This window comes from Comamonas sp. 4034, assembly GCF_050434545.1.
Classification (GTDB): domain Bacteria; phylum Pseudomonadota; class Gammaproteobacteria; order Burkholderiales; family Burkholderiaceae_C; genus Comamonas; species Comamonas odontotermitis.
The window spans coordinates 1-55,744 of the sequence record NZ_JBNDIT010000002.1; the positions used below are offsets into that span (position 1 = coordinate 1).

54 protein-coding genes (1 of these 54 cut by a window edge) are annotated in these 55,744 nt (G+C 62.6%); 23 read left to right on the top strand and 31 right to left on the bottom strand.

Translation table 11 applies throughout. The features are described from left to right. Positions 1–177 precede the first annotated feature (177 nt). Positions 178–1,395 (top strand): serine/threonine transporter SstT, encoded by a 1,218-nt coding sequence (gene sstT, locus ABIE32_RS02540; protein WP_429013644.1) that lies wholly within the window; start codon positions 178–180, stop codon positions 1,393–1,395. A gap of 62 nt (positions 1,396–1,457) precedes the next feature. On the opposite strand, the gene ABIE32_RS02545 is transcribed toward sstT, so the two are convergent. From ABIE32_RS02545 to ABIE32_RS02595, 11 genes are all read right to left on the bottom strand, one after another. After that, positions 1,458–2,225 (bottom strand): class II glutamine amidotransferase, encoded by a 768-nt coding sequence (locus ABIE32_RS02545; RefSeq protein ID WP_224153059.1) that lies wholly within the window; start codon positions 2,223–2,225, stop codon positions 1,458–1,460. Positions 2,226–2,281: 56 nt separating this feature from the next. Further along, on the bottom strand, positions 2,282–3,751 hold the full coding sequence (locus ABIE32_RS02550) for an MFS transporter (RefSeq protein ID WP_429013647.1): 1,470 nt from the start codon (positions 3,749–3,751) through the stop codon (positions 2,282–2,284). 104 nt (positions 3,752–3,855) lie between these two features. Then, entirely contained in the window at positions 3,856–4,098 is a 243-nt protein-coding gene (locus ABIE32_RS02555) for a cysteine-rich CWC family protein (protein WP_429013649.1), read from the bottom strand. Continuing rightward, positions 4,095–5,057 carry a DHH family phosphoesterase gene (locus tag ABIE32_RS02560; RefSeq protein ID WP_429013652.1) on the bottom strand — a complete coding sequence of 321 codons (963 nt, stop codon included), beginning with the start codon at positions 5,055–5,057 and terminating at the stop codon, positions 4,095–4,097. Before ABIE32_RS02560 ends, ABIE32_RS02555 begins: the two co-directional genes overlap by 4 nt. A gap of 57 nt (positions 5,058–5,114) precedes the next feature. After that, complete coding sequence (locus ABIE32_RS02565) at positions 5,115–6,092, bottom strand: DMT family transporter (RefSeq protein WP_429013655.1); 978 nt, start codon at positions 6,090–6,092, stop codon at positions 5,115–5,117. Beyond that, the gene (locus tag ABIE32_RS02570) at positions 6,089–7,537 is read right to left on the bottom strand and encodes an aldehyde dehydrogenase family protein (protein WP_429013658.1); all 1,449 of its coding nucleotides are present in this window, start codon (positions 7,535–7,537) and stop codon (positions 6,089–6,091) included. The genes ABIE32_RS02565 and ABIE32_RS02570 overlap by 4 nt, the downstream gene beginning before the upstream one ends. Positions 7,538–7,607: 70 nt before the next feature. Beyond that, positions 7,608–8,945: an enolase C-terminal domain-like protein gene (locus ABIE32_RS02575; protein ID WP_429013661.1), complete on the bottom strand. Its 1,338-nt coding sequence runs from the start codon at positions 8,943–8,945 to the stop codon at positions 7,608–7,610. A 23-nt stretch (positions 8,946–8,968) separates the two neighbouring features. Continuing rightward, positions 8,969–9,955, bottom strand: coding sequence for a 2-hydroxyacid dehydrogenase (locus ABIE32_RS02580; protein WP_429013663.1), 987 nt, complete (start codon positions 9,953–9,955; stop codon positions 8,969–8,971). A gap of 47 nt (positions 9,956–10,002) precedes the next feature. Then, the gene (gene kdgD / locus ABIE32_RS02585) at positions 10,003–10,911 is read right to left on the bottom strand and encodes a 5-dehydro-4-deoxyglucarate dehydratase (protein WP_429014237.1); all 909 of its coding nucleotides are present in this window, start codon (positions 10,909–10,911) and stop codon (positions 10,003–10,005) included. A gap of 54 nt (positions 10,912–10,965) precedes the next feature. Further along, a complete protein-coding gene (locus ABIE32_RS02590) occupies positions 10,966–11,940 on the bottom strand; it encodes a Bug family tripartite tricarboxylate transporter substrate binding protein (protein ID WP_224153067.1) in 975 nt (324 codons plus the stop codon). Positions 11,941–12,366: 426 nt separating this feature from the next. Further along, on the bottom strand, positions 12,367–13,173 hold the full coding sequence (locus ABIE32_RS02595; RefSeq protein WP_395025188.1) for a FadR/GntR family transcriptional regulator: 807 nt from the start codon (positions 13,171–13,173) through the stop codon (positions 12,367–12,369). Positions 13,174–13,238: 65 nt separating this feature from the next. On the opposite strand from ABIE32_RS02595, the gene ABIE32_RS02600 reads away from it, so the two are divergent. The 7 genes from ABIE32_RS02600 (at position 13,239) to ABIE32_RS02630 (ending at position 20,590) form a co-directional block, all read left to right on the top strand. Beyond that, positions 13,239–14,069: an NAD-dependent epimerase/dehydratase family protein gene (locus tag ABIE32_RS02600; protein WP_429013667.1), complete on the top strand. Its 831-nt coding sequence runs from the start codon at positions 13,239–13,241 to the stop codon at positions 14,067–14,069. Next, positions 14,066–14,977 (top strand): SMP-30/gluconolactonase/LRE family protein, encoded by a 912-nt coding sequence (locus ABIE32_RS02605; RefSeq protein ID WP_429013670.1) that lies wholly within the window; start codon positions 14,066–14,068, stop codon positions 14,975–14,977. The genes ABIE32_RS02600 and ABIE32_RS02605 overlap by 4 nt, the downstream gene beginning before the upstream one ends. A 75-nt stretch (positions 14,978–15,052) precedes the next feature. Continuing rightward, positions 15,053–16,018: a TRAP transporter substrate-binding protein gene (locus ABIE32_RS02610; protein WP_429013673.1), complete on the top strand. Its 966-nt coding sequence runs from the start codon at positions 15,053–15,055 to the stop codon at positions 16,016–16,018. A 115-nt stretch (positions 16,019–16,133) separates the two neighbouring features. Then, complete coding sequence (locus ABIE32_RS02615) at positions 16,134–16,616, top strand: TRAP transporter small permease (RefSeq protein WP_224153071.1); 483 nt, start codon at positions 16,134–16,136, stop codon at positions 16,614–16,616. A 17-nt stretch (positions 16,617–16,633) separates the two neighbouring features. After that, complete coding sequence (locus ABIE32_RS02620) at positions 16,634–17,929, top strand: TRAP transporter large permease (protein ID WP_429013677.1); 1,296 nt, start codon at positions 16,634–16,636, stop codon at positions 17,927–17,929. A gap of 10 nt (positions 17,930–17,939) precedes the next feature. Next, positions 17,940–19,514 carry a galactarate dehydratase gene (garD, locus tag ABIE32_RS02625; protein ID WP_429013680.1) on the top strand — a complete coding sequence of 525 codons (1,575 nt, stop codon included), beginning with the start codon at positions 17,940–17,942 and terminating at the stop codon, positions 19,512–19,514. An 80-nt stretch (positions 19,515–19,594) separates the two neighbouring features. Next, positions 19,595–20,590 (top strand): Bug family tripartite tricarboxylate transporter substrate binding protein, encoded by a 996-nt coding sequence (locus ABIE32_RS02630; RefSeq protein ID WP_429013682.1) that lies wholly within the window; start codon positions 19,595–19,597, stop codon positions 20,588–20,590. Between the two features lie 75 nt (positions 20,591–20,665). Here ABIE32_RS02630 and ABIE32_RS02635 read toward each other — a convergent pair whose 3' ends face one another. Further along, positions 20,666–21,502 (bottom strand): ChaN family lipoprotein, encoded by an 837-nt coding sequence (locus ABIE32_RS02635; protein WP_429013685.1) that lies wholly within the window; start codon positions 21,500–21,502, stop codon positions 20,666–20,668. A 173-nt stretch (positions 21,503–21,675) separates the two neighbouring features. Here ABIE32_RS02635 and ABIE32_RS02640 point away from each other — a divergent pair, with 173 nt between their 5' ends. From ABIE32_RS02640 to ABIE32_RS02650, 3 genes are read left to right on the top strand one after another with little or no spacing between them, the layout of a single operon-like run. Continuing rightward, complete coding sequence (locus ABIE32_RS02640; protein WP_429013688.1) at positions 21,676–23,823, top strand: TonB-dependent siderophore receptor; 2,148 nt, start codon at positions 21,676–21,678, stop codon at positions 23,821–23,823. A 3-nt stretch (positions 23,824–23,826) separates the two neighbouring features. Further along, positions 23,827–25,014, top strand: coding sequence for a PepSY-associated TM helix domain-containing protein (locus tag ABIE32_RS02645; protein WP_429013690.1), 1,188 nt, complete (start codon positions 23,827–23,829; stop codon positions 25,012–25,014). After that, a complete protein-coding gene (locus tag ABIE32_RS02650) occupies positions 25,011–25,193 on the top strand; it encodes a hypothetical protein (RefSeq protein ID WP_429013693.1) in 183 nt (60 codons plus the stop codon). The genes ABIE32_RS02645 and ABIE32_RS02650 overlap by 4 nt, the downstream gene beginning before the upstream one ends. A gap of 121 nt (positions 25,194–25,314) precedes the next feature. Here the strand turns inward: ABIE32_RS02650 and ABIE32_RS02655 are convergent, their stop codons facing one another. The 4 genes from ABIE32_RS02655 to ABIE32_RS02670 all read right to left on the bottom strand — a co-directional run bounded on the left by ABIE32_RS02655 (position 25,315) and on the right by ABIE32_RS02670 (position 29,431). Then, positions 25,315–25,980, bottom strand: coding sequence for a DUF799 domain-containing protein (locus ABIE32_RS02655; protein ID WP_429013695.1), 666 nt, complete (start codon positions 25,978–25,980; stop codon positions 25,315–25,317). 4 nt (positions 25,981–25,984) lie between these two features. Continuing rightward, positions 25,985–26,359: a DUF4810 domain-containing protein gene (locus ABIE32_RS02660; protein ID WP_429013698.1), complete on the bottom strand. Its 375-nt coding sequence runs from the start codon at positions 26,357–26,359 to the stop codon at positions 25,985–25,987. A 5-nt stretch (positions 26,360–26,364) separates the two neighbouring features. Further along, a complete protein-coding gene (locus ABIE32_RS02665; RefSeq protein ID WP_429013701.1) occupies positions 26,365–27,057 on the bottom strand; it encodes a CsgG/HfaB family protein in 693 nt (230 codons plus the stop codon). Between the two features lie 178 nt (positions 27,058–27,235). Next, on the bottom strand, positions 27,236–29,431 hold the full coding sequence (locus ABIE32_RS02670; protein WP_377779583.1) for a malate synthase G: 2,196 nt from the start codon (positions 29,429–29,431) through the stop codon (positions 27,236–27,238). 447 nt (positions 29,432–29,878) lie between these two features. Between ABIE32_RS02670 and ABIE32_RS02675 the strand changes: the two genes are divergently transcribed. Continuing rightward, positions 29,879–30,238 carry a hypothetical protein gene (locus ABIE32_RS02675; RefSeq protein WP_224153081.1) on the top strand — a complete coding sequence of 120 codons (360 nt, stop codon included), beginning with the start codon at positions 29,879–29,881 and terminating at the stop codon, positions 30,236–30,238. Between the two features lie 419 nt (positions 30,239–30,657). Then, the gene (locus tag ABIE32_RS02680; RefSeq protein WP_224153082.1) at positions 30,658–31,017 is read left to right on the top strand and encodes a hypothetical protein; all 360 of its coding nucleotides are present in this window, start codon (positions 30,658–30,660) and stop codon (positions 31,015–31,017) included. A 168-nt stretch (positions 31,018–31,185) separates the two neighbouring features. Here the strand turns inward: ABIE32_RS02680 and ABIE32_RS02685 are convergent, their stop codons facing one another. Both ABIE32_RS02685 and ABIE32_RS02690 read right to left on the bottom strand, forming a co-directional pair. Continuing rightward, a complete protein-coding gene (locus ABIE32_RS02685; protein WP_224153083.1) occupies positions 31,186–31,872 on the bottom strand; it encodes a response regulator transcription factor in 687 nt (228 codons plus the stop codon). A 21-nt stretch (positions 31,873–31,893) separates the two neighbouring features. Further along, positions 31,894–33,138, bottom strand: coding sequence for an ATP-binding protein (locus tag ABIE32_RS02690; protein ID WP_429013705.1), 1,245 nt, complete (start codon positions 33,136–33,138; stop codon positions 31,894–31,896). A 143-nt stretch (positions 33,139–33,281) separates the two neighbouring features. Here ABIE32_RS02690 and ABIE32_RS02695 point away from each other — a divergent pair, with 143 nt between their 5' ends. The 8 genes from ABIE32_RS02695 (at position 33,282) to rpoN (ending at position 41,350) form a co-directional block, all read left to right on the top strand. Beyond that, positions 33,282–34,214 carry a LysR family transcriptional regulator gene (locus tag ABIE32_RS02695; RefSeq protein WP_395025162.1) on the top strand — a complete coding sequence of 311 codons (933 nt, stop codon included), beginning with the start codon at positions 33,282–33,284 and terminating at the stop codon, positions 34,212–34,214. Next, positions 34,211–34,657, top strand: a complete 447-nt coding sequence (locus ABIE32_RS02700) for a DUF2214 family protein (protein ID WP_224153086.1) — start codon at positions 34,211–34,213, stop codon at positions 34,655–34,657. The genes ABIE32_RS02695 and ABIE32_RS02700 overlap by 4 nt, the downstream gene beginning before the upstream one ends. A gap of 36 nt (positions 34,658–34,693) precedes the next feature. Beyond that, a complete protein-coding gene (argS, locus tag ABIE32_RS02705) occupies positions 34,694–36,400 on the top strand; it encodes an arginine--tRNA ligase (RefSeq protein WP_429013709.1) in 1,707 nt (568 codons plus the stop codon). A 26-nt stretch (positions 36,401–36,426) separates the two neighbouring features. Beyond that, positions 36,427–37,149 carry an SPOR domain-containing protein gene (locus ABIE32_RS02710; RefSeq protein ID WP_224153088.1) on the top strand — a complete coding sequence of 241 codons (723 nt, stop codon included), beginning with the start codon at positions 36,427–36,429 and terminating at the stop codon, positions 37,147–37,149. A gap of 57 nt (positions 37,150–37,206) precedes the next feature. Next, positions 37,207–37,851, top strand: coding sequence for a thiol:disulfide interchange protein DsbA/DsbL (locus ABIE32_RS02715; RefSeq protein WP_224153089.1), 645 nt, complete (start codon positions 37,207–37,209; stop codon positions 37,849–37,851). A 293-nt stretch (positions 37,852–38,144) separates the two neighbouring features. Next, complete coding sequence (gene lptA / locus ABIE32_RS02720) at positions 38,145–38,813, top strand: lipopolysaccharide transport periplasmic protein LptA (RefSeq protein WP_224153090.1); 669 nt, start codon at positions 38,145–38,147, stop codon at positions 38,811–38,813. Between the two features lie 23 nt (positions 38,814–38,836). Beyond that, on the top strand, positions 38,837–39,613 hold the full coding sequence (gene lptB, locus ABIE32_RS02725; RefSeq protein ID WP_377779608.1) for an LPS export ABC transporter ATP-binding protein: 777 nt from the start codon (positions 38,837–38,839) through the stop codon (positions 39,611–39,613). Between the two features lie 102 nt (positions 39,614–39,715). Continuing rightward, positions 39,716–41,350: an RNA polymerase factor sigma-54 gene (gene rpoN / locus ABIE32_RS02730; protein ID WP_429013712.1), complete on the top strand. Its 1,635-nt coding sequence runs from the start codon at positions 39,716–39,718 to the stop codon at positions 41,348–41,350. Positions 41,351–41,411: 61 nt separating this feature from the next. On the opposite strand, the gene ABIE32_RS02735 is transcribed toward rpoN, so the two are convergent. From ABIE32_RS02735 to ABIE32_RS02780, 10 genes are all read right to left on the bottom strand, one after another. Beyond that, the gene (locus ABIE32_RS02735; RefSeq protein WP_429013714.1) at positions 41,412–41,891 is read right to left on the bottom strand and encodes a glutaredoxin domain-containing protein; all 480 of its coding nucleotides are present in this window, start codon (positions 41,889–41,891) and stop codon (positions 41,412–41,414) included. A gap of 106 nt (positions 41,892–41,997) precedes the next feature. After that, positions 41,998–42,921 carry an aspartyl/asparaginyl beta-hydroxylase domain-containing protein gene (locus tag ABIE32_RS02740; RefSeq protein ID WP_224153094.1) on the bottom strand — a complete coding sequence of 308 codons (924 nt, stop codon included), beginning with the start codon at positions 42,919–42,921 and terminating at the stop codon, positions 41,998–42,000. A gap of 132 nt (positions 42,922–43,053) precedes the next feature. Next, positions 43,054–43,821: a hypothetical protein gene (locus tag ABIE32_RS02745; RefSeq protein WP_429013716.1), complete on the bottom strand. Its 768-nt coding sequence runs from the start codon at positions 43,819–43,821 to the stop codon at positions 43,054–43,056. Positions 43,822–43,906: 85 nt separating this feature from the next. Further along, complete coding sequence (locus tag ABIE32_RS02750; RefSeq protein ID WP_184708793.1) at positions 43,907–44,245, bottom strand: tRNA-binding protein; 339 nt, start codon at positions 44,243–44,245, stop codon at positions 43,907–43,909. 62 nt (positions 44,246–44,307) lie between these two features. Continuing rightward, positions 44,308–44,637: a DMT family transporter gene (locus ABIE32_RS02755; RefSeq protein ID WP_429013719.1), complete on the bottom strand. Its 330-nt coding sequence runs from the start codon at positions 44,635–44,637 to the stop codon at positions 44,308–44,310. A 134-nt stretch (positions 44,638–44,771) separates the two neighbouring features. Next, entirely contained in the window at positions 44,772–45,182 is a 411-nt protein-coding gene (locus tag ABIE32_RS02760; protein WP_184708797.1) for an organic hydroperoxide resistance protein, read from the bottom strand. A gap of 34 nt (positions 45,183–45,216) precedes the next feature. Continuing rightward, positions 45,217–45,687 carry a MarR family winged helix-turn-helix transcriptional regulator gene (locus ABIE32_RS02765; RefSeq protein WP_429013721.1) on the bottom strand — a complete coding sequence of 157 codons (471 nt, stop codon included), beginning with the start codon at positions 45,685–45,687 and terminating at the stop codon, positions 45,217–45,219. Between the two features lie 203 nt (positions 45,688–45,890). After that, positions 45,891–46,694, bottom strand: coding sequence for an HpcH/HpaI aldolase family protein (locus ABIE32_RS02770; RefSeq protein WP_429013723.1), 804 nt, complete (start codon positions 46,692–46,694; stop codon positions 45,891–45,893). 61 nt (positions 46,695–46,755) lie between these two features. Continuing rightward, positions 46,756–47,130 carry a hypothetical protein gene (locus tag ABIE32_RS02775; RefSeq protein WP_429013725.1) on the bottom strand — a complete coding sequence of 125 codons (375 nt, stop codon included), beginning with the start codon at positions 47,128–47,130 and terminating at the stop codon, positions 46,756–46,758. A 45-nt stretch (positions 47,131–47,175) separates the two neighbouring features. Then, complete coding sequence (locus tag ABIE32_RS02780; protein ID WP_429014240.1) at positions 47,176–48,072, bottom strand: 3-hydroxybutyryl-CoA dehydrogenase; 897 nt, start codon at positions 48,070–48,072, stop codon at positions 47,176–47,178. A gap of 126 nt (positions 48,073–48,198) precedes the next feature. Between ABIE32_RS02780 and purT the strand changes: the two genes are divergently transcribed. Next, the gene (gene purT / locus ABIE32_RS02785; protein ID WP_429013727.1) at positions 48,199–49,428 is read left to right on the top strand and encodes a formate-dependent phosphoribosylglycinamide formyltransferase; all 1,230 of its coding nucleotides are present in this window, start codon (positions 48,199–48,201) and stop codon (positions 49,426–49,428) included. Positions 49,429–49,573: 145 nt separating this feature from the next. Here the strand turns inward: purT and ABIE32_RS02790 are convergent, their stop codons facing one another. The 3 genes from ABIE32_RS02790 to ABIE32_RS02800 all read right to left on the bottom strand — a co-directional run bounded on the left by ABIE32_RS02790 (position 49,574) and on the right by ABIE32_RS02800 (position 54,712). After that, positions 49,574–50,911: a hypothetical protein gene (locus ABIE32_RS02790; RefSeq protein ID WP_429013729.1), complete on the bottom strand. Its 1,338-nt coding sequence runs from the start codon at positions 50,909–50,911 to the stop codon at positions 49,574–49,576. Between the two features lie 291 nt (positions 50,912–51,202). Further along, the gene (locus ABIE32_RS02795; RefSeq protein ID WP_429013732.1) at positions 51,203–52,888 is read right to left on the bottom strand and encodes a tannase/feruloyl esterase family alpha/beta hydrolase; all 1,686 of its coding nucleotides are present in this window, start codon (positions 52,886–52,888) and stop codon (positions 51,203–51,205) included. Positions 52,889–53,227: 339 nt separating this feature from the next. Then, positions 53,228–54,712 carry an AMP nucleosidase gene (locus ABIE32_RS02800; protein WP_429013734.1) on the bottom strand — a complete coding sequence of 495 codons (1,485 nt, stop codon included), beginning with the start codon at positions 54,710–54,712 and terminating at the stop codon, positions 53,228–53,230. A gap of 132 nt (positions 54,713–54,844) precedes the next feature. Between ABIE32_RS02800 and dbpA the strand changes: the two genes are divergently transcribed. After that, positions 54,845–55,744: the 5' portion of an ATP-dependent RNA helicase DbpA gene (gene dbpA, locus ABIE32_RS02805; protein ID WP_224153103.1), read on the top strand. 513 nt of this gene lie beyond the right edge of the window; 900 of the gene's 1,413 nt are visible here — the first part of the coding sequence; the start codon lies at positions 54,845–54,847; its stop codon lies off the right edge, out of view.

Genomic DNA, 55,744 nt, shown 5'->3' on the forward strand with positions numbered 1-55,744 from the left:
GCCGATGATAGTGCGGATTCCCGTGTGAAAGTAGGTCATCGTCAGGCTTTTATTCCCAAACCCCCTCAGTCTTCGACTGCGGGGGTTTTGCTTTTGCGGGCTCGAAACTGGCGGATTATTTAGGGGCAAAACCTCATGGTATTTGCGCGGATCGCGCTTGCAGATTTTTGACTGATTATGTTTTCTTCGTTGACGCGTGTGGTGCTGCGAACCAGCCTGGTGGCACAAATCATGTGCGCGATGGTATTGGGCGTAGCCATTGGATACCTGATGCCAGAGGGCGCAAGTGGATTGTCCATTTTGGGCAAATTGTTTGTTTCGGCCCTCAAGGCGGTGGCACCGATTCTTGTACTCATTTTGGTTATGGCTGCGATATGTGGCCAGCGCAAGGGTGCCGCGACGCATATGCGGCCCGTGTTGGCTCTCTATCTTGTGGGCACTTTCGCTGCAGCGCTTGTAGGTGTTGCTGCCAGCATGCTCTTTCCTACCATTTTGCATTTGGAAGGCGCTGCCGATGTGAGCCAGGCGCCCAAGGATGTCTCGCAAGTCATGCTGGATCTGCTGATGCAGGTGGTAGATAACCCGGTGCACGCTTTGATGGCGGGTAACTATATTGGAGTGCTCGCCTGGGCGATCGCTTTGGGTTTTGCATTCCGTCATGCGGCGGAGAGCTCCAGGCAAATGATCCAGGATGCCGCAGGGGCAATCACGCAGGTGATTCAGTGGGTGATTCGCCTGGCGCCGCTTGGTGTTTTGGGATTGGTTGCGTCTACCTTTGCAGAGGCAGGCGCCGATGCCCTGGTGGGCTATGTGCGTGTGCTGCTGGTGTTGGTTGGTGCAATGCTTTTTGTTGCTCTTGTGGTGAACCCCTTGATTGTGGGAGCAGTCATTCGTGCGAATCCTTATCCCTTGGTTCTGACTTGCTTGCGCGAGAGTGCTGTGACGGCTTTTTTCACGCGTAGCTCAGCGGCCAACATTCCAGTCAACCTGGCATTGGCCGAAAAGCTGGGCCTGGATCGAGATACCTATTCCATTGCCATTCCGCTGGGTGCCACGATCAATATGGCAGGTGCTGCCATCACGATCAGCGTGTTATCACTGGCGGCGGCTCACACCATGGGTATTCAGGTGGCGCTACCGACTGCAATACTGCTCTGTGTTGTGTCGGCGCTGTGCGCATGCGGCGCATCCGGTGTGGCAGGGGGCTCGCTGCTGCTGATTCCGCTGGCCTGCAGTCTGTTTGGTATCAGTAATGATGTGGTGATGCAGGTCGTGATGGTGGGGATGCTCATCGGCGTTGTACAGGACTCTGCCGAGACCGCGCTGAATTCGTCCACCGATGTGCTCTTTACCGCAGCAGCTTGCATGCGCGCTGATCGACTGCAACAGGCCTGATGGTTTGATTGTGGCGGGTGACAATGGCTCCTGGAAGGAGCCGTTTTTAATGCACAGCACATTTACAGAAATAGCCGCCGTCCCTGGTCAAATACCATCAGCTCACCGGGTTGAAAGTGCGTCCATTCCTCATTGGTGGTGAGGGGGGTTGTGACGACGACGGCGACGCGGTCCTGTGGCGTGGTGCAGGTGGAGAAATCGAGGCTGAGGTCTTCGTCGCTCAGGTGCGCATGCGAGAACGGGTGTGCACGCTCCGTGTAGCAGAGGAATGTGGTGGCATGGGCCCAGAGTGCATCGCCGTTGCAGAGCAGAAAATTAAAGGTGCCATGCGGTGCAATGCGCGCTGCCAGGTCGCGCAAAGTGTGTGTGAGCTCTGCGATGCTTGGCGTGCCTGCGTGGGATTTCCACAGCTCCTGCATGATCCAGCAGAATACGTGTTCGCTGTCGGTATCGCCAACAGGGCGGAAATGTGCATGCAGACGCGGACGAAAGTCCTTCAGATCGCCATTGTGGGCAAAGACCCAGTTCTTGCCCCAGAGTTCTCGTACAAAGGGGTGGCAGTTCTGCAGCAGCACGCGGCCTTGTGTCGCCTTGCGGATGTGTGCGATGACATTGCGGCTTTTGATGGGGTAGCGACGGATCAGCTCCGCCATCGGCGAATCCGCGGCCGGGTGGTGATCCACCAGGTGGCGCAGGCCGCCTTCTTCGAAAAAGGCAATGCCCCAGCCGTCACTGTGGTGGTCCGTGTTGCCGGCACGCTGCGAAAAGCCGGTAAAGCTGAAGTTGATATCGGTGGGGGTGTTGCAGTTCATCCCCAGCAATTGGCACATGGCAGAACACTCTCAAAACGCACTGAAGACCTAGTGTAGACCATCCTCAGCCGCCATCAGTGCGCCGCAGGCGTTGGCCGCGCGCGCAGCTGGAGCGCGGCGATGCCTGCGAGCACGCACACGACAGCCAGCAAGGCAAAGGTATCGCGGAAAGCGGACACGCGCTCTGCCATGGCAATCTCTACCGCCGCCGATTGCGCAGCGTAGTAACCCACGCGCCACTCCAGAAAGATGCCGCACAGGCTGACGCCAGCCGCACCACCCAGCATGCGCAGAAAGCTGAATGTGCTGGAGCCTTGCGAGATGAGGCTTTTGTCCAGCGGGCGCATGCTGCCAAGGGTGAGCGAGGGCAGGATGAAGCCCAGGCCAATGCGGCCCAGCACGGTGTAGCCCACCAGCAGCCACAGCGACGAGCCGGGTTGCAGCACGCCTGTGAGCACAAATGACAGTGCCAGCAGCGCCAGCCCACCTATCACCAGCCAATGGGCCGGCGTGCGGTCGGCCATGCGGCCCGCCAGGGCGATCACGCCGCCCAGCACCAGGCCTGCTGGCAGCATGGTGGTTCCCACCACTGAAGCAGAGTAAGACAGCCCCAGTTGCATGAACACCGGCAGCAGGTAGGTGGATCCAAACAGCGCGGTGCCGTAGATGAAGGCGACAATACAGCCGGCGGCAAAGGGCTTGCAGGCAAACAGGCGCAGATCCATCAGCGGCTTTTCGCCACGGGCCAGCATGCGCTTTTCCCATGCCACAAACCCCGGAAAGCATGCCAGGGCGATGGCAAGCAGCACAGCGCTTTCCTGCCAACTGGTCCCATGCAGTGCGACGAGGCCGTTGAGCAGGCAGATGGTGCCCACCGTGGCAATGCCCAGACCAATCCAGTCGAGGCTCTTGCCTTTGCGGTCGGCCGATGCGCCGCCTGGAGCATTGACGGGCACATACCGCAGACCCAACCAGATCGAGGCCAGACACAGCGGCACCACCATGAAAAACACCGAGCGCCAACCCATCCAGTCCACCAGCAATCCGCCCACGCTCGGGCCGATGGCCGGCGCCAGCACAATGCCCATGCCGAACAAGCCATTGGCGCGGCCTTGTTCATTGGGTGCGAAGGCGTGCAGGATGATGATGGCCGGAATGGGCTGAATCACGCCTGCAGCGAGGCCCTCGACCACGCGTGCGACCAGCACCAGGTTGTAATCGGTGCTGAAGCCGCCCCCGATGCCGCCAAGCATCAGCAGGACGACGGCGCCCAGATAGGTGTTGCGGTAGCCATAGCGCGTCAGCAGCCAGGGGGTGGTCAGCATTGCCACCGTGGTGGCTACCATGAACGACGATGTCACCCACTGCGCGCGCGACTGGCCCAGCTGGAAATGGTGGCTCATGGCCGGAATGGCCACATTGAAGATGGTGGACGAGATGATCGACGCCATCGTGCCGATCATCACGGTAAAGAGCAGATACCAGCGGAAGCGCTCGCCGTACAGGACGCGCAGATCTTGGGCATTGTGGTTGCTGATATGCATGATGGATGGCGTGCGACGGCGCAAACCTGGATCGCCCTTGCGTACGAGATACTATGAATTTAATAGCTTGATGCGCTTGGCAGGCTTGCGTTGAGTGCCAATAATTATCGCAACTTTAGCGCCTGAGCACCAGCGCCTGCTGTGTCCAAGCCAACGGTGGCTTGCCCGCAGGCGGGGCAGATGCAGCGCTGGCCGCGTTCAGCGGCAGGTACACGCTGCAACGCATCGGGGCTGATCTGCGCCGTCATGCACCAGCATTGCTCTGCCGGCAAGCCCTGGGCGACAGCGCACTGGTTGTGCTGTCCGCAGAGCGGACACCGCTGCGCCTGGGGGCTGGTATTGCTCATGCTGCGGTTGCAGGTGCGGGGCGGGGGGCTGGCAGGGCATCCTCGGGCCGCGCGGTCAGGCTGCCAGCCAGCAACTCAGGCAGGCGGTCTGCACCCATGCGAAAACCGCAGGCCTGCGCATGTCCGCCACCGCCCATGCTTTCTGCGAGCGGAATGCAGTTGAAATCGGAGCGTGAACGCAGGCCGCATTTCACGCCTTTTTCGTTGGCGCTCCACATCAGCGCAAAGCTGCCGCTCTTTTTGGCCAGAATGTCGCCCACCTGGCTGTGGAACATGCCGGGGGCGTTCACCATCAGGCCTGCAATGCCGTTGAAGACAACAGGCTGCGCTCCCTCGGCGATATCGCTGCACAGTTTCAGGTACTTTTCGTCCATGGCTCCGCCGCGTGCCATGAAGGCTGCCAGCTGCTCGGGCGTGAAGGCCGCGATCTCGGCCCAGCGCTCGAATGTGCGTGGCTCCATGTCAAGCGCCGCCAGGAAAGCGCCGCTCTCGGGATACTGCCAGCGCCAGATATCGCGATCTTCAATGTGCAGGATGAGGGCTGGAATCGCTTCGGACGGGTGGAAAAACTCCCACGCAAGGCGCGCACCGGACTTGTTCATGTCAAAGTGCACCACGCCGCAGGTGCAGCGGTAGCCGGTCAGCTTTTCTGCGGCGCTCTTGTGGTGGTCCAGCAGCACCAGCTTGTGGGCCTTGGCTTCAATGGCGGCCAGCAGCTCGGGGCCAAAGGCGAAATCGAGGATGTAGATGGTGCGACCACTCAGGTCGCCCAGGTCGTCCACCGTCTGGATCTCGCCGTGGTCCAGGCCGCGGAACTCTGCCTTGTCGCCAAAGAACAGCCAGGCTGCCAGCGCGGCGCCATAGCCATCAGGGCAGCTGCGCCCGTGGTAGAGGATGAACGGCTTGGGGTCGTTGATGTCGGCGCTTACCGGCAGGGACAGGTCGGGCAGGAGTTTCATGCCCGCTATTTTCCGCCAGCTGCAGTACCCGAGTGTGCGCGCTATTTCTGGCCCGGGTTATGCGTTTCCCGATTTGCGCGTTCCCCGTGCTTCTCGCGTCACCAGCCAGATGCCCAGGCACACCATGGCGAGGGCCAGCACATAGTGCCAAGCCCACAGAGTCTCCCCGAGGAACCACGCCGACAGCACGGAGCCAAAAACGGGTACGGTGAAGTTGTAGATCGTCACCTGGCTGACGCGGTTGTGCTTGAGCAGCAGGCTCCACAAGGTAAAGGCGGCTGAGGACAGCAGGGCCAGATACACCAGAAGCGCCAGTGCCTGCCAGGACGGCAGGCCCATCTGGCCGCCGCTGCCCCAGCCCATCAGCACCAGCAGCGTACCGCCCAGGCCCAGTTGCCAGCCGGTCATGGCCATGGCATCCACGGTTTGCGACAGCTGTTTGCCGTAGATGCTGGATGCCGCCAGAATCAGCGCCGCGAGCACCACCGAGCCTTCGCCCTGCCAGCTGAAGGCACCGCCCAACTCGCCATTGCCGCCCAGCGTTACCGTCAGCACGCCAGCAAAGCCGATCACGCAGCCCAGAGTCTTGGCAGGTGTGAGCCGGTCGTTGGCGTAGAACCCATGTGCTATCAGCACGCTGAAAAAGGTGGCTGTGGCGTTCATGATGGCGCCTTTGACGCCCGTGGTGTAGGCCAGGCCCAGGTAGAAGAACACGTATTGCAGGCTGGTCTGCGTAGCGCCCAGCACCAGCAGTTGGCGCGGATGTGCGCGAAACGTCTGCAGCGCAGGCTTGCCCATGGCAGCAGCCACCAACAGCACAAAGCCGCCCGCCATCACAAAACGCCAACCTGCAAACAGCAGCTTGCTAGGCAGATCGGACTGCGCGATGGAGAACAGCGCATAGCCGCCCTTGATCGCCGGATACGAACTGCCCCATAGCAGGCAGCACAGCAGCGCCACACCGGCCACCACGGCAGGGCTGCGCCACGCGGATGCTACGGGTGCAGGCGCGTGGCTGGTTCCTGCCGTGCTCATGCCAGGGTGTATGCCGTTTTGACCGTGGTGTAGAACTCCTGCGCATAGCGGCCTTGCTCGCGCGGGCCGTAGCTCGATCCTTTGCGACCGCCAAAGGGCACGTGGTAATCCACGCCCGCCGTGGGCAAATTCACCATCACCATGCCAGCCTGCGCATGGCGCTTGAAGTGCGTGGCGTATTTCAGGCTCGTGGTGGCAATGCCTGCCGACAGGCCGAATGGCGTGTCGTTGGCCACGGCCAGCGCCTCGTCATAGTCGTGCACGCGGATCACGCTGGCCACCGGGCCAAACACCTCTTCGCGGTTGATGCGCATGGCAGGCGTGCTGTCCACCAACAAGGCGGGTTGCAGGAAAAAGCCCTGCTTGCCGCTGCCCGTGTGGCAGCCAATGCGCTCGCCACCAGCGGCCAGCACGGCGCCTTCACCCTTGGCGATTTCCACGTAGCTCAGGTCCTGCTCCAGCTGTGCCTGGCTGACCACGGGGCCGATATCAGTGCCTGCTGCGCGCGCATCGCCCACCTTGAGCTTGGCCATGCGGGCCTGCAAGGCTTCGATGAAGGCAGGGTAGATATTCTCGGTCACGATCAGGCGGCTCGATGCCGTGCAACGCTGGCCGGTGGAGTAGAAGCAGCTTTGCGCCGACAGCTCCACGGCCTGGGCCAGATCGGCATCGTCCAGCACCACCTGGGGGTTCTTGCCTCCCATCTCCAGCTGTACCTTCTTGCCGCTCTTGACGCAGGCTTCGGCAATGCTGCGGCCCACGCCTACCGACCCGGTGAAGCTGATGGCAGCCACATCGGGGTGCTGCACCAGGGCTTCGCCGATCACGCGGCCCCTGCCCATGACGAGGTTGAACACACCGGCTGGAATGCCGCAGCGGTGGATGATGTCGGCCAACGCCCAGGCGCTGCCCGGCACCAGATCGGCAGGCTTGAGGACCACGCAGTTGCCAAAGGCCAGCGCCGGGGCGATTTTCCACGCCGGAATGGCGATGGGAAAATTCCACGGCGTGATCAGGCCCACCACGCCAATGGGCTCGCGCGTGATCTCCACACCAATGCCAGGGCGCACCGATGGAAGGATCTCACCGGCCAGGCGCAGGCATTCGCCTGCAAAGAACTTGAAGATCTGGCCTGCCCGCGCCACCTCGCCAATGGCTTCAGGGCGGGTCTTGCCTTCCTCGCGTGCCAGCAGGTCGCCCAGCTCGTCCTTGCGGGCCAGAATCTCGTTGCCGATCTTGTCGAGGGCATCGTGGCGTGCCTGGATGCCCGAGGTGCTCCAGGCGGGAAAAGCTGCCTGCGCTGCAGCCACCGCCGCATTCACATCGGCTGCGTCGCCTTGTGCGTATTCGCCAATCACATCGGCCTGATCGCTGGGGTTGGTGTTGGGTGTGGTGGCATGGCCCGCAGTCCAGTTGCCGTTGATGAGGTTGTTGTAGATCGTCATGGTGGTATTTTGATAAAAAGGCCTCTGGCGCCTATTGGGTCGGTGCAGATTGCTATGAAATAAATAGTAATCAACGCAACATGCACGGGCGCTTGGGGTCGAACTGCCAGCCGGGAATCAGGTACTGCATGGCCATGGCATCGTTGCGTGCTCCCAGGCCATGCTCCATGTACAAGGCATTGGCGCGCTGCAGTGCTGCACGGTCGACGATGACCCCCAGCCCCGGGGTCTGGGGCACATCGACGAAGCCATCCTTGATCTGGAACGGGTTGGTCGTGAGGAACTGGCCGTCCTGCCAGATCCAGTGCGTATCGATGGCGGTGACCTTGCCGGGAACGGCTGCGGCCACATGGGTGAACATGGCCAGCGAAATGTCGAAATGGTTGTTGGAGTGCGAGCCCCAGGTCAGGCCCCAGTCGCGGCAGGTCTGGCCCACACGCACGGAGCCCGCCATGGTCCAGAAATGCGGGTCGGCCAGCGGAATGTCGACTGACTGCAGCGACAGTGCATGCACCATCTGGCGCCAGTCGGTCGCCACCATGTTGGTGGCCGTCGGCAGGCCGGTGGCGCGGCGAAATTCGGCCATCACCTCGCGGCCCGAAAAGCCGCCTTCCGCCCCGCAGGGGTCTTCCGCATAGGCCAGCACGCCGTGCATGTCGCGCATCAAGCGGATGGCGTCCTTCAGGAGCCAGCCGCCATTGGGGTCGAGCGTGACACGCGCTTGTGGAAAGCGTTGCGCCAGCGCGGTCACTGTCTGTACCTCTTCCTCGCCTGACAGCACACCGCCTTTGAGCTTGAAATCGTTGAAACCATAGCGCGCATGCGCGGCTTCTGCCTGGTGCACGATGGCCTCGGGCGTCATGGCCGTCAGGTGGCGGGTCTGGCTCCAGGCGTCGTTGCCCGTGTGGTCATCGCCCGGCTGGATGTAGGGTAGGTCGGTTTTCTCGGACGGACCAACGAAGAACAGGTAGCCCAGCATTTCGACGCGCGAGCGCTGCTGGCCCTCGCCCAGCAAGGCTGCCACGGGCACTCCCAAATGCTGGCCCAGCAGGTCGAGCAAGGCAGATTCGACCGCCGTGACGGCATGGATGGCGATGCGCAGGTCAAACGTCTGCAGGCCTCGACCGCCGCTGTCACGGCCAGCCAGCAGCAGCTGTACCTTCTGCAGCAATTGCAGGTGCTGGCCAATGGACTGGCCCAGCAGCGCGGCCTTGCTGTCTTCGAGCGCCTGGCGTATGCCTTCGCCGCCCGGCACCTCGCCCACACCAGTGTGGCCGCTGCTGTCATGCACCAGCACCACGTTGCGGGTGAAGAAGGGCGCGTGCGCGCCGCTCAGGTTCATCAGCATGCCATCGCGGCCTGCTACGGGAATGACTTCGATCTCGGTGATGGTGGGTGTTGGAGCCATGGGCGTGTCTCTCTGCGGTTCTGTCATTCGGTGCGTGCCGCAGCAGCGGCTTGCGACCAGGGAACTTCCTGCACCAGGCTGCCGTGGGCGATAAAGCTGCGCAGGTTGGCGAGCACCAGATCTGCCATGGCGCGCCGCGTTTCCTGCGTACCACTGGCGATATGTGGGGCCAGCACCACATTGTCCTGCTGCAAAAGGCCGGGCAGTGGGCGAGGCTCCTCTTCAAATACATCAAGGCCGGCCCCGGCGATGGTGCCGTTTTGCAAGGCATGCAACAGCGCGGCCTCGTCCACCACGCTGCCGCGCGCCACATTGATGAGAAAGCCTTGCGGCCCCAGTGCCTGAAGCACCTTGGCATCGACGAGGTGCTGCGTTGCGCTGCCGCCCGCAGCCGTGATGACGAGGAAATCGCACCACGCCGCCAGCTCTTGCAGAGAGGCCATGTACCGGTGCGCGGAATCTGCTACCGGGCGCCGGTTGTGGTAGGCCACCTGCATGTCAAAACCGCTGGCACGCCGCGCCACCTGCAGGCCGATGCGGCCCATGCCCAGAATGCCCAGGCGCTTGCCCGATGCCCGGGTGTAGACGCCAAAGCGCTGCTGCGGCCACAAGCCTGCGCGCACAAAGCGGTCGGCGGCAGACACGTGGCGTGCGGCGTCCAACAGCAGGGCAAAGGCCATGTCGGCCACGCAATCGTCCAGCACGCCGGGGGTATAGCCCACGCGGGCACCACGCGCAAGGGTGGAGGCCTGGTCCAGCGAATCAAAGCCTACCCCAAAGCTGCTGATGCAGCGCAGGCGGGGCAGGGCCTCAATCACCTGGGCGGGCGCGCCCATGCCGGCAGAGGTGACGAAGTACTCGAACTGCGCGCCATGCCGTGCAAGGAACTGCACCGGGTCCGGCTGCTCGCTGAGAACGGTGATGTCAAATTCGCGCGCCAGATCGGCATCCAGCGCGGGCAAGGGCATCTTGCCCATTTGCAGGACACGGGGGCGGGTGGCTTCAGTCATGGTGAAAAGGGGTGCGCCTGCCCTGCGGGCAGGCGGTGGTGGCAGGTTCAGCCTTCAACCTTCTTGATCAAGGCTGCGAGCATGTCGACCTCTTCCGGCTTCAAATCGGCCAGTGGTGTGCGTACCGGGCCTGCATCGTGGCCCACCAGTTTGGCCCCGGCCTTGATGATGGAGACGGCATAGCCTGCGCTGCGGTTGCGGATCTTCAGGTAAGGCATGAAGAAGTCCTTGAGCAACTGGTGCTGGGTGGCATGGTCGTCGGTGCGAACGGCTTCGTAAAAGCGCATTGCAGTCTTGGGGATGAAGTTGAACACCGCAGACGAGTACACCGGTGTGCCCAGTGCCTTGTACGCGGCCGCATACACCTCCGCAGTGGGCAGGCCACCCAGGTAGGCCAGGCGGTCGCCCATCGTCAGGTACATGGCCGACATGGCCTCGATGTCGCCCACGCCATCCTTGAAGCCCACCAGGTTGGGGTTGCGCTCGCACAGGCGCGCCACGGTCTCGGGCGTGAATTTGCTCTGGCCACGGTTGTAGATGATGACGCCGAACTTCACGCTCTTGCAGACCGCTTCCACGTGTGCGGCGAGGCCTTCCTGGCTGGCCTCGGTCATGTAATGCGGCATCAGCAGAATGCCATGGGCGCCAGCTGCCTCTGCGGCCTGCGCGCACTGGATTGCAAAGCGCGTGGGGCCGCCAGCGCCTGCAATGATGGGCACCTTGCCCTTGCAGGTGTCGACGGCGGTTTGGATGATCTCTGGGTATTCGTCTGCCGTGAGCGAGAAGAATTCGCCCGTGCCGCCCGCAGCGAACAGTGCGCTTGCGCCATAGGGCGCCAGCCATTCCAGGCGCGATGCATAGCCCTTGGCGTTGAAGTTGCCCTGCGCATCAAAATCGGTTACGGGGAAGGACAGCAGGCCGGAGCTCATCACGCGCTTCACATCCTGGGGGCTCATGGTGGTCATAAATCATCTTTCAAAACGGATAAGAGGGAGCAACCGCAGTGGTGATCAGTCCAGCTGCAGGTTGGCGGATTGAACAACCGTGCGCCAGCGCTGGCGTTCGGCGTTGAAGAACTGGTCGGTCTGGGCCGGTGTCATCGTGACGACCTCGGCGCCCTGGCCGGTGAGACGGGCCCGTACATCGGGCGTGCGGATGGCTGCCAGCAGCGCCTGGTTGACGCGCTGCACCACTGCATCCGGCGTCTTGGCGGGCAACACCACGCCCTGCCATGTGCCGGAGGCAAAACCTTTGGCGCCTTGCTCGGCCAGCGTGGGCACATCGGCGATCAACGGCATGCGGCTTTCCTTGGAGATGCCCAGCAGCTTGAGCTTGCCGCTCTGCACCTGTGGGTAGGTGGCCAGCATGCCATTCATCAGCACCTGGGTCTGGCCGGCGACGGTGTCCTGCACCGATTGCACACCGCCCTTGTAGGGCACATACACCCACTTGGCGCCGGTGATGCGGGCCAGCTCCACCCCCGCCAGATGCGGGGCACTGCCGGTGGCCGTCACGGCAAAGTTCAGGTCCTGCTTTTTCGACAGTGCCACCAGCTCCTGCAGGTTGCTTGCCTGTACCGAAGGGTGCACTACCAGCATGTGCGGCGAATAGGCCAGCATGGCGGCGCCGCGCAAGTCCTTGCTCGGGTCAAAAGCCAGCTTGGTGTAGATGGATGGCGAGATGGCCAGCGCACCCAGATCGCACAGCAGCCAGGTGTAGCCATCGGGCTGGGCCCGGGCTACCAGCTCGGCGCCCAGGTTGCCATTGGCGCCGGGCTTGTTGTCGATGACAACCGGTTGCTTCAACTCCTGCGAGATCAACTGGCCGATCGAGCGCGCAATGATGTCGGAGCTGCCCCCGGGCGGATAGGGCACAACCAGCCGGATGGGCTTGCTTGGCCAGGCATCGGCAGCCAGAGCCGGGCCGAGTGCGGCGCTGGCTGCAAAGGCCAGCGCGGTATGGAGAAACCGGGCGCGGGTGATCATTGGGTGCTGTCTCCTGAGTTGTTGTAAGTCATCATACAACTTAAAATCAGAATGTAAAGGCACCTCGTCTGCAGGTTAACACCTAGATCGCGTCAATCACGGAATAAAGGGCTGAGAACCTGTTCAAAGTCTCTACGCAGCCGCGTTGGGGTGCAATCGGGATGAGTTCAAAGCGATGTAGCGATGCTTGGGCTCATGCCCAAGCGAGATGCAGCGCGCAGAAATCGCCCGATTTCGCCCCAACCCGCAGGGACAGTACCTTGGCGGGCGCCCCTAGCCGGGCGCCCGCCAAGGTACTGTCGCGGCGCGAGGAGACTTTGAACAGGTTCTAAGAGAAAGGCGCAGTGGGCATGAGCGCTCGTGTTGCACGCCCGCCTGCCAAAAGGGGCGCCAGGCGCTCGCCAAGCGAGCGGTCTTCTGCGCGGATCAGGCGTTCTGAGCAGTGGCTCCTGCGCTTTGCCGCTGGGCCAGGCGCAGGCGTTCGCGTGAATTGGTCAGGTGGATGCGCATGGCGGCCCGGGCTGAATCGGCATCCTGGCGCTCGATGGCGGCATAGATCTCTTCATGCTCGCGGTTGACGCGGCGCAGATAGTCTGGATCGCGTGCGGGCTTGTCGATGGATGCAATGCGGGTGCGCGGTATCAGCATGCTGCCAAAGTGCTGCAAGATATCCTGGAAGTAGCGGTTGCCCGTTGCCTGGGCAATGCTCAGATGGAATGCGAGGTCGTGGCTGACCGTCTCTGCCCCGGCGGCAAAGTTGATCTCGAAGGCCTGCAGCGCCTGCAGCATGGCGTGCAGGTGCTGTGGCTGGCGGCGCTGGGCGGCAAGGCCCGCAGCCTCGGTCTCCAGGCTGATGCGCAATTCCAGCACGGCGAGCACGTCGACCGACTCGCTCAGTTCGCTGGCGCTCAGCACCAGGCCAGGGCTTTGGCGCGCAGGCAACACAAAGGTGCCGATGCCGTGCCGCGTCTCCACCAGACCCGACGCCTGCAACTTGGACAGCGCTTCGCGCACGACGGTGCGGCTGACATCGTAGCTGCGCACCAGTTCCGACTCGGTGGGCAGCTTGTCGCCTTCACCCAGCAGGCCCTGGCGGATCTTGGTTTCGAACTCTTCAGACAGCAGGTTGGCCAGGTTGCGGCTGCCCCGGTTGGCCTTGTTGCGCAGGGCGCCAGCATCCGGGCTGGAAAAAATTGCAGGGGATTGGGGTAATTCCGAGGTCGGCTTGCTCATGGCTCTGATGATAATCGCAACATGTTGTATGACAACATATCACTAACCCCGGATATTGAACATTTATGAGTCAGCCTTTGAGAGTGCATCGTTTGTTGTTGACCGGCGCTGCCGGCGGCCTGGGCAAGGTGCTGCGTGAGCGCTTGCGCCCCTATGCCGAGGTGTTGCGCCTGTCGGACGTGGCAGGCATGGCGCCCGCTCGTGATGCGAGCGAGGAGGTGGTGCTTTGCGATCTGGCGGACAAGCAGGCGGTTGACGCGCTGGTGGCCGGGTGCGATGCCATTGTGCACATGGGCGGTGTATCGGTGGAGCGCCCCTTTGAAGAAGTGCTGGAAGCCAACATCAAAGGCATCTTCAACCTGTACGAAGCCGCACGCCGCCACGGCGTGCGGCGCGTGGTGTTTGCCAGTTCCAACCACGTGATCGGCTTTTACAAGCAGAGCGACAGACTCGACGCCCATGTGCGCCGCCGCCCTGATGGGTACTACGGCCTGTCCAAATCCTTTGGTGAGGACATGGCGAGCTTCTACTTTGACCGCTACGGCATCGAAACCGTCAGCATGCGCATCGGCTCGTCCTTCCCCGAGCCCAAGGATCGCCGCATGATGAGCACCTGGCTCAGCTACGACGACCTGGTGCAGCTGATCGAAAAAGGCCTGTTCACCCCGAGCGTCGGCCACACGGTGGTGTATGGCGCATCCGACAACCGCGACGCCTGGTGGGACAACCATGCCGCCGCCCACCTGGGCTTTGCGCCCAAGGACAGCTCCGAGCCCTGGCGCGCCAAGGTCGAAGCGCAGCCCGCACCCGCGGCCAATGACCCGGTGGCGGTTTACCAAGGCGGTGCCTTTACGGCGCAAGGCCCTTTTGGTGACGATAAAGGCCAGCCGGCATGAGTGCCGAACTCGTTCTGGATGCACGCAACGCCACCGGCGAGAGCCCGGTGTGGCGGGCCTCCGAGCAGGCGCTGTACTGGGCCGATATTCCGCGTGGCATGCTCCACCGCTGGCTGGCGGGCAAGTTGCAGCACGCGCAGTGGCAACTGCCGCAGATGCTGGCCTGCATGTCGGCCTGGAATGGCGATGGCCAGCGCTGGGTAGCGGGGCTGGAAGATGGCATCTACGAGGTGACCGCAGAAGAGGGCGTGGAGACCGCGCAGGTGCGCTCACTCGCTGCCGTGCAGCACGCCTTGCCTGGCATGCGCTTCAACGATGGCCGCTGCGACCGCCAGGGCCGCTTTGTCGCAGGCACCATGTTCATGGACATGGCGGCTGCGCAGGCTGTGGGCAAGGTGTATCGCCTGGGGGCAGGCGAGCTGGCTGCAGGCGCTGCCACTGATTTGCAGCTGGGGCCGCTGATCACCCCCAATGGCCTGGCGTTCAGCCCTGACGGTCAAACCATGTACCTGTCCGATTCACACCCCAGCGTGCAGACGATCTGGGCCTTCGACTACGACATTGCCACGGGCACGCCGCGCAATCGCCGGGTGTTCGTGGACATGACGCTCTTGCCTGGCCGACCCGACGGGGCTGCGGTGGACGCCGATGGCTGCTATTGGATCTGCGGCAACGACGCGGGGCTGGTGCACCGCTTCACCCCCGATGGCAGGCTGGACCGGTCGCTCGCCGTTCCTGTCAAGAAGCCGGCGATGTGTGCGTTTGGCGGCGCGAATTTGGATGTGCTGTACGTCACATCGATCCGGCCCGATGGCGTGGATCTGGCCGAGCAGCCGCTCGCGGGGGGCGTATTTGCACTGCAGCCGGGCGTACAGGGCTTGCCCGAGCCTGCGTTTGCCGGAGGCTAGGTTTTTGAGGTATGGCCTGCGCCGGAGCGTGGGGCGCTGTTTGACAAAGAAAACTGTTGAGAAAGAGGAAGACAAATGAAAGCCAACAAACTGTGGGTGGCCTTGGCCGCAAGTGTGTTGTCGCTGGCTGCCAGCGCAACGGAATTCCGCTCATCCGATATCCACCCGGACGACTACCCGACCGTGCAGGCGGTCAAGTTCATGGGGGAGCGCCTGAAGGCGCTGTCTGGTGGCAAGCACACCATTCGCGTCTACCCCAACGGAGCGCTGGGTGGAGAGAAGGAAACCATCGAGCAGGCCAAGATCGGCGCGCTCGCCATGGTGCGCGTGAACGTCGGCGCGATGAACAATGTCTGTGGCGAAACCATCGTGCCGACCATGCCGTTTCTCTTCCGCTCGGTGGAGCACATGCACAAGGTGCTTGACGGCCCTGTGGGCGAGGAGATTCTGAAGGCCTGCGAAAAGCAGGGCTTTGTCGGCCTGGGCTTTTACGACAGCGGTGCGCGCTCGATGTTCACCGCCAAGAAGCCGGTCAAATCCTTCGCCGACATGAAGGGCATGAAGGTGCGCGTGCAGCAGTCCGACCTGTGGGTGAGCATGCTCGAAGCCATGGGAGCCAATGCCACGCCCATGCCGATGGGCGAGGTCTACACGGGCCTGAAGACCGGCCTGATCGATGCAGCCGAAAACAACTACCCGACCTATGAAAGCTCTCGTTCGTTTGAGGTGGCCAAGTACTTCACCAAGACCGAGCATTCGATGGCGCCCGAGATTCTGCTGTTCTCCAAGCGCACCTTCGACAAACTCTCGCCCGAGGAGCAAGGCTGGATTCGCCAGGCTGCCAAGGAATCGGTGCCCTATATGCGCAAGCAGTGGGCCGAGCGCGAGGCCAAATCGCTCGCCATCGTGAAGGCTGGCGGCGCCGAGATCATCGAGATCGACAAGGCGCCTTTCCAGGCCGCGATGAAGCCGGTGTATGACAAGTTCATCACCGACGCCAAGCTCAAGGATCTGGTCAAGCGCACGCAGGAAACCCAATAACCAGCACAGCCACGGTTGCCTGGCTGGCGCAAGCCTCGTCAGGCGATTTGTATCAAAAACAATAGCTGCTGGCGCTTGCTGTGCAAGCGCTGGGGTTTGATCTGGCCTGAAAACTATGTATACCAAAATTTGCAGCGCATTGTCCCGCTGGTGCATGTGGCTGGGGGTGCTGGGCCTGGTGCTCCTGATTGCCGCGGTGAGCTGGCAGGTGTTTGGCCGTTATGTGCTCAACAACACGCCGACCTGGGCCGAGAGCTTGTCGCTGCTGCTGGTGCTGTACGTCACCATGTTCGGCGTTGCCGTAGGCGTGCGCAACTCCGGCCATATCGGGCTGGAATCGTTTCTGGTGCTGGCGCCGGACTGGTTACGCACCAAGATGGAATACCTGATCCACGCACTGGTGCTGCTGTTTGGCGCCTGCATGGCGTACAGCTGCGCGTCGCTGGCCGAATCGGTGTGGGAATACCGCCTGCCCACCCTGGGCATCTCCGAAGGCTGGAAATACATTCCAGCCGTTATCGCAGGCAGCCTGATCGTGCTGTTTTCCATTGAACACATCATTGCACTCGCGCAGGGCCGCGAAGTGGAAGCCAACTGAGCAGCCGAGGTCTCGCGATGACAACCCCCTTGTTGATTCTGTGCATCTCGTTTGCACTCCTGCTGCTGCTGGGCGTGCCCGTGGCGTTCTCGATTGGCCTGTCGGCGCTGGCCACACTGGCCTATGAAGGCCTGCCGCTGGAGGTCGGCTTTCAGCAGATGACGGCGGGCATGAGCGTTTTCTCCTTCCTCGCCATTCCCTTCTTCATCTTTGCCGGTGAACTGATGCTGTACGGCGGCATTGCAGACCGGATCGTCAACTTTGCCCGGGCGCTGATCGGCCATGTGCGCGGGGGCCTGGGCATGTCGAACGTGGTGGCCTGCACCCTGTTTGGCGGCGTCTCCGGTTCGCCAGTGGCCGATGTCTCGGCCATGGGCGCGGTGATGATTCCGATGATGAAGAAGGAGGGCTACCACGCCGACTACGCGGTGAACGTGACGACGCACGCCGCCCTGGTGGGCGCGCTCATGCCCACCAGCCACAACATCATCATCTATGCGCTGGCAGCGAGCGGCAAGGTATCGATTGCGGCGCTGATCCTTGCGGCCATCCTCCCCGCCGTGATCCTGACGCTGTCCAACCTGGCAGCGGCCTACTGGGTGGCGCGCAGGCGCGGTTACCCTGCGGGCACCTTTCCCGGCTGGCACATTGTGGCGCGCAGCTTTGCGGCGGCGCTGCCGGGCCTCTTGGTGGTGGTGCTGATCCTGGGCGGCATCCTGTCCGGCGTATTTACCGCCACGGAATCGGCTGTGGTGGCTGTGCTGTATGCGCTGGCGCTGACGGTGCTGGTGTACCGGTCGATCAAGTGGGAGCACTTTGTCAAGGCTGCCTCCAAGGCGGTGCGCAACACCGGCATCATCCTGCTGCTGATCGGCATCTCCAGCACCTTCGGCTACCTGATCAGCTTGTATGGCGTGGCCGAGCTGACGGGCCAGCTGCTCTCTGAGATCACCACCACACCGTGGATGATCTTTCTGCTGATCAACGTCATCCTGTTCGTGCTGGGCACCTTTCTGGACATGGCTGCCACCATCTTGCTGTGCACGCCAATTTTCCTGCCGATTGCGCAGCACTACGGCATGAGTTCGGTGCAGTTCGGCATCGTGCTGCTCATCAACTGCGCGCTGGGCCTGAACACGCCGCCCGTGGGCACCACGCAGTTTGTTGGCTGCGCCATTGGCGGGGTCTCGGTCGGCACGGTGATGCGCACCATCTGGCCGTTCTATGGTGCGCTGATCTTTGCGCTGGCGCTCGTCACCTTCGTGCCTGCATTCACCACCTGGCTGCCTGGCCTGTTCATGACCGTGAAGTGAGGGCGCCGTGATGACGAACCAACCGCTCTACATCCGCATGCACCCGGCAGACAATGTGGCCATTGTCGCCAACGACGGTGGCCTGCCTGCGGGTACCCTGTTTGCCGACGGCATGACGCTCGTGGACAAGGTGCCGCAAGGCCACAAGGTGGCGCTGGCCGATCTGGCCGAAGGCGATGCCGTGCGCCGCTACAACGTGGTCATCGGCTACGCCAGCCGCGCCTTGCCGCGCGGCAGCTGGGTCAACGAGCAGACCCTGCGCATGCCCACCGCGCCCGAACTGCATGGCCTGCCCATGGCAACGGTGAAGCCGCCTGTGCAGCCGCCTCTTGAGGGCCATACCTTTGAAGGCTACGTCAACGCCGACGGCTCGGTGGGTACGCGCAATATTCTGGCGATCACCACCACGGTGCAATGCGTGTCGGGCGTGGTGGATGTGGCAGTGGCGCGCATCCGAAGGGAGCTGCTGCCCCTCTATCCGCATGTCGATGATGTAGTGGGCCTGGAGCACACCTACGGCTGCGGCGTGGCGATTGATGCGCCCGATGCCGTGATCCCGATCCGCACCCTGCGCAACATCAGCCACAACCCCAATTTTGGCGGCGAGGTGATGGTGGTGAGCCTGGGCTGCGAAAAGCTGCAGCCCGAGCGCCTGCTGCCGCTCGAAGCGCCGCTGTTGCCTTTGAAGCGCGATGCAGCCGCACCCCCTGCGCCCGCCGCCAATCTGGATGTGGTGTGCCTGCAGGCCGAAGAGCATGTGGGCTTCATGAGCATGATCGACTCCATCGTGCGCCAGGCCGATGTGCATCTGCGAAAGCTCAACCAGCGCCGCCGCCAGACCGTGCCCGCGAGCGCGCTGGTGGTGGGCGTGCAGTGCGGTGGCAGCGATGCCTTCAGCGGCGTCACGGCCAATCCGGCTGTGGGTTTTGCCACTGATCTGCTGGTGCGCGCTGGCGCGAGCGTGATGTTTTCGGAAGTGACCGAGGTGCGCGACGGCATTGACCAGCTGACTTCGCGCGCCCGCACGCCGCAGGTGGCGCAGGCCATGGTGGAGCAGATGGCCTGGTACGACGCCTACCTGGCGCGCGGCAGTGCCGACCGCAGCGCCAACACCACGCCCGGCAACAAGAAGGGCGGCCTGTCCAACATCGTGGAAAAGGCCATGGGCTCCATCGTCAAATCAGGCTCGGCACCCATCGACGGCGTGCTGGCACCCGGCGAAAAGCTGCAGCAAAAGGGCCTGATCTATGCGGCCACGCCCGCGTCCGACTTCATCTGCGGAACCTTGCAACTGGCAGCAGGCATGAACCTGCACATCTTCACCACGGGTCGCGGCACGCCATACGGACTGGCGGAGTGCCCGGTGATCAAGGTGGCCACGCGCAGTGATCTGGCGCGCCGCTGGCACGACTTGATGGATGTGAATGCGGGTCGCATTGCCGATGGTGAGGCCAGCATCGAAGACCTGGGCTGGGAGCTGTTTCACCTGATGCTGGATGTGGCCAGCGGCAAGAAAAAAACCTGGGCCGAGCACTGGAAGCTGCACAACGCGCTCGTGCTGTTCAACCCGGCGCCAGTGACCTGAGTGCATATTTTGAAGAGCCATTCCAACCCGCAGCAAGACGGGTGCATCCCCCTTTTTGAACCACACGATTGGAGACAGACATGCAACGCCGTCAACTGTTGAAAGCCGCTGCCGTCCCCCTGGCGCTGGCCTGCCTGCCCGCCGCTGTGCGCGCGCAGGGTAACTGGCCCAAGGGCAAGCCCATTACCTACATGGTGCCGTTTGCTACCGGCGGCACCACCGATACGCTGGGCCGCCTGATTGCGCAGCAACTGGGCCCGGCGCTGGGCACCACGGTGGTGATCGAGAACAAGGGCGGGGCGGGTGGCAGCGTGGGCTCGGAGCTGGCGGCGCGCGCCCAGCCCGATGGGTTCACCATTCTGGGCGGCACCATCAGCTCGCACGCCATCAACATCAGTCTCTACCCCAAGCTGGGGTATGACCCGGTCAAATCATTCACTCCCATCAGCTTGATCGGCACCAATCCGCTCGTGCTGGTGGTGGCGGCCGACAGCCCCTACAAGAGTCTGAAGGATGTGCTGGAGGCATCGAAGAAAAAGCAGGGCGGCCTGTCTTCCGCATCGGCAGGTACCGGCACTTCGCAGCACCTGGCGCTGGAGATGTTGGGTTGGAAATCGGGCGTCAAGTTCACCCATGTGCCTTACAAGGGTAGCGGCCCGGCCATCCAGGATGTGATGGGCGGGCAGGTGGACATGATGTTCGACACCACGGTGGTGGCTGCGCCGCACATCCAAAGCGGCAAGCTGCGTGCGCTGGCGGTGACGTCGAAGCAGCGGCTTGAGGCGCTGAAGGACGTGCCAACGGTGGCCGAATCGGGCATCAACGGGCTGGGTGATTTCGAGGTGACTTCGTGGCAGGCGATTTTTGCGCCGACCGGCACACCCGATGCCATCGTGCAGCGGCTGCACCAGGAGATTGCCCGGATCATCGCCACGCCCGACATGCAGGCGCGGCTCAAATCCATGGGCATGGATGCCTCGACGATGAGTACCGCGCAGGTGGCAGATTTTCAGAAGGCGGAAGTTGCCAAATGGGCGGCAGTGATCAAGGAGGCGAATGTGAAAGTGGACGGCTGATCCGGTTGTCCATCCGTTCGCCCGCTTGACGCGATCTTCGCGCCGCCTGATCTGGCGCAGGCGCTGCCGTTGCCCCTATTTCTTCCACTTGGCGCGCAGCTCGGCGCAATGGTCCTTGGCGGGAATGGCGGGGGTGTAGTGGACCGAGTCCCGGTCGGCTTGCGGGGCTTGCTCTACATCGCCTGCCTGCCCGATGGCCACCACCGAGCGCGTACCCGGCGGCAGCCAGCTGGGCACGCCAATGCTGCGCAGCACATGGCCGCGTCCGGCAATCAGTATCACCGTCTTGCCTGCCTGCACCTGTTGCTGCGCCGTGCGGGCCATGCTCGCATCCTTGGCGAGCTGTATGCGTGCCATTGGCGCCAACTGCGCATCGGGCAGCAGGCCGCAGTGGCCGTCGCGGATGGCGTCCAGCTGGCGCTGCCAGCCGGGTTGCGGCAAGTGGGTGTCCCATTGCGGCTGTTGCATCACCTCGCGCATCTTTGCGCGCGGCAGGTTGCCGCCCAACACCGGCACACCGGCCTGCACAGCGGTCATCACGACGGGACCATAGCTCTTCCACGGCCAGCCAGCATCATTCCAGGCCAGGGCCTTCTGCACTTCGGCTTCGCTTGCCGATGCGGGCAGGCCCTGCGTGCTGTTGCCTGCATCGGCCATCTCCAGCACCACGGCAGTCAGACGTCCGTGCGCGGCCCATTGCGCCACGGTATCGCGCTGCCACTGCTGGTGTTCCGGGGCATCGTGCTGTTCGCCAAGCAACAGCACATCTGGCGGGTGTTGCAGTAGCAGCTGGCGCTTCCAGTCCCCCAGCGGAGTGGCGGAGGGCGAAGCGCTGCTGGCGCAGCCGGCCAGCATGAAAACGAGCGAGCCAGCGGCCAGGAGGGCGGGCGGGAGTGTCTTGGTTTTCCACATGGTGCGCATGCTAGCGGCGCGGGCATGCACTTTCAATGCATCGGCCTATTGGGTGCGGGTTTCAGCGCAAGTCAGCCAATGGCTGTGCCGATGAACCATGCCCGCGCGGTAGGTGCATTGATTCAATAATTTGATTAGAATGCGAATTATTCTCATTAATATTTATAACGTCAATGGCTTCCTCATTTCCGATTGCCAGCCGCACGCGTCTGGCCGTGCATTCTGCGGCCGCGATAGTCGCGCTGTCTGCGGGTTCGGTCGCGATGGCGCAGGAGCCGTCTGCAGCAACACCTGCCGAGGCAACCCTGCCGACAGTGCGGGTCAACGCATCCACAGAGGCCGAGACGGCGACTTCGTCCGTGATCGGCTATCGGGCCCGAAATGCTGCCACCGCTACCAAGACCGACACGCCATTGGCCGAAACGCCGCAGTCCGTCACGGTGGTGACGCGCGACCAGATACTCGACCAGGGAGCCACCAACCTGCAGGATGCGCTGACCTACGCCGCGGGCGTGCGCTCCGACGCCTATGGGATCGACTCGCGCACCGACAGTTTTCTGATCCGGGGCAGCGAGCCGTCGCTGTACCTGGATGGGCTGCAGATGTATTCCTCTGGCTGGTACACGGCCACCGCACGGCCTGATCCGTATACGCTGGAGCGGGTGGAGGTGCTGCGCGGGCCGGCGGGCATGCTGTTCGGTGCCGGTACGGCGGCCGGCGTGGTCAACATGGTCAGCAAGCGCCCGCAGGCAGAGGCTGCGCGCGAAGTGGGCGTGCAATTTGGCTCGTTCGGCCGCAAGCAGATTCAGGCGGATCTGACCGGCCCGCTCAGTGCCGATGGTGCCTGGTCGTACCGCCTGATTGCGCTGCAGCGCAAGTCAGACACCCAGGTGGACTATGTGCCCGATGATCGCTCGCTGCTGGCGCCTTCGCTCACCTGGCGGCCAAGCGCTGCTACTTCGCTTACGCTGCAAGGCCTGTGGCAGAAGGACAAGACCGGCAGTACCGCGCAGTTCCTGCCCTGGCAGGGTACCTTCCTGCCCAACGTCAATGGACAGTTGCCCAGCAGCCGTTTCATCGGAGAGCCGGGCGATGGCTATGACACCACGCGCAAGACCTTCGGCTGGCAGTTCGAGCACCGCTTCAACGACCAGTGGAGCTATCGCCAGAATGCGCGCACTGCGCGCACCTTCAACGATTCGCACTACCACTACGCCGATTCCTTCGCGCTGCCCGGCGGCTGGAAGGAGGACCCGGCGGGCCAGCGCCTGCTGGGGCGCTACAACGACAAATCGTTGGCATGGACCCGCATGAACGCCATCGACAACCATGTCGAAGGCCATTTCGGCACGGGTGCGGTGCAGCACACCCTGCTGGTGGGGGCGGAATACTCGCGCCAGCGCCAGGACAAGCGCGAAGGCTCCACCTACAGCACCATCGATGCCTACAACCCGGTCTACGGCATTGGCTATGTGCCGGTGACCGAGCTGACCGACCGGTCGCGCACCACGCAGCGCAATGCGGGCATCTACCTGCAGGACCAGATGAAGTGGAACCAGTGGATCTTCGTGGCTGGTCTGCGCCATGACCGCAGCACCAGCGGCTCAGAAGGCAGCGCATCGGAGACCACCACTGCCAACAGCCGACGCCTGGGTGTGATGTACGCGCTGCCCTCGGGCTGGTCGCCGTACCTGAGCTATACCGAATCATTCACGCCGCAGGCGGGCACCGATGTGGCGGGCAGCCTGTTCAAGCCGCTGCGCGGCGAGCAGGTGGAGGCTGGCGTCAAGTACCAGCCCGAAGGCTCGGTCACCAGCTTCACCGCGTCGGTCTATTCGCTCAAGGAAAAGAACCGCATTGTTGCCGACGCCACCAACCCCAACTATGGCCGGCAGGTTGACGCAACCAGAAACAAGGGGCTGGAGCTGGAGCTCAAGACCACGCTGGCCAAGTCCGTCGACCTGATCGCCAACTACAACTACACCAATGTGGACCGCAAGCTCACCGACATGCCGCGCAACCAGGCATCGGTGTGGGGCAAGTACCGCTTTGCCATTGCCGGGGTGACGGGCTTCTCGGCAGGCGCGGGCGTGCGCTATCTGAGCGGCTTCCAGGACATCGAAGGCGCAGACCGTGGCCCTCGCATGCCCTCTGTGGCGCTGCTTGACCTGATGGTGGCCTACGATTCGGAACACTGGCGCTACGCGCTCAACATCAACAACGCAACGGACAAGGCCTATTTCAGCACCTGCCTGGCCCGTGGTGACTGCTGGTGGGGCGCGCGGCGCAGCGTGGTGGCCAGCGCCACCTACAGGTTCTGATCCATGCAGAGCCGAACGATCAAGACCTGGGCATGGCTGCACAAGTGGAGCAGCCTTGTCTGCACCGTCTTCATGCTGCTGCTGTGCCTGACCGGCCTGCCGCTGATCTTTCACCACGAGATCGGCCACCTGCTGGGCACCGAGGTGGAGACCCCCAAGATGGCGCCCGGCACGCCGCACGCCAGCCTGGACAAGGTGCTGGAAGTGGCGCGCGCCCAGCACCCCGACCGCGTGGTGCAGTTCGCCTCCAAGGATGCGGACGACGACAACCTCTGGTTCATCACTCTGACGCCTACGCCGGAGCCGACGGAGGACTTCCGCTCGGTAGCCATCGATGCGCGAACGGCTCAGGTGCTGGCACAGCCGCGCTTTGACGAAGGCTTCATGTACGTGATGTTCAAGCTGCATGTCGACCTGTTCGCAGGTCTGCCTGGCAAGCTGTTTCTGGGCTTCATGGGCCTGCTGCTTCTGGTGGCCATCGTCAGCGGCGTGGTGCTGTACGCCCCCTTCATGCGCAAGCTCGATTTCGGCACGGTGCGGCGCGACAGGCGCACACGCCTCAAGTGGCTCGATCTGCACAACCTGCTGGGCATCGTCACGCTGGTGTGGCTCTTTGTGGTGGGCGCCACGGGCATGATCAACACCTGGGCGGATCTGGTCATCAAGTACTGGCAGTATGACCAGCTCAGCGCGCTCATGGTGCCCTACCAGGGCCAGCCTACCGTGCCGGTGGCCGAGCGCGGCTCGGTGCAGCGCTCGATGGAAGTGGCGCAGGCCCAGGCGCCGCAGACCAAGCTCTCCTTCATTGCCTTCCCCGGCACGGCCTTCTCCAGCCCGCACCACACCACCTTCTTCCTCAAGGGCAATGAACCTTTCACATCCAAGCTGCTGCAACCGGTGCTGGTGGATGCCAAGACGACCGAAATGACGGCGGCGCCCCAGCTGCCCTGGTATCTGACAGCGCTGCTGGTGTCGCAGCCGCTGCATTTTGGCGACTACGGCGGCATGCCGATGCAGATCCTCTGGGCGCTGCTCGACATCGCCACTATCATCGTACTGGGCAGCGGCCTGTACCTGTGGCTCAGAAAGGGCAACACCGTCCCTGAACGCAAGGCCGAGAGTGCCGCCGAGGCGGATGGGGCGACGCCTGCCCTGGCAACGCTGAAAAAATCGCTGGAGACTTCGCCATGAAGCTGCGCCACCCCTTCTGGGCGCTGTGGGGCTGGCCCCTCGCCATGGGCCTGCTTACCTGCATCGGACTGGTATCTGCGCTGTTCAGCGACGGCGGCCTTGGCGACATGCTGGCCTGGCTCACACTGGGCATTCCAACGGCTGCGTGCATCTGGTTTGGCTGGCTGCGGCGGGGCTGAATCAGCTTCCATGATTTGAGCAGTCGGCTCCAAAAAGAAAAGCACCTCGATGGTGCTTTTCGATGGATGCATGACGCACGCTGCATCAGCGAGCGTGCGAGGCAAGTCATGTCATGTCATGTCAATCCTTGCCGTATAGCGGCGAACGCGGGCCGTAGAGTACGCCGTTGGGGCGTCCCGCTGCCAGCAATCTGGAGGTCGCAACCCCGGCTACACCATGGGATGCATCGGTCGTGCTGTTGATTACCTGCTTGATCACTGCAGTGATCAGCATCCCTGCCAAGCCTCCGCCACTGTTTCCGCCTTCCTCACTGGATGCACTGGCTTGGCCCTTCCATAGCTCCTGGCCAGTTTTGAGGTCGATCAACTGTGCCTGCACTTGCACCACCGCTGCACTGCTGATGACCATATAGCTGGTGCCATAGCGATTGACTTTGATATACAGCGCAGCATCTGCGCCAAATATCTCCCGCAGCTTGGTATAGGGCACGTCATGGATATCGCTGGGTATGGCCATCCCGTTCTGGCGGAATGTTTCAGTTACCAGCGTGACCGGCGTTACATAGTAGCCAGCTTCAGCCAACGGGTACGTGGCATGCGAAAGCACACTGGGTGTCGCATTGACGTCTGGCGCATCGTTGACAGGGGGAAGCACGAGGATGGAGGCTGGCTTTGCCGTCTGGAATGCTGTGCGGTCAATTTTGGGAGCTGTAGTACAAGCTGTCAGTTGCGAAAGCAAGGCAAATGTTGCAGTCCATGCTGCGAGTCGGGCGATATGTCTCAACACGATGTCAGCTTCCGTTTTTCTTCATGTTATTCATGAGGTAGTCGATGTACTGGGCAGACTCTGGAAAAAGCTCCTTTTCCCGATTCCACGCGGCAATGGCTTGATCGCTGTGCCCTGTATTGAGGTACAGCAGACCCAGGTGTGCGTAATAGCCAGGGGGCAACTTTGCGTTTTGCGCTGATGCCTGTTCAATGCCTTTTTCCAAGGCGAGGGCTTGTCCATCAGCGGATCCGCCGCCTTCTTTGAGATATTGGTATACCTGAGGCGAATAGTCGTTCCAGGCATACAGCGATTTTTGTGTTGCGCATCCGGTCAGGGCAAAAATGGCCAAAAGCAGGGCCAACTGGGTGGTGCGGGTGAAGGAGGCCATCGATTGCATATGGCTTACCTCGATGGCGTAGTTGCAGCAGGCTTGAGCAGGCCGGCGTCAATGGCTTCACCCAGGCGATCCACGGCTTCCCGAATGGCAAGGTCGAGTACCTTTCCGTTCAAGGTTGAGTCATAGCTCGCGGTACCGCCGAAGCCGATGATTTCGCGGTTGGATAGTTGGTATTCTCCGGCGCCCTGCACCGAGTGCACGACTTCAGAAGTACGGATGCTGACCACATTCAGCGTCACTTTGGCATAAGCTTCCTGTGTCTTGCCCCGCCCCAAGACGCCGAAAAGCTGTTTATCTCCGACTTCCTTGCGGCCAAACTCGGTCACATCACCAGTGATTACGTAATCTGCTCCCTTGAGTTGCTGCGCTGTTCCTTGAAGGCTGGCTTCCTGTTTGATTTCAGCCATGTTGTCGCGATCAAGCACATTGAACCGATTGCTTTGTTGCAAGTGGCTGATCAACGCCGTCTTGGCCTGTCCTCCAAGACGATCAACGCCATCGGAAAAAGCTCCACGCAGGTAGCTGGAGCGATTATTGAATTGACCCACTGCGATGGGGCTGCGCGGCCCTTGGTAAGTGCGTGCTGCGGACTGAGTTTTTGCAACTGCGACGGGTTGGTTTGATTCAGTGGCACAGCCAGCCAGAAGGAATGTGCCTCCGACCAGCGCAAGTGTGGCAGCGTAGAAGCGAGCTTTCATATAGTTTTTAGATATTTAGTTTCGAAAATCAATTAAGTATCAATAACAAATCTTACTGTTGCCTTACGCTTATATGTGACCATTTGGCGAGTTGTTTTTTGTTGACCGAATGCATAAAAAAACGGCGCCCAAGGCGCCGTTTTGGAGGTTGTGAATCGCCCTCGTTCGGGAGGCTTGATCAATGATGACCAGCCTTCACCTTCAGGCGCCAGGCGTGCAGCAGCGGCTCGGTGTAGCCAGAAGGCTGTTCCTTGCCCTTGAACACCAGGTCCAGCGCGGCCTGGAAGGCAGCGCCTTGCGGGTTGGCTGCGAGGCTCTTGTAGGCGGCGTCGCCTGCGTTCTGTTCGTCCACCACCTTGGCCATGCGGGCAAAGCTGTCACGCACCATGGCCTCGGTTACCACGCCGTGCTGCAGCCAGTTGGCAATGTGCTGGCTCGAGATACGCAGCGTGGCGCGGTCTTCCATCAGGCCCACGTTGTGGATGTCGGGCACCTTGGAGCAGCCCACGCCCTGGTCGACCCAGCGCACCACATAGCCCAGGATGCCCTGCACGTTGTTGTCCACTTCCTGCTGCTTCTCGGCATCGCTCCAGCTCGGGTTGCTGGAGACGGGTACCTGCAGGATGGCGCCCAGCAGGTTGTCGCGCTCGCCGTCGGCATTGGTCTTTTCCAGCTCTTTCTGCACCTCGGCCACGTTGACCTGGTGGTAGTGCAGCGCGTGCAGCGTGGCGCCGGTAGGTGAAGGAACCCAGGCGGTGTTGGCGCCTGCCTTGGGCTGGGCGATCTTCTGCTCCAGCATGGCTTTCATCAGGTCGGGCATGGCCCACATGCCCTTGCCGATCTGGGCGCGGCCACGCAGGCCCAGGCCCAGGCCCACCAGCACGTTGTTCTTTTCATACGCAGGCAGCCAGGCGCTGGCCTTCATGTCGGCCTTGCGCACCATGGGGCCCGCGTACATGGCGGTGTGCATTTCGTCGCCGGTGCGGTCCAGGAAGCCGGTGTTGATGAAGGCGACGCGTGCAGGAGCCGCGGCAATGGCGGCCTTCAGGTTCACCGTGGTGCGGCGCTCTTCGTCCATGATGCCCAGCTTGACGGTGTTCTCGGGCAGGCCCAGCAGTTTCTCGACGCGGCCGAACAGCTCGTTGGCAAAGCCAGCTTCGGCGGGGCCGTGCATCTTGGGCTTGACGATGTATACGGAGCCGGTGCGGCTATTCTTGATGCCGTTGGCGCCATTGCCTTTGAGGTCATGAATGGCGATGGCGGTGGTCACCACGGCGTCCATGATGCCTTCGGGGATTTCCTTCTTGTCTGCGCCCCACAGGATGGCAGGGTTGGTCATCAAATGGCCCACATTGCGCACGAACATCAACGAGCGGCCATGGAGCCTGACGGGCTTGCCATCGGCACCGGTGTACTGGCGGTCCGCGTTCAGGCCACGGGTTACGGTCTTGCCACCCTTGTCGAAGGATTCGGTCAGTGTGCCCTTGAGGATACCCAGCCAGTTGGCGTAGCCGTTGATCTTGTCTTCGGCATCGACGGCGGCCACGGAGTCTTCCAGATCGAGAATGGTGGAGAGCGCGGCTTCCACCACCACGTCGGACACGCCGGCTGCATCGGTCTGGCCGATGGGGGTGGACTTGTTGATGACGATGTCGATGTGAATGCCGTTGTTCTTGAGCAGCACAGACGTGGGAGCTGCGGCGTCGCCCTGGAAGCCCACGAACTTGTCAGCGTCCTTCAGACCCGTCTTGCTGCCGTCCTTGAGCGTGACCGACAGCTTGCCACCTTCAACGGCGTAAGCGGTCGAATCCTTGTGCGAGCCTGATGCAAGAGGCGCGGCCTGGTCGAGAAAATCGCGTGCGAACGCGATCACCTTGGCGCCGCGCACCGGGTTGTAGCCCTTGCCCTTTTCGGCGCCGCCTTCTTCGCCGATCACATCGGTGCCATACAGCGCGTCGTACAGCGAGCCCCAGCGGGCGTTGGCGGCGTTGAGGGCGTAGCGGGCATTGAGGATTGGCACCACCAGCTGGGGGCCAGCCTGAATGGCCAGTTCTGCGTCCACGTTCTCGGTCGTGGCTTTCGCGCCCTGGGGTTGTGGCACCAGATAGCCGATCGTCTCCAGAAACTTGCGGTAGCCCTGCATGTCCTTGATCGGGCCGGGATTGGCCTTGTGCCAGGTGTCCAGCTCGGCCTGCAGGCGGTCACGTTCGGCCAGCAGGGCGGCATTCTTGGGGGCCAGGTCGGCCACGATGGCGTCGAAGCCTTGCCAGAAAGCGGCCTGGTCCACGCCGGTGCCAGGCAACACATCCTGGTTGATGAAGTTGTACAGCTCGGTGGCCACTTGCAGGCCGTGGATGGTGGTGCGATCAGTCATGGTCTCTACCTCGGTCAATGTCTCTGAGCAAACGGTACCTGTCGGCACCCTGTCAGAACACTGTATTGCATACCTGCGTAGTGATCAATCCACAAAAAAAGCGTAGATACATGACTTTTTAGTGCGCAATCATCCGTTCGCGGTCATAAGCAGATCTATGTTGATGATCAGTTCTGATCATGAAGAGAAATGAAAAGTCAGTTTTTCGGGAAAATATTCAAGTTGTATCGCAAATGAAACAGCCGGAAAAATTGCGATAAATCCTATAATTGCATTGATTTAAATTGAACTTTTGCTATGAAAATTGAAAGCCAACTGTGCAAAGAGTGAAGAGTCAACTGCAAAACAATGTGTTTGTTGATACAGATCAGAAATGATCATATATGATCACTTTCATTGAGGCTCGGTAATTTTTCGCAGAGCTCGCTCATCCCACAGGAGAAAAGCATGGCAAATCTGAACGATAGCTTGAACGATCTGATGTCCCTCGACGGTGCCATGTGCGCTGCCGTGGTGGATTACAACAGCGGCATGATGCTGGCGAGTGCTGGCTCTGGCGTGGATATGGAACTGGCCGCCGCTGGCAACACCGAAGTGGTGCGCGCCAAGATGAAGACCATGAAGGCCCTGGGTCTGAACGAGAACATCGATGACATCCTGATCACGCTGGGCAAGCAGTACCACATCATTCGTCCATCGGCCAAGCTGGCCGGCATCTTTGTGTACTACGTGCTGGACAACAAGCGTGCCAACCTGGCGCTTGCTCGCCGCAAGGTCTCGGATGTGGAAGGTGCAATGACCATGTAATGGCCTGGGCTTAGCCCTGTCATTCTTCAAACGGGCCCTTGAGGCCCGTTTTTATTTGCTTTATTGCTTTTGAAAATATAGCAATCACGCACCAGAGGCAGCGTCGCCCTTGTGTCCGGGGCGGGCTTTCATAGCACCGAGCTGCATAGGAGCGCCATAGGGCCTTGCGCAGATCGTCGTAAATAACACACGCTTTGTTACGATTGCGGTGGGCGATGTTGCGGTGCAAAAAAGCGCTTTCCGCGCATATCCATATTTGCCAAACTGCTATCAAATTCCGCAGCCCAGGGCTCCAAAGTCGAAGTTTGCGGAATGCAAAACATCTTCAATGATTGATCTGGTCAGAAGTGACTCAATAGAATCACTAACACCTTAACAAGGTGATGAAACTGATCTACGTCAAACAAAGTGGGGAAACCATGGCAAATCTGAACGACAGCTTGAATGATCTGATGACGATGGACGGCGCCATGTGTGCTGCCGTGGTGGATTACAACAGCGGCATGATGCTGGGCAGCATCGGTACCGGTGTGGATCTGGAACTGGCCGCTGCCGGTAACACCGAAGTGGTGCGCGCCAAGATGAAGACGATGAAGGCCTTGGGCTTGAACGACAACATCGAGGACATTCTGATCACGTTGGGCAAGCAGTACCACTTGATCCGCCCATCGCAGCGTCTGTCGGGCATCTTTGTGTACTACGTGCTGGACAACGCCCGCGCCAATCTGGCTCTGGCTCGCCGCAAGGTGGCTGACGTGGAAAGCAAGATGACCATGTAATCGGCCATCGACCCGGATCACGCGGGGTCAAAAAAAGCGAGCCATGGCTCGCTTTTTTGTAAATTGCTCAATCTTGACAGCTGTATGTGGTGAAAAGGCGGTTGTTGCGGGCTATTGCGGCCTATTGCGCCAAAAATGCCAGGTGTTGTGACGCTGGTGGTCGGCATGTCACGCTGCTACAAGCGGCGCGCGAAACTGGTAGCCGACCTTTTGCTGTGATTGCAGCGGCACGGCCAGTGGGGTGACTTTTTCAATCCGGCGGCGCAGGCGGTAGATGGTGGCGTGCAGGCTGTTGTCCGAGTCGGCGGCGCTGCTGTGGCCCAGCAGATCGCGAATCTGATCACGGCTCACCACTTCGCCTTGGGCTTGCAGAAAGCATTCCATCAGCAGCAGGTCCGTCGGGCTCAGTTCCACAATCTGGCCGTCAGGCGCGGTGAGCACGCTGCGGCGGCTGTCGAGCCTCCAGGCAGTGGCGGTCTTGGCCGTTGTCATGATGCGGCGATGCACGGCGCGGATAGCCAGCTCCACCTGCTCGAAGGTGACCGGCTTGGTCAGGTACATGTCGGCGCCCGCGTTGATGACTTCGGCAAACACCTCCGGCCCCAGACGCCCGGAGACAATCAGAACGCCTGCCTGCGTGCGCTTGCGCAGAATGCGGATGAGCTCGGCACCATCCACGCCGGGCAGCATCAGATCCAGCACATAGAAATCGAAACGGTAGGGCTCGATGTCGGCCAGCAGGTCGCTGCTGTCGCCATAGGCCTGAACCCTCACGCCCTGGTTGCGCAGGTGCTGGGCGAGGAATTCGCAGTATTCGGTGTCGTCGTCGACCAGGGCAAGCGTGGCAGGGAGCATGGTGTCTTCAGTAGTGGGGAATCAGTCGTCCAGACCTTGGGGCAATTCCAGCCGCATGATGGTGCCATGCGGTTCGCGCGGCAAGGCTTGCACCGTGCCTTGGTGCAATTGCACCACAGAGCGCACGATGAACAAACCCAGCCCGGCACCTGCGCGGTGGCGGTGCTCTGCACCGCGCGAGCCTTTTTCAAACAGGCGTGGCCGCAGTTCTTCAGAAATCCCCGGCCCTTCGTCGATCACTTCGATGATCAGCGCCAGCGGATCGTCCGATTCGGCGATGCGCAGCCGCACGGGCGTGTCGGCGGGCGCGTAGTTGAGCGCATTGTTCAAGAGGTTGCGGATGGTCAGCCGCATCAGGGCAGGGTGCAACTGCACCGTGCGCGCATCGGCGTCCCACACCACCTGGATGCGCGGGCGGTTGTCTGCCGCGATGTCGTGCAGCACCAGGTTGACGAGGGTGGGCAAGTCGGTGTCGGTGGAGGCGCCTGCCTTGCCGCCCACGGCCAAAATGGTGCCAGCTGCCAACGTGTTGTCCAGGGTGCCGATCACCTGCTGCAGCACATGCTCTGCCCGCAGCAAAGCCTTGCTGGCGGGGGTGGCCTGTTCCAGATGCAGGTCGGCAATGGCCTTCATTGTGGCCTGCATGGCGGCTGACGCGTTGTTGAGCGGCTGGCGGATCTCGTGCGAGAGAAGCTGGAGCATGTCACTGTGCTCGGCCAGCATGGCGGTGCGCCAGTCCAGCAGGGTGCGCAGCTTGAGCAGTTCGCCCTTCTCCTCGGTGCGCTCCTGCTCGGTGGACGACAGCGCGGCCAGTTGCGCATGCAGCAGGGCCTCCTTGGCACGAGCGCGGTACTCGGCAGTGCAGTCCTGCATGAGCATCAGCACGCCATCGGCAGTCTTGGGGCTGGCTTTGCCCTGCCAGATATAAGGCGACAGGCTGATGCGGCGCCAGGCGGTGGCGCCATGGGCATCAGTCTTGCTCGCATCAAATTGCTGGCGCTGGCCGAGGGCTGCGGCCTGCAGCGTATCGCGGTGGGCGTCCAGAAATGCGGCGGGCAGGGCTTCGGCCAATAGCTGGCCGGCTACGCCGGTGCTGGGAATGCCGAACCACTCACACCACTGGGGCGTGGCCAGGCGCAGGCGCTGGTCATGCCCCCAGTAGGCCATGGCGACCGGGCTGTTGCCAAACAGGCGCAGCAGTTGCGCGGGGGCAAACCACAGGGCATCGGCATTGGTGTTCAAGGTGGCGCTGGAGCTGGCGGACATGGTGATTGAAAGCGAGGGCGCAACAGCGCAGCTGGTTGGACGTACAAAGTCGCCGCGCAGGCTGGTGCGGTTTGGAGCCCCGATGATAATAGGCAGACCGGGGGCGCGTTGCCATGGTTGGCACGGCCCGGGCCAATCTTGCTATGGATCGTCTCAAGCAGCTCGAATCATTTGTCGCCATTGCTACGCGCGGCAGCCTCACCGCCGCCGCCAAGGCCGAAGGCGTGGCACCCGCCATCATGGGCCGTCGTCTCGATGCGCTGGAGGAGCGCCTGGGCGTCAAGCTGCTGGTGCGCACCACGCGCAAGCTCACCCTCACGCATGAAGGCATCGCCTTTCTGGAAGACTGCCAGCGCCTACTCACCGATCTGGCCAATGTCGAGGCCAGCGTGAGCGCGGGCGGCGTCAAGGCTACCGGGCATTTGCGGGTCACGGCCCCGGCGGGCTTTGGCCGTCGCCATGTGGCGCCGCTCTTGCCGCTCTACCATGCCCGCCACCCCGAGGTAACGGCCTCGCTCAACCTGAGCGATCGCCTGGTGGATCTGGCTGGCGAAGGCTATGACTGTGCGATCCGCGTTGGCGACCTGCCCGATTCATCTCTGGTGAGCGTACGCGTGGCCGACAACCGGCGCCTGTGCGTGGCCACGCCCGAGTACCTGCGCCGCCGTGGCACGCCCCGCCACCCGAGCGATCTGGCCCAGCACGACTGCCTGACTCTGTCGAGCGAGGCCTCGCAGACCCGGGGTTGGGCATTTCGCATGCCGGTCGATGGTGGTACGAGCGAAGTGGTGCATTTCAAGCCGGGCGGGCCGCTGGATTGCTCCGACGGCCAGGTGCTGCACGACTGGTGCCTGCAGGGCTGGGGCATTGCATGGCGCAGCACCTGGGAGGTGGAGGCCGAGATTGCCGCAGGCCGCCTGGTGCCGGTGCTGGAGGAGTTTGCCGCGCCGCCCAACGGTATTTATGTGGTGTTTCAGCAGCGCAAGCACCTGGCGCTGCGCGTGCGCCTGTGGATCGATTTTGTCAAACACCACTACGAGCAAGCCGATTTCTGGAAAAACGGAGTATCACGATGACTTTGGAAGCTTTTCTGGCCTGTATCCACCTGCTGGCCTTGCTCACGATGGTGGTTTTTCTCTCCAGCGAGGCGGCGCTGTGCCGTACCGAGTGGATGAACGCTGCCGTCGTGCAGCGCCTGGCACGGTTGGACATGATCTTCGGCATTGCCGCTGTCGCCGTGCTGGCCACTGGGCTGATGCGCGTCTTCCTGGGGGCCAAGGGCGCGAGTTGGTATGTGTCGCAGCCGCTGTTCCACTTGAAGATGGCCCTGTTCATCACCGGGGCGCTGCTCTCGTTCAAGCCGACAGTCGTGTTCCGGCGCTGGTTACGCCAATTGCGCGACAATGGCAGCTTGCCTGCGGCGGCCGAGGTGCAGTCCACCCGCAAATGGATCATGTGGCAGGCCCACCTGATTCCCGTGATCGCCGCAGTGGCCGTGTTTTATGCCCGGGGTTGGTAGCCCAGCTGGTTGCCAGCCTCCCAAGAATTTCTAAATATGTTGCAAGTCAAAAAGGATTTGCTCGCAGCCCTGGCTGGTGAGCTGGATAAATTGTCGCCCGGCGCGGGCGAGCGCGCCGCGTTCGAGACGCCCAAGGTGGCCGCCCATGGCGACTATGCCGTGACCGCTGCCATGCAGTTGGCCAAGCCGCTCAAGGCGAATCCGCGCGCACTGGGCGAGCAATTGAAGGCAGCGCTGGAGGCGACAGCGCCCTTCCAGCAATGGGTGGACGCGGTGGAAATCGCCGGCCCCGGCTTTTTGAACCTGCGCCTCAAGCCCGCTGCCAAGCAGCAGATCGTGCGCGAAGTGCTCGCGCAGGGCGACCGCTTCGGCCACCAGGCTGACCGGGGCGAGAACGTTCTCGTCGAGTTCGTCTCGGCCAACCCCACAGGCCCACTGCACGTGGGCCATGGCCGCCAGGCCGCCATTGGTGACGCCATCAGCAACCTGTATTCCACCCAGGGCTGGAAGGTGCACCGCGAGTTCTATTACAACGACGCTGGCGTGCAGATCGACACGCTCACCAAGAGCACACAGCTGCGTGCCAAAGGCTTCAAGCCGGGCGACGAATGCTGGCCGACCGATGCCGAGAACCCGCTGGCCAAGAACTTCTACAACGGTGACTACATTGCCGAGATCGCCCAGGCCTTCCTGAACAAGGAAACCGTCAAGGCCGACGACCGCGAATTCACCGCGAATGGCGACGTCGAAGACTACGACAACATCCGCAACTTCGCGGTGGCCTACCTGCGCAATGAGCAGGACAAGGATCTGCAGGCCTTCAACCTCAAGTTCGACGAGTACTACCTGGAGTCGAGCCTATACACCAATGGCTATGTGGAAGACACCGTCAAACGTCTGATCGACAGCGGCTACACCTACGAGCAGGACGGGGCGCTGTGGCTCAAATCTACCGAATTTGGTGACGACAAGGACCGCGTGATGCGCAAGTCCGACGGCAACTACACCTACTTCCTGCCCGATGTGGCCTACCACATCCAGAAGTTCAAGCGTGGCTACGGCAAGGTGGTGAACATTCAGGGCACCGACCATCACGGCACCATTGCCCGTGTGCGCGCCGGCCTGCAGGCAGCCAACGTCGGCATTCCCCAGGGCTACCCCGATTACGTGCTGCACACCATGGTGCGTGTGGTGCGCAATGGGGAAGAAGTGAAGATCAGCAAGCGCGCAGGCAGCTACGTCACCCTCCGCGACCTGATCGAGTGGACGAGCAAGGACGCGGTGCGCTTCTTCCTGCTCTCGCGCAAGCCCGACACCGAATACACCTTCGACGTCGACCTGGCCGTGGCCCAGAACAACGACAACCCCGTCTACTACGTGCAGTACGCCCATGCGCGCATCTGCTCGGTGCTGCGCGCGTGGCAGGAGTCCGGCGCGGCGGCTGCGGCACTCCAGAATGTGGATCTGTCGGCACTGCAGGGCCCTCAGGCCCAGGCGCTGATGCAACTGCTTGCCAAGTACCCCGAGATGCTGACGGCTGCCGCTGACGGCAACGCGCCACACGATGTTACGTTCTACCTGCGTGATCTGGCTGCCAGCTACCACAGCTACTATGATGCTGAACGCATTCTGGTGGACGATGAGCCCGTCAAGCTGGCCCGTCTGGCGCTGGTGGCTGCCACGGCGCAGGTGTTGCGCAATGGCCTCGCAGTGCTGGGCGTGGGTGCGCCAGAACGCATGTGATTTTGCGAACAAAGGTAAAAACTGCAATGCGACGACATCAACGTGGTGGAACGATTCTGGGCCTGATTCTGGGGCTGCTGATTGGCGTAGGCGCGGCCTTGGCCGTGGCTGTCTATGTGACCAACGTACCGGTGCCGTTTGTCAACAAAGGCAATGTGCGCGGCGAAGCCAAGGACAAGGCCGAAGCCGAGCGCAACCAGAACTGGGACCCGAACTCGCCGCTGTACGGCAAGAACCCCGCAAGAAACCCCGCGCCCGCAGCCCCTGCCGCGCAGGGCGTGGTCGTGCCGGAGCCGCCCAAGACGGTGACTGAAAACACCAAGCCGCCTGCCGACACCAAGCCCCCCAAGCCCGAAGTGGTGCTGCCCGACAGCAAGACAACCACCGCCGATGGCAAGCCTGCTGACAAACCCGCAGACAAGACCCAGGTAGCCAAGCTCGACCCCAAGGCCGGGCAGGCCACCGATCCGCTGGGCGATCTGGCCAAGTCGCGCGGTGCCGATGGCTCGGATGGTTTCCAGTATTTCGTGCAGGCAGGGGCTTTCCGCACCCAGTCCGACGGTGATGCCCAGCGCGCCAAGCTGGCCATGATGGGCTGGGAAGCCCGCGTGACTGAGCGCGAGGTCAACGGTCGCACGGTCTACCGTGTGCGCGTGGGCCCCTTCAACAAGCGTGACGATGCGGATGGCCTCAAAGGTAAACTGGATGGCGCTGGCGTCGACGCGCAAATTGTGCGCGTGCAGCGTTGAACTTTTTCAAACCACAGCGACTCCTACCTCGCAACCCGCTACTGGAGATAACAAAACATGAAACGTCGTGCGTTTTCCGCCACCGCTGCCTCGGCAGTGGCTGCCTCTGCCATCAGCCTGCCTTTTGCCACTGGCGCACAAGCCCAGGCCAAGTTCAAGGAAGGCAAGGACTACCTCAAGCTGGCCAAGCCCGTGAACCCCGATGCGCCGGCCGGCAAGGTCGACGTGATCGAGTTCTTCTGGTACAGCTGCCCGCACTGCAACGCGTTTGAGCCCCAGTTTGAAGCCTGGGCCAAGACGGCGCCCAAGAACCTGCAGGTGCGCCGCGTGCCCGTCGCGTTCAACAACACCTTCATTCCTCAGCAAAAGATCTACTACACGCTGGAAACCATGGGCCTGATCCCTGACGTGCATGTCAAGGTTTTCCGCGCCATTCACGTGGAGCGCCAGCGCCTGAACAAGGACGACGAAATCTTCGCCTGGATGGAGAAGAACGGCGTCGACATCAAGAAGTTCAAGGACATCTACAACTCGTTCTCGGTCACCAACCAGGTGCGCAAGGCGACGCAGTTGCAGGAATCCTACGGCGTGGAAGGCGTGCCAGCCATGGGCGTGGCAGGCAAGTACTACACCGATGGAACGCGCGCAGGCTCGATGACCAATGTGCTGCAGGTGGTGGAATTCCTGGCAACCCAGGGCTGATCCGATACCGAATACGGATATCGTGCAGAACCACACCGCCAAGCCCGCAACATGCGGGCTTTTTTCATCGCTGGGGGCTGTGCCTTGAAAGGCGCCCGTGTCGCAAAAGGCGGCAAGCTGACACGGCCAAGCAAAAGCCATTGCCTGCTGTAAGCAGGCGGATCGGGGGCGGTCAAGCAGGCTTTCCGGACATTCCGGCGCCTCTGCATCGCAGGGAACGTGGGTGATTTCCGCAGCGCTGGCGGCAGGCCCCTCAGCATGGCTACAATGGGTAAGAGCAAGATTCATGCCTTATGAGACCTAGTATTTTTTCCACCCTGTTGATGGCGGCTGTGCTGGCGCTGCCATTGCTGTCGCACGCCGAGCGCGCCGACCGCACCAAGCCCATGAACATCGAGGCGGACAATGGTACGCACGATGAGCTCAAGCAGACCAGCGTCTTTACCGGCAATGTCGTGGTGACCAAGGGCACCATCATCATTCGCGGCGCCCAGTTGACCGTCAGCCAGGACCGCGATGGTTACCAGCACGGTGTGGTGACGGCGGCGCCCGGCAAGCTGGCGTTCTTCCGCCAGAAGCGCGACACCGCGCCCGGCGCGCCGTCCGAGTTTGTCGAAGGCGAAGGCGAAGTCATCACCTACAACGGTCGCGACGATACCGTGCACTTCGAGCGCCGGGGCGAGTTGCGCCGCTACCGTGAAACCACCCTGACCGACCAGGTCAGCGGCTCGGTCATCGTCTACAACAACCTGACCGACACCTTTACCGTGAATGGCCAGAAGGGCGAGCAGACGGCAGAAACCAAACCCGGCGCGCCCAAGAATGGCCGCGTACGCGTGATCCTGACGCCCAAGGCCGATGAAAAGGCCGATGCGAAAGCGGACGCAGGCAAGGCCAAGCCCGCTGCGGACGACAAGGAAAAGCTGCGCCCGAGCACCCAACTCAATGACGGAGCCAAGTGACCGTGGCTGAAACTTCGTCGGGAATCTCGGTCAACGCCAAGGCGGCAGCCAGCGACCATCGCAGCCAGCTCGAAGTGCTGCACCTCGAAAAATCCTATGGCAGCCGCAAGGTCGTCAAGGATGTGTCGCTGTCGGTGCGCAAGGGCGAGGTCGTCGGCCTGCTCGGCCCCAATGGCGCGGGCAAGACCACATCGTTCTACATGATCGTTGGCCTGGTGCGCAGCGATGGCGGCGACATCCGCATCGACGGCCACTCGGTGGCCAACATGCCGATTCACCAGCGCTCGCAGCTGGGCCTGTCGTATCTGCCGCAGGAAGCATCGATCTTCCGCAAGCTCAGCGTGCAGGACAATGTGCGCGCCGTGCTGGAGCTGCAAAAAGGCCCCAATGGCAAGCCATTGCCACGCGATGAGGTGGAGCGCCAGTTGACGGCGCTTTTGCAGGAGCTGCGTGTAGAGCACTTGCGTGAGTCGCCGGCCGTTGCACTCTCTGGCGGCGAGCGTCGCCGTGTCGAGATTGCACGGGCGCTTGCCACGCAGCCTCGTTTCATTCTGCTGGACGAGCCGTTTGCGGGCATTGACCCGATTGCGGTGATCGAGATCCAGCGTATCGTCGCTTTTTTGAGAGACCGTGGCATCGGCGTGCTGATTACCGACCACAACGTGCGCGAAACCCTGGGCATTTGCGACCACGCCTGCATCATCAGTGATGGCAAGGTGCTGGCAGCCGGGACGCCGCAAGAGATTGTGGAAAACGCCGATGTGAGGAGGGTGTACCTGGGTGAGCATTTCCGCATGTGATGCACGCAGACCTGGCTGGCAACGCGTTGTTCGCGCGGTGGCTGGCCGGTCACACAACCGTTTCATAGCAAGCGCATACATTGCCATGCAAGGGGGCTCGCTATGATGCCCTCGCTGTCACTGCGCGTCTCGCAGAACCTCACGCTCACGCCGCAGCTGCAGCAGTCCATCCGGCTTCTGCAACTGTCCACGCAGGAGTTGTCGCAGGAAGTGGAGCAGATGCTCGACGAAAACCCGTTTCTGGAGCGGGATGCGGAGGAGGCCGCTGCAGAGCCGGACGCCGCAGCAGCGCCTGCCGATGCGACGGGTGCCAGTGCGGATGCAGGTGATGAGCGCGCGGAAAATACTTCTGAAAAGATAGCTTCTTCCGCAGACTCAGTAGGCACGGAAGCTGATTTTGAGCCAGATTATTCTGCAGGCGAAACCCTGGACTTTGCCGCTGGCAAGGAAACCGGTGCCGACGCCGAAGCCGCTGCGGGCGACTCTGCCTCCGACTGGGAAGAGTGGGGCGGCGATGTGCCAGCCCGTGCCAGCGCTGGAGATGACGAAGACGAAACCCCCGCATCAGACCGCAGCTCGGTACACATCAGCCTGCAGGACGTGCTGCACCGCCAGGCGCTGTCGCTGCGGCTGTGCCCGGAAGACCGTGCCGCGCTGTACTTTCTGATCGAATCCCTGAACGACGACGGCTACCTGGAAGAGACCCTGGCCGAGCTGGCGCAGAGCTTTGGCGATGCCTCCGATCCGGAGGCCTATGACGCGCTGCTGCACCACCTGACCGTGGCGCTGCGCCTGCTGCAAAGCCTGGAGCCGGTGGGCGTGGGCGCTCGCACCCTGGCCGAATGCCTGGCGCTGCAGATCAAGGCCCGTCAGCGCCTGCTGGATGAGGAAGGCTCTGCCCACCCCGAGGCTGATGCGCTCGCCCTGGAGACTGCGCTGCTCGTATGCCAGGAATCGCTCGACCTGCTGGCGCGCCGCGATGTGCGCAAGCTCATGCAGCTGACGGGTTGCAGCGAAGCTGCCGTGCGCAGCGCGCTGGCGGTGATTGCAAAGCTGGAGCCACGCCCGGGCCGCCCCTATGCAGACGTTGACCGCAACGCCATCATCCCCGACATCATCGTGCGCCCCAGCAACGAGCGCGGCCTGCCCGTGCCGGGTTTCAGCGTACAGCTCAATGCCGAAGTGATGCCGCGCCTGCGCGTGCAGGAGGTGTATGCCAACGCCCTGCGCAGCCACAAGGGCAGCGAAGGCCATGGGGCGCTGCAGCAACGGCTGCAGGAGGCGCGCTGGTTCATCAAGAACATCCAGCAGCGTTTCGACACCATCCTGCGGGTGTCGCAGGCCATTGTGGAGCGGCAGCGCAACTTCTTCGTGCATGGTGAGCTTGCCATGCGCCCTATGGTGCTGCGCGAGATCGCCGATGAGCTGGGCCTGCACGAATCCACCATCAGCCGCGTGACCACGGCCAAGTACATGGCAACGCCCCAGGGCACGGTTGAGCTCAAGTACTTCTTTGGCTCGGGCCTGGGCACCGAAACCGGGGGCAGCGCCTCCAGCACGGCGGTGAAGGCGCTGATCAAGCAGCTGCTGGACGAGGAAAACCCGAAAAAGCCGCTGTCCGATGCCAAGATCGCCGATCTGCTGCAGGAGCAGGGCATCGAGTGCGCGCGCCGTACGGTCGCCAAGTACCGCGAAGCCTTGCGTATTCCGGCGGCCAGCCTGCGCAAGACCTTGTAGATTGCTATTATTTGTGTAGCTTATCGCGCTTGATGGGCGGGTGCCAGGGGCCAGTTTTGCCTTATTTCTTGCCCGCTGCAGCCTTGCGCTTGGCAAACAGCGCGTCATAGCTGGATTCGCGGAACCCCGCCAGCCGCTGGCCGTCTGTCAGCAGCACCGGTACGCCCCGGCCGCCGATCTCTGCAAAAGCGGCCTTGCCGTCTGGCGTGTCGATATCGATTTCACGGTAGGCGATCTGGTTTTTGGCCAGATAGGCGCGCGCGAGCCGACAGTAGCCGCACCATTGCGCCATGTACAACACGGCCTGGCCATGCTGCACCACCGCCTTCTTCGCGGTCGCCTTGCCTGCGGGTGCCGGTGGCATGCCCGGCACGATGCTGATCGGCAATTGCTCCTGCTGCAGGGCCTGGGCGTTGCCTTCGGCAGGGGGCCGGTCGCTGTAGACCACCTTGCCGTCGGCCCCCACCGTTTTGTACAGCGTCTGCGCACCTGCGAACGGGTAGATTGCAATCAACAACAACGTAAGGCAAAAGGAACGCATGGAGTCTCCAGGGAGGCACTGGGGGGCCAAGCCAATCATATAAAAGAAAAAAGCCGCTGGGCATTTGCGCACCAGTGGCTTTTTTCAGTGATCAAGATTGGGCCCATCAAGCGGGCCACAGCCACCATACAAACAGCGCTGCCACGGCCAGCATCAGGCCGAACTTGGTGAGTTTGTAGGCGGTTTTGTTCCAGGCCTTGTAGCGGCGGCGCCACTGGCCCATGTAGAACGAGATTTTGAAGATGCGGCTGATGAAGCCGCGCGGGTCGCCCTCATTGTTGGGCGAGCTGGCGGCAGCGACCACATTCTTGCCCAGCCAGTGGTTGAGCCACTGGGCAAAGCCGTTGGTCATGGGGCGCTCCACATCGCAGAACAGCACGATGCGGTTGCCTTCGCTGCGGTTTTCTGCCCAGTGCATATAGGTCTCGTCGAAGATCACGCCTTCGCCCTCTCGCCAGCTGTACGGCTGGCCATCGACTTCGATCATGCAGCGGTCGTCGTTGGGGGCCAGCACGGCCAGGTGGTAGCGCAGCGAGCCCGCGTACGGATCGCGGTGCAGGTTGAGCTTGGCGCCGGGCGGCAGCTCGGCAAACATGGCGGCCTTCACATTGGGGATGGCCTTGACCAGCGCCGTGGTCTTGGGGCACAGCTCCATGGCAGAGGGGTGGGCGTCGCCATACCACTTGAGGTAGAAGCGCTTCCAGCCGGTCTTGAAGAAGGAGTTGAAGCCCGCGTCGTCGTTGTTGGCCGCCGCCTTGATCTGCATGTTCTTCTGCAGGTTGATGGCTTCTTCGCGAATTTCGCGCCAGTTGGCCTGCAGCGGTGCCAGCTCCGGGAAGGTGCTGGTGGGCAGGTAAGGCGTGCGCGGCACCTTGCTGAACACCAACATGAAGACGTTGAACGGCGCCGTGAAGGTGGAGTGGTCAAACAGCTGGCGCAGCACCTTGTGCCGCACCTTGCCACGCAGGTGCATGTACAGGCCGCAGCCAAAGAAGAGCAGCACCAGGGCCAGAACAATGATTTTTGCCATAGCCGCCGATTTTACCGAGGGCATTGCGGCCCGTGCTGCGCAATCGCAAAGCACGGGCGTTTCGTAATATCAAAAACAATAGCTGATGGCGCTTGGTGGATAAGCGCTGGAGGCCAAAAACAGCCTCAATAGCTACCGAGTGCTGCTTTGCTTGCCCTGCTTGGCAAACGCCGCCTTGAGGCGCAGCAGCATTTCCTTGTTCAGCAGGCGTTGCTGGCCGCTCCAGTGCGTCATGGCCTTGTCGGCGTCGGCCTTGAGGCGGTTGGCCGTGGCCCAGTCGCCCTGCTCTGCGGCCCAGATTGCGTATTCGGCGATCACATCGAAGCCGCCCGATTGCTCGCGCACGAAATCAAAGCTCTTGCGCGCCATCTCCTGGTCGCCCAGCATCGCGTAGGACTTGGCAATCAGCAGGCCCACGGGCTCTGCGCGGTAGTGCACATCGGTCTGCGCAATGGTCTTGAGGTATTGCAGCGCGGTGCGGGGCTCACCCGCATGGTAGGCGGCTTGCGCGGCGCCCCAGCGGATGTCCTGGTCAGTGGCAAACGGGCCTTTCATTGCCGCTTCAAAGTGGCGCAGCGATTGCTGCGCGTTGCCAACGGCCAGCTGTGCCTGCGCGAGGCGGATTTCATGCTGCGCCGTGGGGCTGTAGTCGTAGGCGGCCTGGGCTTCGCGCACTTCGCGCGTCGGATCCAGCGCCTTGACAGCGCTGCTGGCCAGCTGGCGCGCGTGGCGCTGCAGGCGCGAGCTGGGCAGGAAGATGGCGAAGAAGTACACCACGCTGCCCAGAAACGGAAATGCCAGCAGGATGAACAGCCAGTAGTTGTTCTGCCCGGTGCGCACGGCATGAATGGCAAAGAAAATGGCAATGATGATGTGTGCGCCCGCGCCCAGATACGGCATATGCAACCCTTGTTATGGATAGTGTGGCTGCATTGTAAAAGGGCGCTCTCAGCCGCTGCCGCCCTGTCGTGCAGGGACAACAGCGCTACAGCAGGCGAGTACCCAGGGGCACATCGCCATCGGGCACGCACAGCGCCACATGGCCGTCGGCGTTGTGAAAGCCGGTGATCAGGCACTCGCTCATGAGCGGCCCGATCTGCTTTTTGGGAAAGTTGACCACACCGACCACCAGCCTGCCCACCAGATCGTGCGGCTGGTAGAGCTGGGTGATTTGCGCGCTGGATTTGCGGATGCCGATCTCGGGGCCGAAATCGACCTGCAGCTTGTAGGCGGGCTTGCGCGCCTCGGCAAACACCTCGGCGGCGAGCACCCGGCCCACGCGCAGCTCCACCTTCAGAAAATCGTCAAAACTGATGTCGTTCATGCCGCCATCTTGCCGCAGCGCGGTGCGTCAACTGTCGAGAAACGCTTGAGGGGGGGCTGCAGTCAATGCCCCACGGCCTTGGAGAAGACATTCATCACCACCACGCCCGCCACGATCAGCCCCATGCCGATGAGCGCGGGCAGATCCAGCTTCTGGCCAAACAATACCCAGGCGGCAATGGTGATGAGCACCACGCCCAGGCCCGACCAGATCGCGTAGGCAATGCCCACCGGAATGCTGCGCAGGGTGAGCGACAGGCAGTAGAACGCAACCGTGTAGCCCGCCACGGTGATGACCGAGGGCCACAGCCTGCTGAAGCCGTCGCTTGCCTTGAGGGCCGATGTGGCAATGACTTCCGCCACGATGGCGGTGAGCAGATACATCCAGCTCATGGGGCGCTTGCGCCGGGCGCAGGAGTGAAGATGGGCATGGGTGTACAGGGTGGGGAAATTGAACAAAAAGGCCTGCGCCGCCCAAAGGCAAGCGCAGGCTGCTATTGATTTGAGAGTTTAGCGCTGGCGGGCCATCAGCCCACGGTCAAGGTTTTGTTGATGTTGCCGCGCGTGGCGTTGGAGTAGGGGCAGACCAGGTCGGCATCGTGCACCAGCTTCTCGGCGGCGGCCTTGTCCATGCCGGGCAGGTGGATGGTCATGCGCACGGCAATGCCGAACACGTCGCCCACGGGGCCCAGATCGACTTCGGCGTCAATCGAGGTGTCGGCTGGCAGGGTGATCTTCTGGCGACCGGCGACGGCCTTCATCGCGCCCAGAAAGCAGGCCGAGTAGCCGCTGGCGAACAGCTGCTCGGGGTTGACGCCCTTGCCGCCAGGGGCGGTCAGGGTGATGTCGAGCTTGCCGTCGTCGCTGCGCGAGACGCCTTCGCGCCCGCCGGTGCTGTGGGCGCGTGCGGTGTACAGAACTTTGTCGAGATTGGCCATGGTGAACTCCTGGTTGAGGATGGGCGAAAGTGCTTCACAACGAAGCGGTGGACGGCTGCGCGGTCAAACGATCGCGCAGCTGTTGGATCTGTTGGGTCAGGGCCTGCAGCTCCTGCACGGTGCACTGGCTGCGCGCCAGCACACAGGCGGGCACGGCGGCGGCCTGGGTCTTGAGGGCGCGGCCCGCGTCCGTGAGGGTGACGCGCACGCGCCGTTCATCCTGCGCATCGCGCTGGCGCTGCAGCCAACCGGCAGCTTCCATGCGCTTGAGCAGCGGGGTGAGGGTGCCCGAGTCGAGAAACAAACGCTCGCCCAACTGCGAAACCATGCAGCCATCGTGCTCCCACAGTACCAGCAGGGCGAGGTATTGCGGGTAGGTCAAACCCAACGGTTCCAGCAAGGGCTTGTAGAGCTTGGTCATTGCCAGCGAGCTGGAATACAGCGCAAAGCACAGCTGGTGATCGAGCAGCAGCGCGTTGGATGTGGTGGAGGTGGCGTTGGACATGGGTCTTATTATTGCCAACAATTAAATTGTGTACAATTCAATTAAACAAAACCATGAACCGGAAAGGGGCGATGCGTCGCTCGCTGGCAGCGGGCTTTTCAGTGGCTGGAGGAGCGCTGTGACCCATTGGCCGACGGGCGGCCCGGCCCGCCGTCTGCACCACCTTCTGCAATGCCTTTGCAATGCGTTGGGCAGTGCCGGTATCAGTACGCAGTCTGCACCACCATGCCGCTCTGGTCCTTGAAGCGGGCTGCCACGGCATCGGCGGCGGTGCGCAGCAGGATCAGGTCCATGCCGACGGCTACAAACTGGGCGCCCAGCGCAATGCATTCGCGGGCGCGGGCCTCGTCCACCATCAGAATGCCGGGCGCCTTGCCAGCCGCGCGGATGCGGCCAATGGCCTGGTTGATGGCAGCGTCCACCTCGGGGTGGCGCATCTGCCCCGGGTAGCCCATGCTCGCCGAGAGGTCGGCCGGGCCGATGAAGATGCCATCCACGCCATCCACGGCGGCAATGGCTTCGATCTGGCCCAGCGCCTGCCGGGTTTCCACCTGCACCAGCAGGCACAGCTCGCGGTGCGCGTCGGCGATATAGGTGTCATCGCGGCCAAAGTTGCTGGCGCGGGTCGATCCGCCCATGCCGCGTATGCCCACGGGGCCGTAGCGCATGGCGTCCACGGCGGCCTGCGCCTCCTGCGCGTTCTGCACAAAGGGCAGCAGCAAGGTCTGCGCGCCAATGTCGAGGTAGCGTTTGATGAGCACCGGATCGTTCCACGCCGGGCGCACCACGGCGCTGGTGGGGCGCGGCTGGCGCGCGGCGTCCAGCGCCTGCAGCTGCGCCATCACCTGCGGCACATCGTTGGGAGCGTGCTCGGTGTCGAGCATGACCCAGTCATAGCCGCTGCCGCCGAGCAACTCGGTCACATACGGCGATGGAAACGCCGACCACAGGCCGATCTGGGTCTGGCCAGCTGCCAGCGCGTGCTTGAAGAGGTTCTTGTTGGGCATGGCTTGTCTCCGGTTGTCTTCATTGCCTGGTTTCACTGCCTGACTTCACTGCCCGTTGGCGTCAGGGCAGGATGTGGATGTCATCGTCCGTCATGGGCCTGCGGCAGGCACCGGTCATGGTGTGCCAGGCGCTGCCTCGCAGATCCACGCCGTCCCGGTCTGCCAGGTGGGTGACGCTGCTGCACACCTGGTAGAAGTGGCGCGCGGCGACGGTATCGCGCGCATACCGCTGATAGTAGCGGCCCAGGTACAGCCGTGCAGCAGGCGACTGCGCGGTAACGTATTCCAGGAAGTCGCGGTAGCTCGCATCCACCGGGGCATTTTCCAGCGAGGTCCTCCAGAGGCGAAAACCCACGAGCAGCCCCGCCAGCACCAATAGCACAACGGCAAGCCGAACCCCCTTGCGCAGGGTGGATGGCTTGCCGTTTGCGGTCATGGCTGTGGATCGGGTGCCCCGCGCGTGCGCCAGGGCAGGCCCTGGTCAGTACTGGTACACGCCCTTGCCGGTCTTGCGGCCCAGGTGGCCTGCGGCCACCATTTCCTTGAGCAGCGGGCAGGGGCGGTATTTGCTGTCGCCAAAGTCTTTCAGGTACACCTCCATCACGGCCAGGCACACGTCGAGGCCAATCATGTCCGCCAGCGCCAGCGGGCCGATGGGGTGGCTGCAGCCGAGCTTCATGCCGTCGTCGATGTCCTGCGCGGAGGCAATGCCTTCGGCCAGCACGTAGAAGGCCTCATTGATCATCGGCACCAGAATGCGGTTGACGACAAAGCCGGGGGAGTTCTTCACCGTGATCGGCGACTTGCCCAGCTTCTCGGCCATGGCCTTGACGGCGTCATGCGTGGCGTCGCTGGTCTGCAGGCCACGGATCACTTCCACCAGCGCCATCATCGGCACGGGGTTGAAGAAGTGCATGCCGATGAACTTGTCCGCGCGCTTGGTGGCTGCGCCCAGCTGGGTGATGGAGATGGACGAGGTGTTCGATGCCAGCAGCACCTCGGGGGCCAGCAGGTCGTCCACCTGCTTGAGAATCTTGAGCTTGAGCTCGTAGTTCTCGGTTGCGGCCTCGATCACCAGTTGCGCGGCCTTGAGGTCGTCGTAGCTGGTCGAGCCCTTGATGCGGGCGAGTGCGGCGGCCTTGTCGGCTTCGGTGATCTTTTCCTTCTTGATCAGGCGGTCCAGGCTGGCGCCCACCGTGGCCAGGCCCTTTTGCACGGCGGCGTCGGAGATGTCCACCATCACCACCTGCAGGCCCGCCACCGCGCAGGTCTGCGCAATGCCATTGCCCATGGTGCCTGCACCAATCACGCCTACGGTCTGGATCGTCATCTGTCTTCCTTTGGATTTGCTGTTGGGCCAAAGCGGCAGCGCCGCCATCGCCAGCATCATAGCGGCCCCTGCTGCACCGCCGCATAAACTGGGTGACAGGGCCGCTGGGGTAAGCCCGGGCACCTAAAATCGCCCGCATCGCTGCACCGCAGCCCTTCATCGACAAGGCTAGATATGACCACCTTCGGCACCCCGCTTTCCAAAAACGCAACCAAAGTCATGCTGCTGGGCAGCGGCGAGCTGGGCAAGGAAGTGCTGATCGCGCTGCAGCGCCTGGGTGTGGAAACCATTGCCGTGGACCGCTACGACAACGCCCCCGGCCAGCAGGTGGCCCACCATGCGCGCACCATCGCCATGAGCGACCCGGCCCAGCTGACCGCGCTGATCGAGGCCGAAAAGCCGCACATGGTGGTGCCCGAGATCGAGGCCATCGCCACCCCCGCGCTGCAGGCGCTGGAGGCTGCTGGCACCGTGCGCGTGGTGCCCACCGCCCGCGCCACGCGCCTCACCATGGACCGCGAAGGCATTCGCCGCCTGGCTGCCGAAACCCTGGGTCTGCCCACCAGCCCCTACAAGTTCTGTGATTCGCTGGCCGAGCTGCAGGCCGCCATCGACAGCGGTATCGGCTACCCCTGCGTCGTCAAGCCGGTGATGAGCAGCTCCGGCAAGGGACAGAGCAAGATCGACGGCCCCGCCGATGTGGAAAAAGCCTGGAACTACGCCATGGAAGGTGGCCGCGTGCAGGGCGGCCGCATCATCGTGGAAGGCTTCATCGACTTTGATTACGAAATCACCCTGCTGACCGTGCGCGCGAAAAATGCTGCCGGCCAGATCGAAACCCATTTCTGCGAACCCATCGGCCACGTGCAGGTCAAGGGCGACTATGTGGAGAGCTGGCAGCCCGCCCGCATGGCGCCTGCTGCGCTCACGCTGGCGCAGGACATTGCCCGCGAAATCACCACCGATCTGGGCCGTGGCTTGAATGGCGAGCCTGCCGGCCTGGGCCTGTTTGGCGTGGAGCTGTTCGTCAAGGGCGACCAGGTCTGGTTCAGCGAAGTCAGCCCCCGCCCGCACGATACCGGCATGGTGACGATGATCACCCAGTGGCAGAACGAGTTCGAGCTGCATGCCCGCGCCATTCTGGGCCTGCCGGTGGACACCAGCCTGAAAACCGCCGGTGCCAGCGCCGTGATCTATGGCGGCGTCGAGGCGCAGGGCATTGTGTTCGATGGTGTGGACGCTGCGCTGCAGATTCCGGGTACCGAAGTGCGCCTGTTCGGCAAACCCGAGAGCTTTGAGCGCCGCCGCATGGGCGTGGCGCTGGCGCGTGCTGCAGATACGGATGCCGCACGTGACAATGCCAAGAAGGCGGCTGCGCTGGTTCGCCCCCGCGTGGCGGAGTGAGCGGGAGCGGGCGCCTTTGCCGCCAGCACGACCGGCAAGCAAGCGCAAGAAGTGCAACCGCCCAGGCTGCGGCGGTGCATATGAAAAAGCTGCCTGGCGCCCATTGGTGGCGCGCAGGCAGCTATTGATTGGATAGCGCTCTGGCTCAGAGACTCATGAATGCCTTGCGGCGCATCCATACCAGCACACCCAGCACGCCGGTCAGCAGCAAGGTGGCCCAGCCGCCCAGCGATGGAACAGGCTGCGGCGTTGCCGGAGGCGTGACTGTGCCGCTGTCGTCATTGGTGATGACGACGCTCGCCTGCGCAGGATTGCCGGTGAGGTAATCGTTGCTGTCGGTGACTTGCAGGGTGACCGTCACCGGCGCTTCGCCCGCCACCTGGTTGTCGTTCGCAATGATGGTGCATGCGGGCGCCTGGGTCTGGCCTTCGGGGATCACGACCGGGCTGTTGCAGCTTTGGGTGCTGTATTGTGGATCTGCTGCCGAAATGGTGAATGGAACGGACAGACCGCCGGTCGGAGCCGGGGTGCTGGCCGTGACGGTGCAGACCGATTGTTGGTTGGCGCTGTCCGTCAGGGCCGATTTATCGCATGCGATGGTGATGGTGGGCTGGTAGATGTATTCAAACGACACCAGGCCATCCACGCCATTGGGGGCGGGGTCGGTATTGGGAGGCGGCGTTGTAGGCGAGCCCGGAACCGTTGCCACTGGGCTGCTGATCGTATTGAGTGCAGCGCTATAGGTGCAGGAGCCGCCCATGCCGCCGGAGCCAGCGCTTTGTGACGTGTCGATGCCAAAAGTACCGCCCGTACCTGCGGCGCCCTGGTAGCCACCGCCTCCGCCGCCACCACCGCCGCCGTCACCCGGGCCTTGGATACCTGCATTGCCTGGTGCGGGCGTTGCGCATGCAGCCACTTCGGGCGTGAACAGCGCGACTGCCGATGCATCAGCCACAGGGGCGGCTTGGAAGGAGTCGCCACCACCACCGCCGCCGCCGCCGGCACGCACCCAGGCGCCACCCACGTTCAGAAAGGATGCGCCACCGCCACCTGCGCCGCCGCCGCTGACAAAACTGGGGCCCATGGCGGCGCCGTTGCCACCAGCACCCGCGCCGTTGCCTCCGGTGCCACCACTCAGGCTGCGGATACGCCCATAGGTAGCGCCACCTTGCCCACCACCAGCGGCCACTGCCGTGATGGTTTGACCCGGCTGCACACGGATGATGGCGTCCACCTGCGTGCCTGCTGCACCCTTGCCTCCTACGATGCCGTCGTAGGCACCCGCTCCGCCCGCACCGCCTCGGACGATGACCTTGATGGCGCCAACGCCAGCAGGCACTACATCAGGGGCGGCTTGTGGAGCTGCAGGGGTATAGGTGATGGTCTGGGCATGGACACCGCCGCTGGCCAGACACAGTGCGAGTAACGCTGCTGCCGACAGCGCTGGGCGCATGCCATCACGCTGGAAGAAAGATGGGGACATGGTTTACCTGGTCAATAACAAAGATGAGCAAGGGTGCAATTGAACGTGCATGTGAACGCAAGGCTGGGCGTTGGTACCGGTGCGTATCAATTGCTGATGGCGTCCATTATTTAATTGAAATATATAAGTCAATTGTCATAAACTATCAATAAATAGATATATTGAATCAATTGCAGCACATTGTCACAATTTCCGTAATACGTCTCTTCCCGTAGCGTGGCGAAAAAAAAACTGCATGGCCCTTGCCGCAGGGCGCATGCAGTTCTCTCAATGACAACGGATGAAGCGCAATCACTCCATCCAGCACATAAAGCTCTCGGCCTTGTTCACATCACCCGTGCCCTTGTAGCGCGGCCAGAACGGGTATTCGCACAGGGGGCGGGTGCGGCCAGGCACGCCGCTCGCATCGGTCACCACAGGGTTTTCCGGTGGCTTGCCCGTCGTGCTCCAGTGGTCCAGCGCGGCCAGCGAGTCCCAGTTGGCGTTGAAGGTGGTGCTGACGGCGTGGCCATAGCCCGGCACCTCGTAGTAGCGCACAAACTGGCGCACCACCTGGCGGCCCATCTTGTTGATGACCCCGTCGAAATACTGCTCGGTTGCGCGGGTGCTGACCAGGGCATCCGCCGCGCCATGCGCCATCAGCACCTTGCCGCCATGCTTGTTGAATGCCGTCAGGTCGGTGTTGTTGATGTCCTGCAACTGGGTGAGCTGGTTGATGCGCTCTGCCCAGGGGCCGGGGTTCTGCGGGTCGAGGGTGAGGCTGTTGAAGGCTGGGTCGCGCGTGACGAAATGGCGCACCCACTGGTCCCAGAACACCGCCCAGTACGGCGCGGTGAGCGGCGCGGGGCTTGCGGGGGGTGTGGTGTTCATGGCCAGCAGGTTCACTGTGGGCTGCAGCGGGCTCGTGCCTTCCTCGCCCAGTTCGGTGCCCCAGATGTTGAAGCCGGGGTACTGCGTCTCTCCGCTGCCCAGCTTGGCACCAAAGCGGATTTCGCTGTCATAGACCTTCAAGGCGGCGATCATGGCATCGCTCAGGCACTGGTCGCCTTCGTTGCCTCCGCTGGCACAGCGCAGCGGCTTGCCTTCGAACTGGGCCTTGGCCGGGTCGAACTGTGCGTTGCAGGCAGGCACGTTGCTGATCAAACCATCAGCCACGCCATCGAGCGCATCGCACTGCGCGATGGCGGCCTGGCGCAGCAGCTTGCGCTGGGCCAGGCTCGGGTAGGCGCCGGGCTGGGCAAAGGCGCGGCTGATACGGCCAAACTGCAGATCCAGGCTGGCAGCGTTCCAGGCCGGGTACCAGGCGACGATGCCATCCCATTCCCTGGGCCATTTCTGGGCCACGGCCAGCGCCTCGCGGCCGCCGGTGGAGCCGCCGATGAAATAGCGCTTGCTGGGCTTTTTGCCGTAAAAGCGGGTGATGAGGGCGTCACCCACATCGCTCACCTTCTTGAGCGCGGCGCCCGAGAAATTGGCCACCGCCTCGTCATTCATGCCAAAGCTGCCGTCGCGGCTGCCTGCGGGGCCCGCCTGGTGGCCTGAATCACTGGCGAACACCGCGTAGCCTTGCGAGAGCAGCGGATACGGCCCTTGGCTTGCAGGCGCTGCCGGGTAGCTGAAGAGATTGGGCAGCGTGCCGTTGTAGCCGCCGCCGCCCAGCATCACGACCTTGCCATTCCATTCCTGCGGCAGGATGAGCGCCATCTTGATGGCGGGCGCTGCCGGGTCAACGGGAGCAATGCTCACATCGGCCCGCAAGGCTGCAGGGGGTTGCGGGCCCTTGGCCGGATCGGCGGCGGTAACGGCCTCGACCTTGGTAACCGTGGCGCCACTGGTGGGCAGGCCGATCTTGTCGGCGGCAACCTGCTGGCCCGTCAGGGCGCTGGCATCGAAACGGACGGTGCTGCAGGCAGTCAGCGCGAGCGCCGCGCTGGCAACGGCCAGCAGGCGAAAAGCAGGAGATGGATGGTTGGACACGGGTGATTCCTGAATTGTTGTGTTTGTACAGGGAGTCTCTGCAGAACCCTTGCCATCAGGAGGGATGCGGATTGCCCGAGACCGCGCTCAGACTACCGCAGAGAGTTTTGCAGAGGAGCCCCAGGTTCCCTAGATTCCCTAGGCTGTGGGCAGGGCTGCCCATGCACCATTGTGGAGTGGCGGGGAGCAGAATTCCACAGGGTTTGCCGCCCAGTCGTGTGCAGCCAACGCATATGCTGTCCACATCGGGTGGCGAAATTGAGTAAAAAAGAGCTGCTGACGCTTTATCCATCAGCACCTGCAGCTCTCTTTTTGTGAGTAACCTGGTGAGGCCTGGCTTTACTGGAAGGCCACTTCCGCAAAGCTGCGCAGCTTGCGGCTGTGCAGCCGGTCTATGCCGCCCGCGCGCAGGATACCCACCGCACGCAGACCAATGCGCAGGTGCTGGTCCACCCGCTCGCGGTAGAAGTGGTTGGCCATGCCGGGCAGCTTGATCTCGCCATGCAGCGGTTTGTCGCTCACGCACAGCAAGGTGCCGTAAGGCACGCGGAAGCGAAAGCCGTTGGCGGCGATGGTGGCGCTTTCCATGTCCAGCGCAACGGCGCGGCTCTGGCTGAAGCGGCGCTGCGGCGTGTTGTTGGGCAGCAGCTCCCAGTTGCGGTTGTCGGTGCTGGCCACGGTGCCGGTGCGCATGAAGCGCTTGAGGTCGGCCTCGGGCACCTGGGTCACATCGGCCACGGCCTGTTGCAGTGCCTGCTGGATCTCGGCCAGCGCAGGAATCGGCACCCACAGCGGCAGCTCTTCGTCGAGCACATGGTCTTCGCGCACATAGGCGTGGGCCAGCACATAGTCGCCCAGCTGCTGGCTGTTGCGCAGGCCTGCGCAGTGGCCCAGCATCATCCAGGCGTGCGGGCGCAGCACGGCGATATGGTCGGTAATGGTTTTGGCATTGGCCGGGCCCACACCGATATTGACCATGGTGGTGCCCGACTGGTCGGCGCGCACCAGGTGGTAGGCGGGCATCTGCGGCAGGCGGGGCGGCGGGTTGCCCAGCGCATCGGCACTCTGGGCGGGCAGGCCCACGCGGCGCGTCACCACGTTGCCCGGCTCGATGAAGGCAATGAACTCGCTGTCCGGGTTCTCCATCTCGGCGCGGCCCAGGCGGATGAATTCGTCGATGTAGAACTGGTAGTTGGTGAACAGCACAAAGTTCTGGAACCACTCGGGCAGGGTGCCGGTGTAGTGGCGCAGGCGTTGCAGCGAGTAATCCACCCGCGGCGCGGTAAAGAGCGACAGCGGCTGCGGATCGCCCGCCAGCGGCTCCCAGGTGCCATTGGCAATGCCGTCGTCCATGGCATGCAGATCAGGCAGGTCGAACACGTCGCGCATCAGCAGGCGCCGCTCGGCGCTCAACTGCCCTTCGATGTGGTCGTTGTCGGCAAAGGAAAAATGGATGGGAATGGGCTGGTTGCTGGTGCCCACTTCCAGCTCCACGCCATGGTTGGCGATCAGCAGGCGAAACTGCTCGGCGTAGTAATTGTCAAACAGGTCGGGCCGCGTCAGCGTGGTTTCGTAGTGGCCGGGGCCTTCCACGAAGCCGTAGGCGAGCTTGCTGTCGGCGCGTGCCACGGTGCGTGTGTGCAGGCGCACAAAGGGGTAGCAGGCGCGGTAGGGCGCTGCGGGTGTCTCGCCCGCCACGAAGCGCTGCATGGCCGAGCGCAGGAAATTGATCTGTTCAGCGTAGATCGCCTGCACCTGCGCCAGCGCGGCTTCCGCCGTGCGGTGGCTGGTCGGTGCGATAAAAGCAGGTTTGGTATGGGTCATGCACCATTGTGCAACGACCCCGGGTGCCCCGCATGACAAAACGGTGGCATGGGTCGGGGGCACCCGCTGGCAGATGCAGGGGTAAGCGCCTGTGGGCAGGTCTGAAAACCGCCCGCACGGGATAATTGGGGCATGAATGCACCATCCAACACATCCGCCCATGCAGCGGATGCCACTTCTTTCAGCCAACTGCCGCTGGGCGCCACCATGCAGGCCAACCTGCAGCAGTTGGGCTACACGCAGATGACCGCCATCCAGGCCGCCAGCCTGCCGCTGGCGCTGCAGGGCAAGGACGTGATCGCCCAGGCCAGCACCGGCAGCGGCAAGACGGCCGCCTTTGGCCTGGCGCTGCTGGCCCGCCTGAACCCCCGCTGGTTTGCCGTGCAGACCCTGGTACTGTGCCCCACGCGTGAGCTGGCCGACCAGGTGGCCACCGAAATCCGGCGCCTCGCGCGGGCCGAGGAAAACATCAAGGTCGTCACCGTCTATGGCGGCGTGCCTTCCCGCAACCAGATTGCCAGCCTGGAAAACGGCGCCCACATCATCGTCGGCACGCCCGGCCGCGTGATGGACCTGATGGAGCGCGGCGCCATCGACCTGGCGGCGCTGAACACCCTGGTGCTGGATGAAGCCGACCGCATGCTGGACATGGGCTTCTACGCCGACATCGTGACCGTAGCCAGCCAGTGCCCGGCAGAGCGCCAGACCCTGCTGTTCTCGGCCACCTACCCCGAGGGCATCGCCCAGCTGGCCCAGCGCTTCATGCGCGACCCGCAGACGGTCAAGGTCGCATCGCAGCACAGCGCGCACAAGATCGCGCAGCGCTGGTACGAGGTGAGCGAAGGCGAGCGCCTGCATGCGGTCTCGCAGCTGCTGGCGCATTTCCGGCCCGAATCGTCCATTGCCTTCTGCAACACCAAGCAGCAGTGCCGCGATCTTGTGGACGTGCTGCAGGCGCAGGGCGTGAGCGCATTGGCCCTGTTTGGCGAACTGGAGCAGCGCGAGCGCGACGAAGTGCTGGTGCAGTTTGCC

Coding starts and splice junctions, on each gene's coding strand:
- rpoN (WP_429013712.1), top strand. CDS start 39,716: ATGATGCCCTCGCTGTCACTGCGCGTCTCGCAGAACCTCACGCTCACG.
- ABIE32_RS02650 (WP_429013693.1), top strand. CDS start 25,011: ATGAAGCTGCGCCACCCCTTCTGGGCGCTGTGGGGCTGGCCCCTCGCC.
- ABIE32_RS02680 (WP_224153082.1), top strand. CDS start 30,658: ATGGCAAATCTGAACGACAGCTTGAATGATCTGATGACGATGGACGGC.
- ABIE32_RS02665 (WP_429013701.1), bottom strand. CDS start 27,057: ATGAAAGCTCGCTTCTACGCTGCCACACTTGCGCTGGTCGGAGGCACA.
- lptA (WP_224153090.1), top strand. CDS start 38,145: ATGAGACCTAGTATTTTTTCCACCCTGTTGATGGCGGCTGTGCTGGCG.
- ABIE32_RS02615 (WP_224153071.1), top strand. CDS start 16,134: ATGTATACCAAAATTTGCAGCGCATTGTCCCGCTGGTGCATGTGGCTG.
- ABIE32_RS02560 (WP_429013652.1), bottom strand. CDS start 5,057: ATGAAACTCCTGCCCGACCTGTCCCTGCCGGTAAGCGCCGACATCAAC.
- ABIE32_RS02590 (WP_224153067.1), bottom strand. CDS start 11,940: ATGATCACCCGCGCCCGGTTTCTCCATACCGCGCTGGCCTTTGCAGCC.
- ABIE32_RS02780 (WP_429014240.1), bottom strand. CDS start 48,072: ATGGCGGCGCTGCCGCTTTGGCCCAACAGCAAATCCAAAGGAAGACAG.
- ABIE32_RS02690 (WP_429013705.1), bottom strand. CDS start 33,138: ATGTCCGCCAGCTCCAGCGCCACCTTGAACACCAATGCCGATGCCCTG.
- ABIE32_RS02620 (WP_429013677.1), top strand. CDS start 16,634: ATGACAACCCCCTTGTTGATTCTGTGCATCTCGTTTGCACTCCTGCTG.
- ABIE32_RS02715 (WP_224153089.1), top strand. CDS start 37,207: ATGAAACGTCGTGCGTTTTCCGCCACCGCTGCCTCGGCAGTGGCTGCC.
- ABIE32_RS02760 (WP_184708797.1), bottom strand. CDS start 45,182: ATGGCCAATCTCGACAAAGTTCTGTACACCGCACGCGCCCACAGCACC.
- ABIE32_RS02635 (WP_429013685.1), bottom strand. CDS start 21,502: ATGTGGAAAACCAAGACACTCCCGCCCGCCCTCCTGGCCGCTGGCTCG.
- ABIE32_RS02770 (WP_429013723.1), bottom strand. CDS start 46,694: ATGCCCAACAAGAACCTCTTCAAGCACGCGCTGGCAGCTGGCCAGACC.
- ABIE32_RS02675 (WP_224153081.1), top strand. CDS start 29,879: ATGGCAAATCTGAACGATAGCTTGAACGATCTGATGTCCCTCGACGGT.
- ABIE32_RS02660 (WP_429013698.1), bottom strand. CDS start 26,359: ATGCAATCGATGGCCTCCTTCACCCGCACCACCCAGTTGGCCCTGCTT.
- ABIE32_RS02755 (WP_429013719.1), bottom strand. CDS start 44,637: ATGAGCTGGATGTATCTGCTCACCGCCATCGTGGCGGAAGTCATTGCC.
- ABIE32_RS02740 (WP_224153094.1), bottom strand. CDS start 42,921: ATGGCAAAAATCATTGTTCTGGCCCTGGTGCTGCTCTTCTTTGGCTGC.
- ABIE32_RS02555 (WP_429013649.1), bottom strand. CDS start 4,098: ATGAGCAATACCAGCCCCCAGGCGCAGCGGTGTCCGCTCTGCGGACAG.
- ABIE32_RS02600 (WP_429013667.1), top strand. CDS start 13,239: ATGAGTCAGCCTTTGAGAGTGCATCGTTTGTTGTTGACCGGCGCTGCC.
- ABIE32_RS02580 (WP_429013663.1), bottom strand. CDS start 9,955: ATGACTGAAGCCACCCGCCCCCGTGTCCTGCAAATGGGCAAGATGCCC.
- ABIE32_RS02775 (WP_429013725.1), bottom strand. CDS start 47,130: ATGACCGCAAACGGCAAGCCATCCACCCTGCGCAAGGGGGTTCGGCTT.
- ABIE32_RS02595 (WP_395025188.1), bottom strand. CDS start 13,173: ATGAGCAAGCCGACCTCGGAATTACCCCAATCCCCTGCAATTTTTTCC.
- ABIE32_RS02550 (WP_429013647.1), bottom strand. CDS start 3,751: ATGCATATCAGCAACCACAATGCCCAAGATCTGCGCGTCCTGTACGGC.
- purT (WP_429013727.1), top strand. CDS start 48,199: ATGACCACCTTCGGCACCCCGCTTTCCAAAAACGCAACCAAAGTCATG.
- ABIE32_RS02605 (WP_429013670.1), top strand. CDS start 14,066: ATGAGTGCCGAACTCGTTCTGGATGCACGCAACGCCACCGGCGAGAGC.
- ABIE32_RS02710 (WP_224153088.1), top strand. CDS start 36,427: ATGCGACGACATCAACGTGGTGGAACGATTCTGGGCCTGATTCTGGGG.
- ABIE32_RS02630 (WP_429013682.1), top strand. CDS start 19,595: ATGCAACGCCGTCAACTGTTGAAAGCCGCTGCCGTCCCCCTGGCGCTG.
- kdgD (WP_429014237.1), bottom strand. CDS start 10,911: ATGAGCCCCCAGGATGTGAAGCGCGTGATGAGCTCCGGCCTGCTGTCC.
- ABIE32_RS02765 (WP_429013721.1), bottom strand. CDS start 45,687: ATGTCCAACGCCACCTCCACCACATCCAACGCGCTGCTGCTCGATCAC.
- garD (WP_429013680.1), top strand. CDS start 17,940: ATGACGAACCAACCGCTCTACATCCGCATGCACCCGGCAGACAATGTG.
- ABIE32_RS02745 (WP_429013716.1), bottom strand. CDS start 43,821: ATGCCGTATCTGGGCGCGGGCGCACACATCATCATTGCCATTTTCTTT.
- ABIE32_RS02645 (WP_429013690.1), top strand. CDS start 23,827: ATGCAGAGCCGAACGATCAAGACCTGGGCATGGCTGCACAAGTGGAGC.
- ABIE32_RS02610 (WP_429013673.1), top strand. CDS start 15,053: ATGAAAGCCAACAAACTGTGGGTGGCCTTGGCCGCAAGTGTGTTGTCG.
- sstT (WP_429013644.1), top strand. CDS start 178: ATGTTTTCTTCGTTGACGCGTGTGGTGCTGCGAACCAGCCTGGTGGCA.
- argS (WP_429013709.1), top strand. CDS start 34,694: ATGTTGCAAGTCAAAAAGGATTTGCTCGCAGCCCTGGCTGGTGAGCTG.
- ABIE32_RS02570 (WP_429013658.1), bottom strand. CDS start 7,537: ATGACGATCTACAACAACCTCATCAACGGCAACTGGACTGCGGGCCAT.
- ABIE32_RS02565 (WP_429013655.1), bottom strand. CDS start 6,092: ATGAGCACGGCAGGAACCAGCCACGCGCCTGCACCCGTAGCATCCGCG.
- ABIE32_RS02735 (WP_429013714.1), bottom strand. CDS start 41,891: ATGCGTTCCTTTTGCCTTACGTTGTTGTTGATTGCAATCTACCCGTTC.
- ABIE32_RS02670 (WP_377779583.1), bottom strand. CDS start 29,431: ATGACTGATCGCACCACCATCCACGGCCTGCAAGTGGCCACCGAGCTG.
- ABIE32_RS02575 (WP_429013661.1), bottom strand. CDS start 8,945: ATGGCTCCAACACCCACCATCACCGAGATCGAAGTCATTCCCGTAGCA.
- ABIE32_RS02545 (WP_224153059.1), bottom strand. CDS start 2,225: ATGTGCCAATTGCTGGGGATGAACTGCAACACCCCCACCGATATCAAC.
- ABIE32_RS02695 (WP_395025162.1), top strand. CDS start 33,282: ATGGATCGTCTCAAGCAGCTCGAATCATTTGTCGCCATTGCTACGCGC.
- ABIE32_RS02685 (WP_224153083.1), bottom strand. CDS start 31,872: ATGCTCCCTGCCACGCTTGCCCTGGTCGACGACGACACCGAATACTGC.
- ABIE32_RS02640 (WP_429013688.1), top strand. CDS start 21,676: ATGGCTTCCTCATTTCCGATTGCCAGCCGCACGCGTCTGGCCGTGCAT.
- ABIE32_RS02800 (WP_429013734.1), bottom strand. CDS start 54,712: ATGACCCATACCAAACCTGCTTTTATCGCACCGACCAGCCACCGCACG.
- ABIE32_RS02750 (WP_184708793.1), bottom strand. CDS start 44,245: ATGAACGACATCAGTTTTGACGATTTTCTGAAGGTGGAGCTGCGCGTG.
- ABIE32_RS02790 (WP_429013729.1), bottom strand. CDS start 50,911: ATGTCCCCATCTTTCTTCCAGCGTGATGGCATGCGCCCAGCGCTGTCG.
- ABIE32_RS02700 (WP_224153086.1), top strand. CDS start 34,211: ATGACTTTGGAAGCTTTTCTGGCCTGTATCCACCTGCTGGCCTTGCTC.